Below are 57,671 nucleotides of genomic sequence, written 5' to 3' on the forward strand. Positions count from 1 at the left end.
CCGAAAAACAACCGCGGATGTTTTATAAAAAAGGACAAGAGTCACAAGAACTCGATGTTGCATTCCAACTGTTAGTTGACTGTTCTGGTTCTATGTATAACAAAATGGAAGAAACGAAGAAGAGTGTTGTACTATTCCATGAAGCTTTAAAATCTTTAAAAATCCCGCACGCTATTAGCGGATTTTGGGAAGATGCCTCTAGCGCTAAACCTGAAGATAAGCCGAACGTTATCCATGAAGTTGTAAATTATAAAAACTCAACGTTACCAAACGTTGGTCCAGAAATTATGCAACTTCGTGAAGAAGAAGATAACCGCGACGGATATATTATTCGTATCGTTTCTGAAAAGCTTGCCAAAAGACCTGAGAAACATAAATTCTTACTAGTCTTCACAGACGGTGAGCCTTCTGCGCTAGACTATCAACAAGACGGAATTTTAGATACGCATGAAGCTGTTAAACTCGCGCGTAAAAGTGGTATGGAAGTAATCGGTATCTTCATCGAAGAAGGCGAAGCGAAAGAAGCAACTTATCAATTGATGAAAAACATTTATAACCATCACTTCTTAGTTGCAAATCACGCTGAAGATTTACGTCTAAAGATTAAACCACTATTGAAAAAATTATTACTGAAGACGATTGAATAGAAAATAGGAGCCTTGTGGCTCCTGTTTTTTCGTTCAATTACTTTGTTTCTGGTTGAAACTTGTATGGAATGGCTACTTCTAACAAAGATTCAAATCCTCCGTCATAGTATGGGAAGCGCTCATTCGCAATTGTTCGATCCACCCACTCTATTGCAGAAATTTCACCTTCATCTTCCGCAATAAGTTCACCTTTTACTACATTCGCTCGGAATGTAAAAAATAGTGCATGATTCCCTGATTCTTCAAAGAATTTTTCATTGATCGCAACAAGTCCACCTAACGCAGCAGTTAAACCTGTCTCTTCTTTCACTTCCCTTATTAGTGCTTCCTCTAATATTTCACCTTTTTCCACAGCCCCGCCTGGCAATGACCAAACGTTTTGTTCTACATTATGTACCATTAATATTTTATCTGTTTCTTCGTCATGTATTAGTGCATATACGACATCAACTCTCTGCATAAGGCTTCTCTCCCTCCAAAAATGATGAAGAGCCGATTCCTAAGAATCGACCCTTCTTATTAATTCATCACTAACTCAGCTGCAAGCTTTTTTTTTAACTTAGCCAGCATGTCAGTTGTCATTTTATCTAAATCGTATTCTGCTTTGAAGCCCCACTCTTTCATTGCTGCTGTTGCATCAATAGAGTTTGGCCAGCTATCAGCGATTGTTTGACGAGCTGGATCTACTGCATAATCCATTGTAAACGTCGGAATGTGTTTACGAATTGACGCTGCAATTTGCTCTGGCTCGAAGCTCATTGCTGTAATGTTAAATGCATTTCTATGCACTAGCTTACTTGGATCAGCTTCCATTAATGAAATGATCGCTTGTAAAGCATCAGGCATATACATCATGTCCATGTACGTTCCTTCAGCAATGTATGAGGTGTATGCACCTTTTTTAATCGCCTCATAATAAATTTCAACTGCATAATCAGTTGTTCCGCCTCCTGGAGGAGCTACGTAAGAAATTAAACCTGGGAAACGGACACCGCGCGTATCTACACCAAACTTTTGATAATAATAATCACATAGTAATTCTCCTGCTACTTTGTTTACCCCATACATCGTAGTAGGACGCTGAATTGTATCTTGCGGTGTATTATCTTTTGGCGTCGATGGACCGAATGCACCGATAGAACTTGGTGTGAAGAACTTACAGTTTAATTCACGAGCTGCTTCTAGAGCATTTACAAGTCCACCCATATTTAAATTCCATGCAAATAACGGATTTTTTTCTGCTGTTGCTGAAAGTAAAGCTGCTAAATGAATAATTGTATCTACTTCATTACGCTTTGCGATATCATGTAGTTTTTGTCCATCTGTTACATCTAACGTTTCAAATGGACCAGACGTTACTACTTCACTGTCTGTTTCACGAATATCTGTTGCAATAACATTTGATGCGCCGTATACATCACGAAGTTTCATTACTAGTTCAGAACCAATTTGCCCTAAAGAACCGGTTACTAGAATTTTTTTCATTTTCCCCACTCCTCATTTGCAAGCTATTCAAAAGATGTCGTTACTTAAATGATGCCCATTTCTTTCCCTACTTTTTCATACTTACGAATTGCTTCATCTAACATTTCTTTCGTATGAGCTGCTGTAGGCATATTACGAACACGACCTGTTCCTTTTGCTACAGTTGGGAACACGATAGATTTTGCGTATACGCCTTCTTCATTTAGACGTTTACTAAATTCTTGTGTTAATACTTCGTCCCCAATAATACAAGGTGTAATTGGCGTTTCACTTTCCCCAATGTTAAAGCCAAGTTCTTTTAACCCTTGTTTTAAATAACGACCGTTTTCCCATAGACGATCATGTAACTCTGTGCTTTCCATTAAGATTTCAATTGATCTCATGCAAGCTGCCGCATCAGCTGGTGTTAATGCTGTAGAGAATAAGAATGGACGTGAACGAACTTTTAACCAGTCAATTAAGTTTTGTTTCCCTGCTACATATCCACCAATTACCCCAATTGCTTTTGATAATGTACCAATTTGGAAATCAACTTTATCAGAAAGACCGAAGTGCTTTACAGTTCCTGCACCTTTTCCAAGTACACCTGAACCGTGTGCATCATCTACGTATGTCATTAAATCTAACTCTTCTGCAATCTCAACAATTTCTGGTAGTTTTGCAACATCTCCATCCATTGAGAAAACACCGTCTGTAATTACCATTAATTTATTGTAAAGACCTGATTCTTTCGCCGCGATTGCTTTTTGGCGTAAATCTTCCATATCAGAATGTTTATAAACAATAATTTTTGCTTTTGATAGACGACTACCGTCAATAATAGATGCATGATTTAATTCGTCTGAAAGAATCGCATCATTTTTATCCATAACAGCTGAAATCGCTGCCATATTACAGTTAAATCCTGATTGATAAGCAATTGCTGCTTCTGTATGTTTAAACTTTGCAATTGTTTCTTCTAACTTAATATGCAAATCTAAAGTACCGTTAATTGTACGAACAGCCCCTGCTCCAACACCGTACTTATGAATAGCACCAATTGCTGCTTCTTGCAAACGGCTATCTGTTGCTAATCCAAGATAGTTGTTTGAAGATAAGTTAATATATTCTTTTCCGCCAATTGTAATGATTGGTCCATTCGAACTCTCAAGCGGATCAATTACGTTATAAAGCCCCTTTGATTTTAAATCCTCTAAATTTTCTTCTAAAAATTTCGCAAGTGTTTTACTAGACATTGTGAAGCCTCCCATCGTTCATGTAAGCGGATTATTGTCTTAATAGTTCTAATAATCCCTCTACTAGCTTAACACGTTTTCAGAATTTATTATAGAAAAATAGTTTAAAGTAACCGCTTACAATTCTAGATTATATATGATTCATTACAATAAATCTATCATTTACTTTTCATATTTGATAGAATTAAAAAAATATTTAGGGAGGCTTCAAACATGGCATTTACAGAATCTGATGTATACAATAACACAGCATTTTTCGAACAATATATGAAACGAAGATACCGAGAAAATAGCCCAAATGAATCCATTGAAAAACCAGTATTCTTTCAGCTCATTGGTCATGTGCAAGGAAAACAAATTCTCGATTTAGGCTGTGGTGATGCTAAGTTTGGTGCGGAATTATTAGAAAAGGGATGCTACTCTTACACCGGCATTGAAGGCTCCGAGCTTATGTATGGAAAAGCTAAAAAACAACTAGAAAATAAAAATGGATCTGTTCATTTTTTAAACCTCAAAGATTATACCTATCCCTCTTCCACTTTTGATTTAGTAACCTCTAGACTCGCCTTACATTATATTGAACATCTTGATATCATTTTTCAAAACGTGTTTCAAACTTTAAAAACAAATGGCACCTTTACCTTTAGCGTTCAACATCCCGTTATTACTTCTTCATTTGAAAGCTTACAAACAAGTGGTAAAAGAACGAGTTGGCTCGTCGATGATTATTTTAAACTAGGCAAACGGGTTGAACCATGGATTGACCAAGAAGTTATTAAATATCATCGTACAACGGAAGAGTATTTCACATTATTACAGCAAGCTGGATTTACCATTACATCATTAAAAGAAGCTACACCAAATCCAACCTATTTTCAAGATGAAGAAGAGTATAAACGTCGCTTACGTATTCCTCTCTTCCTCTTATTTTCTTGTACCAAATAAAAAAAACGATGACTCACTCATCGTTTTTTTATCTCATTGCCTGAGCAACTTCTTTAACTACACGTCTTCCTCTTCCGTGAGGGATACAAAGCGGTGTTCCAAACAACGGATCCGTACTAATTTGACACTCCATTCGGAATACATCACGTACTAGTTTCTCATCTACCACTTCTTCAGGTTTACCTTGTGCATATATTTGTTTATCTTGAATTGCTACAATGTTATCTGCATAGCGGCATGCTAAATTCAGATCATGTAATACCATAACAATTGTTCTTTGTTCTGTTTCATTTAATTCGAATAATAAATCTAGCACTTCAATTTGGTGAGTCATATCTAAGTATGTAGTTGGCTCATCCAGTAAAATGATGTCTGTATCTTGTGCAAGTGTCATTGCGATCCAAGCACGTTGACGCTGCCCACCTGAAAGAGCATGCACATCACGCTCAGCAAATTCTGTCATACCTGTTGCTGCAAGTGCCTTCTGTACCATTTCCTCGTCTTTTTCTGACCATTGCTTCAGCCATGTTTGATATGGATAGCGTCCTTGCTTTACAAGTTGTAATACTGTAAGTCCTTCTGGTGCTTGTGGTCCTTGCGGTAAAATCGCCATTTGACGAGCAATTTGCTTCGTTTGCATACTTTGAATTGCTTGATTATCTAACAAAATATCACCATTTGTTGGCTTTAATAATCTGGCTAGTGAACGTAATAAAGTTGATTTCCCGCAACCGTTAGAACCGATAAAAATTGTAATTTCTCCTTTTGGAATTTCTAAGTTCAGCTCATCAATAATAATTGTTTCACCATAAGACAACGTCAAGCGTTTCGTCTCCAATGCTTTTTGCATATTCATCTCCCTTTATGAATTCCGACTTTTATAAAGTAAATAAATGAAATAAGGTGCACCAATTGCTGATGTAAATACCCCTGCTGGAATTTCAAGTGGTGTGAAAATTGTACGCCCTATTAAATCTGCAGCAAGTACTAGAATTGCACCGACAATAGCTGCAACTGGGAGTAATGCACCGTATAAAGAACCAACTAATCTTCGTGAAATATGAGGTGCCATTAAACCGACAAATCCAATCCCTCCGGCAAAAGCTACCGCACCACCAATTAAAGCTGTACTAAGTAATAACATAAATACACGCGACTTCGTTAAAGGAACCCCAAGTCCTACCGCTATATCATCCCCTAGCTCTTGTGCATTTAAATGCCTAGCTGCGATAAATGATATTACTGTTAAAATGAGAACCCAAGGCGCAAGTACCATAACATTTTGCCAAGAAGAGCCGTAAACGGTACCCGTAATCCATACATTCGCTTGGCTCGCTTGATAAATTGGTGCTAGCAACATAAATAATGTTGTCGCCGCCTTCGTTAATGCCCAAAATCCAACACCAATTAAAACGAGACTAATTGGTGATAATCCATCATTTTGCCATGCAAATAAGTATACAAAAACCGCTACAATCGTTGCTCCTGCAAAAGCTGCGAGCGGCATATAATGAATACTTACCGTTAGTGCATTATTTTTATCACTAAATAACGCTAAAAATAATACAACTGCGACACTTGCCCCGCCCGTAATCCCGATGATATCAGGAGAAGCAAGTGGATTTCGAACGAGCCCTTGTAAAATACAGCCCGCTACCGCAAGCGCAATTCCTACGAGGATAGCAATTAAAATACGTGGCATACGAAACTTATTTACAACCATATTTGACATTGCATCGCCATTTCCGGTAATTGCTTGCCATACGTCATAAGGAGCAATTTTCATGTCTCCCATACCTGCGCTCGCAAAGAATAATCCTATTAAAACAACTAGTAAACTTAACAAGACGAGACAAGCTCGTTTATACATTAAAAACGAGAGCTCGCCTTTTCCTATACGAAACGGAATATATTTCTTCATTTGCTAAGCCCTCTCTTACGTGCAATATAAATAAAGAACGGTGCTCCAATAAATGCTGTCATAACTCCTACTGGTACTTCTTGTGGCATAATGACATATCTTGCTGCTATATCAGCCAATATTAGTAGTATTGCACCTAACAATCCGCTATAAGGCACTCTCCATCTGTGGTCAACTCCAACAAGAAATCTAGCAAAATGCGGAGTAATAATTCCAATAAATCCAATTGGGCCAGCAACCGCAACTGAACCACCAGACAATAGTACAATAATAAGTAACACGAATGATTTCATTAAAATTGTTCGTTGTCCAAGTCCTTTCGCGACGTCTTCTCCCATCATCAATGTATTTACTTTCCCTGCCATCATAAGAGATGCAATCCATCCTATTAATAAATATGGGAATACAGATTGTAAAATTTCTAACTTTCTCCCTTGCACAGATCCAGCAAGCCAAAATAATACCTCTTCAAGTGCTTTTTCATTTAACACAAGTAATCCTTGTGTTAATGATGAAAATAACGCACTAATTGCGACCCCTGCTAACGTTAACTTAAGAGGAGTAGTCCCTTCTTTTCCTAAAGAACTAGAAGCAAATACAAGTACAGCTGCAACCGCAGCTCCTAAAAAGGCAATCCATGTGAAAGCTGATAATGATGTTACTGAAAAGATTACAATTGCTACAACTATGAAGAACGCAGCACCTGAATTTAATCCAATAAAATCTGGAGAAGCAAGTGGATTCTTAGTTAAAGTTTGCATAAGACAACCCGCGATGGCTAAACTAGCACCAACACTTGCTGCTATAAGTGCCCTTGGAAGGCGCACATTTTGAATAATAATATGTTCATTAGAACCATTAAAATGGAAAAAAGCATCTAGCGCTAATTTCCAGCTCGTATTTGTATATCCGAAAATAATACTTCCCCAAATACAAATAACGACTGCAATGATTCCAACAAATAATCCAATCCATTTTGCTTGATTTGTTTTTAATAACATGCAGCGTTTCCCCTTCAATGTATAATGATACGTTGTAAGTGTATTTCAACTTAATTCTTATTGTCAACGGAAATGAGAATTATTTTCAACCATATGTATTGACAATCAAAAGATAAAGGCTTAATATCATGCTTGCTATTGAAAAATATTCTCAACATGTAGGGGGTACATAATGAATTTCATGCGAAAAAAATCGTTTACAGTATTTGTATTTTTACTAGCATTTTCAATGCTTTTAAGCGCTTGTGGAAAATCAAATAACAAAGAAGAATCTACAAAAGAAGATAATAAAAAAGAAGTGGTTACTGTAGAACATGCAATGGGTAAAACAGAAGTTCCTGCTAATCCAAAACGTGTAGTTATCTTAACAAATGAAGGAACTGAAGCTTTACTTGAATTAGGTGTGAAACCAGTTGGTGCTGTAAAGTCTTGGACGGGTGACCCATGGTATCCACATATTAAGGATAAAATGAAAGATGTAAAAGTTGTTGGTGATGAAGGACAAGTTAACGTTGAAACAATTGCTTCTTTAAAACCAGACTTAATTATCGGTAACAAAATGCGTCACGAAAAAGTGTACGAACAACTAAAAGCAATTGCACCTACTGTGTTCTCAGAAACATTACGTGGGGAATGGAAAGATAACTTCAAATTTTATGCAAAAGCATTAAATAAAGAAAAAGAAGGTCAAAAAGTTGTAGCTGATTACGAATCACGTATGAAAGATTTAAAAGGCAAACTTGGCGATAAAGTAAATCAAGAAATCTCTATGGTTCGTTTCATGCCTGGTGATGTTCGTATTTATCATGGCGATACATTCTCTGGTGTTATTTTAAAAGAACTTGGATTTAAACGTCCTGGAGATCAAAACAAAGATGATTTTGCAGAGCGTAACGTATCTAAAGAGCGTATTTCTGCTATGGATGGTGACGTATTATTCTACTTCACATTCGATAAAGGAAATGAGAAAAAAGGATCTGAACTAGAAAAAGAATATATAAACGATCCTCTATTTAAAAATTTAAATGCCGTAAAAAATGGTAAAGCATACAAAGTCGACGATGTTATTTGGAATACAGCTGGCGGTGTAATGGCTGCTAACCTACTATTAGATGATATCGAAAAACGCTTTGTTAAATAATTTTATTCTAACCAGCTCTCTCTTTGATGGAGCTGGTTTTTTCATTTCACTGAAGTGTCACATTATTTCATTTTGTATTTTTATTCCCAATATGTTATATTATAAAAGTAAATAGAATATATTTTCTTTATATCAGAATAGATTTTTTAATCTAAATTTTCTGATTAATCACTATTTTATTTTCTTTTAGAATTCAATTATTACATTTGAAAACGCTTATCATCTCGTTTTCAGGGCAAAATACAGTAACGGTTGAAGAAAAATAGAACTTTTTTAGAAATTTTCTTTCTATTTCCATATAATTCTATTGACTTCTAAATATTTTGTAAATTAAAATGATTACATAAATATCCGTTATACAGGATTAGGGGGAAACAAAAATGGATGCAGCTTTAAAATTAGACAAAGCTGGAGAGCAACAATCACCAAAAAAACATCCACCAGGGTTATACTTGTTGTTCTTTACAGAGGCATGGGAAAGATTTAGTTATTACGGAATGCGTGGCTTATTAGTTCTTTATTTAACAACGAGCTTAGTAAGTGGCGGTTTAGGATTTGATAAAGCAGTTGCAGTTCAAATTTACGGTATTTTCACAATGCTTGTATATTTCACACCTATCATTGGTGGTTGGTTAACTGACCATTTCATTACGAAACGACACGCCATTACTATTGGCGGTATCATCATGGCAATTGGTAACTTTGTACTATTTTCAATGAATACGAAAACTGGACTATTTTTAGGATTAGGATTATTAGTTATCGGTAACGGATTCTTCAAACCAAATATTTCGACTTTACTAGGTCAATTATATAGCGACAACGATTCTCGTCGTGATAGTGCTTTCACTATCTTCTACATGGGAATTAACTTAGGAGCTCTTATCGCTCCATTCATTTGCGGTTACTTCACAGATTACAAATATGGATTCTTAACAGCTTGTATCGGTATGATCATTGGACAGGTTGCTTTTAATTTCTTAGCACCTCGTTACTTAGGAACAATTGGTACAACTGTTGTAGGTAAGAAGTCTAAAGAAAAAACTGCAAAAGTAATTGAGAAAAAACCTTTAACAACACAAGAGAAAAAACGTACAGCTGCAATTTTAATTTTAACTTGTTTCGTTGTATTCTTCTGGGCAGGCTTTGAACAAGCTGGTAGTTCTTTAACACTTTACACAGATAAGTTCGTAGATCGTACAATTGGTGGATTTACAATTCCAACACCTTGGTTCCAATCTGTAAACCCACTATTCATTATCTTACTAGCATTACCTGTTTCAGCTTTATGGATTAAACTTTCAAAAACAAAAAATGGTGATTTAAAAATCCCAACAAAAATGGCCCTAGGTATGATTTTACTAGGGATTGGATATTTAGTTCTAACTTTAGCTGTTTTAAAAACTGGTAGTGATGAAGGTAACATTACAATGAAGGCAAACTTACTATTCATTGTATTCACTTACATGTTCCACACAATCGGTGAATTATTCTTATCACCAATCGGATTATCTATGGTTAGTGCAATCGCTCCTGTTAAATTAGCTTCTTTATTAATGGGTGTATGGTTAGCTGGTACTGGATGTGCAAACTTCTTAGCAGGACAATTAGCTGCTTTCACTCAATCTTTAGGATATTTAGAAGTATTCGCGAGCATCGGTGTTATCGTAATCGTACTAGGATTAGTACTTCTTATGTTCTCTAAGAAAATTGCACATATGATGGAATAACAAAAAGACGCTTCTAAAATTAGAAGCGTCTTTTTTATTATTTCTCCTCTAAAGCTGTCACGTCCACATGAACGCTCTCACCAGGATTAGATACATCATACACTTGAGCACTCCCCTTCTGCTCATCACAGCTCTCAATCCATACTGGTACGCCCTCATATGTAACGTCAATTCTACTTGAAGAAGATAAGATTTGTTTCACACGTTTCACATCCATACTAATATCCCTCCTTTTGCTTACTACACTCCTTTCTATTTTTTCTTTTCCTTTTAGAATATATTCCGTAAAGCAGCATGTTGATTGATAGTCATTTCTTCCTCACATGCTAATATTTACTCTCTCGCTACCTTTCTGACAAATAAAAAAAGACGTATATTCTACACGTCTTTTTCCATAATATTCAAATTTTAAGAAAATAATGTTTTTACTACCGCACTTACTTTATCATTATGGATTTGGTAATACACTTCTAATCCTCGTCTTTCAAAGCGCACTACTTTATTTTGCTTTAACTTCGTTAAATGTTGTGAAACCGTTGATTGCGGAATTTCTAATACTTCCTGTAGTTGTGTTACATTACATGTTCCTCTTTGCATAAGTTCCATTACTAGACGTAGACGAAGTGGGTGAGCTAACGCTCTTAACATTTGTACATCTTCTTCTGAAATACGACATTCGAATTGATTTTGGCTCATAAAGTTCCCCTCATTTTCGTTTTTATTTGCGTTTTTATGTTCTTTTTATTTATTTATATATCTGTTCTTATATTTCCTGTTACGACATAACTTTATCAACCTATAAAGCCGAAAAATTTTTCCATTTTCATCAACAAAAATTCAGGAAAAAATCCTTGTTGATTTTGAATATTATACTATATGATATAACGAAAAAGCAAAATAATGGCCTACGAATACTTTGCTTGCAAACGTTGTTTTATCAGGCTTTTTGTTATATTTTCACCTCATTGAAATGCACAGTAACGGTATTGTAAAATACCGTCTATAATTGATAACCTATCGTAATGTAGTTGAACTATAATTAACCTCTTTGTTACGCTAAAAGGAATTTTCAGTAAAAAGAGATGATGTGATATTAAAAATTTGTTTCTTATTTTTTATTCGTATTGCAAGCGGTTGGACTGTTGTGCAAAACTTCCTATTAAATCCACTCACCATTCCTCCCTCACTAGATCAAACAGGACAGATCAGTTCATATATCAAACTTTATACTCGATATAAAAGATGGCATCTAATATACGCCTATAAGGAACATGCCATCTAAATAAGCAAAATAATATGCAAATAACTTATACAGCACACTTAAATTCATTTGAGTGTGTTTTTTGTCTACTTTATGAACAAAGCTTTTCTTTTAACACTATTATGGAATAATTATACTTTTTTACGTTGACAATAGTGTTGAAGGAGAATATACTAAGCATGTAAGTTGATTGTGAATAGTTTCACAAATAATGTGAATTTCTTCACATATAATAGATAGGAGTTGTCATTATTATGAGTACTTGGACACAAATTTATGACCCATTAAACAATATTTGGTTATCTGCACTAATCGCAGCACTTCCAATCTTTTGTTTCATCATTTGTTTAATGGGATTCAAAATGAAAAGTTACATGGCTGGTCTTTATAGTGTGATTGTCGCTATTATCCTTGCAATATTTGTTTATAAAATGCCAGCAACAGTAGCTGTAGCATCTGCTGGATTCGGTGTTTTATCTGGATTTTATCCAATTTGTACTATCGTTATCGCCGCAATTTTCCTTTACAAATTAACTGTTAAAACAGAGCAATTCAATATTATTCGCGATAGTATTTCAAGCATTACAAATGATCAACGTTTACAAGTATTATTAATCGCTTATTCTTTCGGTGCTTTCTTAGAAGGCGCAGCTGGTCTAGGGGTTCCAGTTGCTATTACAGCTGCACTACTTGTAGGTATGGGATTTAACCCATTAAAAGCAGCAGGTATTTGTTTAGTAGCTAATATCGCTGGTGGTGCTATGGGTGCTATGGGTATTCCAGTTACAGTACCAGCACAATTAACTGAACTTGACGCATTAACTATCGGTCGTCAAACTGTTCTTATTTTACCTTTCATTAGTATCATCTTACCTTTCTTACTTGTTTCAATGGTCGATGGAATTAAAGGTATTAAAGAAACTTGGCAAGGTATTCTTGTAAGTGGTGTTTCTTTCGCAATTACTCAGTTCCTTGTAACTTACTTCTTAGGCGCAGAACTTACTAACATTTTCGCAGCCGTTGTAAGTATGATTGCTCTTGCATTATTCTTACGTGTTTGGCAACCAAAATCTTCTACTAAAGAAGAAAAACAAGAAACTAAAGTATCACATACATTCAATCAAATTTTATATGCTTGGTCTCCATTCGTATTCTTAACTGCATTTGTAACAATCTTTAACTTAAAACCGATTAAAGCTTTATTTGCTCCAGATGGTGCGTTAGCAAACTTAGTATTTAACATTCAGTTCCCTGGTCTTCATAATGCTGTTATGAAAACTACACCAATTACAAAAGCTGATACACCTTTCGCAGCTGTTTTCAAATTCGATGTATTCTCTTCTACAACTACTGCGATTGTACTAGCAATTATCGTTTCACTTATCGTTTACCGCGTAAAAGGTAAAATGGTTAAAGAATTAATGATTGAAACAATGAAAGAATTAAAAGCTCCAGTATATACAATTTGTAGCGTTATCGCTTTAGCTTACGTAGAGAACTACTCTGGTATGTCATCTACACTTGGACTTGCATTCTCTTCTACTGGTAATGTATTCCCAGTTCTTTCTCCAATCTTAGGATGGATTGGCGTATTCATTACAGGTTCAGTAGTTTCAAGTGGTTCTTTATTCGCACCACTTCAAGCAGTAACAGCAGACCAGTTAAACATCGTTCCTTCTACACTCGTTGCCTTAAACGTAGTAGGTGGTACAATGGCAAAAATGGTTTCACCACAATCTGTAGCAGTTGCTTGTGCCGCAGTTGGACTAGTTGGGAAAGAATCTGCTCTATTTAAAACAGCAATGAAATACAGTTTAATCTTCTTAGCTGTTATTAGCTTACTTCAATTAAACGCTGTATTTAATATCTTTTAAAAATAAAACACCGATCCAAATGGATCGGTGTTTTTCACATTACATTTTTTTATTTTTTAATAAAGAAGCTCCAGCAATTTCAGGGTGAGTCATTTCGAATGGATCTAAAATAATATCCAATTCCTCTTCTGTCAGTACACCATGTTCTAAACATAACTCCCTAACAGATTTTCCTGTTTCAATTGCTTCACGTGCAATACGAGATGCTGCTTCATAACCAATATGAGGATTAACTGCTGTAATAATTCCAACACTTTTCTCAACATATTGCTTCAGCAATTCTTCATTTGCTGTAATTCCTTCAATACAATATTCACGGAATACACGGAATCCATTATTCATAATACTTATAGATTGAATTAAATTAAATACAAGCACAGGCTCCATTACGTTTAACTCTAATTGTCCTGCTTCTGATGCTAAGCAAATTGTATGATCGTTTCCGATTACTTGGAATGCGACTTGATTAATTACTTCTGCCATAACTGGATTTACTTTACCTGGCATAATCGATGAACCCGGCTGACGTGCTGGCAATTGAATTTCAGCTAACCCAACACGTGGACCAGACGCCATAATACGAAGATCGTTTGCAATTTTAGACATGTTCATCATACATACTTTAAGTGCTGCAGATACTTCTGTGTATGCATCTGTATTTTGCGTTGCATCAACTAAATGCTCTGCACCAACAAGTGGGAATCCACTAAACGTTCTTAAATGTTTTACCACTTGTTCAATATACGTAGGATTTGCATTTAATCCTGTACCAACAGCTGTCGCCCCCATATTCACTTCATATAAATGTTGACGAGACTGTTTAATTCTTTTTATATCACGCTCAAGCACTCGGCTATACGCTTCAAATTCTTGTCCAAGGCGAATTGGAACTGCATCTTGTAAATGTGTGCGTCCCATTTTAATAACGTGATCAAACTCTTTTGCTTTTTTACGAAAAGCAGAATGAAGTGCTTCCATTGTAATAAGAAGCTCTTCTAACATCATAAGAGTTGCAATATGAATCCCTGTTGGAAACGCATCGTTCGTTGATTGGGCCATGTTCACATGAGTGTTTGGGCTAATTTTCGCATACACCCCTTTTTCATACCCCATACGTTCTAACGCTCTATTCGCAATTACTTCATTTGTATTCATATTAATAGAAGTTCCGGCTCCGCCTTGAATAGGATCCACGATAAATTGATCATGAAACTTTCCATCAACAATTTCTTGCGCTGCTTCTGCAATTTCATGTCCAATGTCTTTAGCTAAGTAACCAGTATCTATATTCGCAAGTGCCGCCGCTTTTTTCACAATTGCCATTGCTGTAATGAGTGATGGATGAATGCGATATCCTGTAATTGGGAAGTTTTCTACGGCACGTAATGTTTGTACACCATAATAAGCTGCATTTGGTACTTCTTTTTCACCTAAAAAATCTTTTTCTATACGTATATCCTTCGTTGCTATCATTTTTATCACCTATACTTTTTCATTCTAAATCCTTATCCAAAAAATCCGCCCTCTAAAAACACGAGTATCATTCAGAAGAATTTTTCAGTATCCACCTTCACTATATAGCACCTTTTTTGAAAGCGCAAACATTTATTTTTCTGTATATCCTTTTTATTAAAGTTTATAGAAAATCATTCTTCTACTTTCCTTATTTCCACTCGTTTAATTTGATGCATATCCTTTTCAAGGACTTTAAAATAAAAACCGTGTTTCTCAATAACATCTCCTTCAGCAACGATTTGTTTTTGTACCATAATCCAGCCACCAATTGTATCTACATCATCAGCAATTAAATGTATGCCAAGCAAATCATTTACTTCACTAATAAGCACTTTTCCCTCTACGATTTTATAACCTTCACTTACATGCTCTATAGGTGGATTCTCATCTTCATCGTATTCATCTCGAATTTCTCCAACAATTTCTTCTAAAATATCTTCTAGTGTAACAATCCCTGCTGTACCACCATATTCATCATACAATACAGCTAATGGAATGTGTTTTATTTGCATTTGTAATAGTAAATCATGAATTGGAATATTTTCTAGCACTTCAATAACTGGCCTTGTATATGGCATAATCGAGCACTCCTCGTCCCGATTCCCATCCATATAACGAATAAATAAATCTTTTACATTAACCATCCCAATAATTTCATCTTTATCTTCACCAAATACAGGATATCTCGTGTACTTTTCTTGTGCGATTACTTTAATATGTGTTTCAAATGGTTCGTCCTCATATAAGCCTACAACTTCCGTACGAGGTACCATAATTTCTTTTGCTACTCTATTATCAAATTCAAAAATATTATTTACATATTTAAATTCCCTTTGGTTAATCTCTCCGCTCTCATAGCTCTCAGATAAGATTAACCTTAATTCTTCTTCTGAATGAGCTACTTCATGTTCAGAAGCTGGATGTAATCCGAATAAACCAGTTACAACCCTCGCTGAACCATTCAAAGCCCAAATAAACGGATACATAACTCGGTAAAAATAAATAAGTGGTTTCGATAACAATAAGCTAACTTGTTCTGCTTTTTGTATAGCAAATGTCTTTGGAGCAAGTTCCCCAATGACAACATGTAAAAATGTAATTACTGCAAAGGCAATAATAAATGAAACTGTACTGGAAATTGCAGGTGAGAATTGTAATTTTAAAAACAACGGCTCGAGTAAATGTTTAATAGTTGGTTCCCCTAACCACCCGAGCCCTAAAGCAGTAATTGTAATACCTAGCTGACAGGCCGATAAATATTCATCTAAATTTGACGTTACCTTTTTAGCTGCCAGTGCACCTCGTCTTTTTTCGCTAACGAGTTGATCAATACGACTGCTACGTACCTTAATAATTGCAAATTCAACAGCCACAAAAAATGCTGTTAACCCAATAAGAATGACTACCATCAATAATTTTAAAATATCCACATATGTCCTTTAGCTTTCTTAGCTAAAGTTACACCTCCTTTTAAAAAGAAGTTTCACTTTAGTTTCTTCAATTATTGGAAAGCAACTCTATATAAAATCCACCAATTTTCAAACCTCATACAATTCTAAAGGTAAACCATCGGGATCTTGGAAAAAGACGAATTTCTTCTCCGTTATTTCATCAATACGGATCGATTCTGTCTCAACACCACATTGATTTAAATGCTTCACAGCTTCTTCTATATTTGTAACAGCAAATGCTAAATGTCTAAGACCTGCTGCTTCTGGAAAACTTTTGCGCTCAGGCGGATTTGGAAATGAAAATAATTCGATTTGATACTCTTCTCCTACACATAAATCTAATTTATAAGAATCTCGTTCCTTTCTATATACTTCATTAAGTTCTTTAAATCCTAATATTCTAGTATAAAAATCCTTTGACGTCTCATAATTCGAACAAATAATTGCAACGTGATGCACTCTACATATATTCATACTCTCTCTATTCCTTTCTTTACCAAAGATGCATATTCTCTCTTGAAATGAAAAACATATATAGCAGAATATCTCTTTTAGGGGGCTTATCATGAAATTCATTACTTTTTTCGTCGGACTAATTGTTGTTTTCTTGCTCGCTTATATTGCTAGCAATAATAAGAAGCATATTAAATTTAAACCAATTTTTATCATGCTTATTATACAGTTAATTTTAACCTATTTACTACTAAATACAGAAGTCGGCCTCATACTAATTAGAATCATTTCCAGTTTGTTTACCAAGCTACTCGAGTATGCTGCTGATGGAATAAATTTCGTATTTGGTGGTCTTGCAAATAAAGGTGAAATGCCATTTTTCCTTACTGTATTATTACCAATCGTCTTTATTTCTGTTTTAATTGGCATATTACAACATTTCAAAATACTACCATTTTTTATTCATTGGATCGGGTACTTTCTTAGTAAAATAAATGGTCTTGGGAAATTAGAATCTTACAACGCTATCGCCTCTGCCATTGTCGGCCAATCAGAAGTTTTTATTACAGTGAAAAAGCAATTAGCTCAAATTCCAAAACACCGTCTTTATACACTTTGTGCCTCTGCTATGTCAACCGTATCTATGTCTATCGTAGGTGCCTACATGACAATGATTGAACCTAAATATGTAGTAACTGCACTCGTTCTCAATTTATTTAGCGGTTTTATTATCGTACTCATCATTAACCCTTACGACGTTAAAGATGACGAAGATATTTTAGAAATCAAAGGTGAAAAACAGAGCTTTTTTGAAATGCTTGGAGAATACATTGTTGATGGTTTTCGTGTAGCCATTGTTGTCGGCGCTATGCTCATCGGATTCGTCGCATTAATTAGTTGTATTAATGACCTGTTCCTCATTATATTCGGTATTACGTTCCAACAATTAATCGGCTATGTATTTGCACCTATCGCATTCCTTATCGGTGTACCAAGTTCTGAAATTGTCGCAGCTGGCAGCATTATGGCAACGAAGCTTGTAACGAATGAATTTGTCGCAATGATGGACCTCAGTAAAATTTCTAATAGCCTTTCTCCCCGTACAGTTGGTATTATTTCTGTTTTCCTTGTGTCTTTTGCCAATTTCTCTTCCATTGGTATTATTTCAGGTGCGGTAAAAGGACTAAACGAGGAACAAGGAAACGTTGTTGCGAGGTTTGGCCTTAAATTACTATATGGAGCTACTCTCGTTAGTATTTTATCTGCAATTATCGTAAGCATTATGTTGTAATTAGGTAAAATTTTATCATTTTCTTATCCCTATCTTTTGTATACAATAACGAATAGGTGTCTTATAAATAATCAAGACATCTATTTTTTATACATGTACAATCGCTTTTATTTAGCGTAAAATATTTTTTATGTGTTTGAATACACTTCTAAATGTATACACTTTGATAGTTTTAAAGGAGAAAAAATGATGAAATCCGACACGAACAACAATACGCGAGCCAAAAAAGGACGCTCAAAGAAAAAACGCCTACTTTGGTTCCTTCTTATTCCATTACTAATTGTAGCACTTGGAGCAGGAGGCTACTCCTTCCATATATACAGTAAAGCAAAGTCCGTCTTAAATAATGCTTATGCTGAACTAGGTCGAGGAGATAAGTCCAGCAAACGTGAAAAAGCTGTTAAACCTATGACCGACAACATTTCCGTACTTATTATGGGTGTTGATGAAAGTGAAATTAGGGAAAAAGGTTATGGAAAAGCGACTCGAACAGATGCGTTATTACTTGCAACAATTAATAAAAACGATAAATCCGTTAAACTTGTAAGCATTCCACGTGACTCACGCGTCTACATTAAATCACGTGATAAATACGATAAAATTACACATGCGCACGTATTCGGTGGTGTAGACAGCACAATTGATACGGTAGAGAACTTTTTAGATGTTCCAGTTGATTACTATGTAAAATTCAACTTTAAATCCTTTATTAAAATTGTTGATTCTCTTGGTGGTATTACTGTAGACGTTCCAGTTGAGTTCACAGAGCAAAATAGTAAAGATGAAGCAGATGCAATTCATCTTAAAAAAGGACGTCAACATTTAAATGGAGAAGAAGCATTGGCGCTAGCTAGAACTCGTCATATCGATAGTGATTATATGCGTGGCCAACGACAACAGCTTGTATTAGAGGCCATTGCTGAAAAGGCACTATCTCTTAATTCCATTAATAAAATCGGTGGCCTACTAGACGCTGTCGATAAAGATTTAAAAACCAATTTAACGTTTGATGATATGATGACAATTACAAAAAATTCAATGGATTCAAATTTAAAGATGGAAAAAATGCAAGTAGAAGGTACAGATAAATATATAGGTGGTATTTATTATTACGTTCCAAATGAAAAAAGCGTCGACACTATTTCAACTACCCTTCAAAAACATCTCGGTGTTACGAATAAAAATGAACATAAAAAATTATAATAAAAAGGCTGCTAGATCTTTCTAGACAGCCTTTTTATTATATTTTTCAACATATTTTTCATACACATTGTGACAAGAAGTGACAATTATTACAGCGATGTAACATTTTTTATGAAAACATTACACACACAGTGAAAATAATAGTATACTAGTACGTACATAATGTTATTTTCATCATTTTTATACAAAAAATGTAATACATATATTTATACATAAATTTCTGGGGGGAAATAAATGAAGCTAAGTAAAATACTGATTGGTTCTGCAATTGCTGGGGGCATATTACTTTGTGTAGGCGGTGTTGGAGGATATCAATATGTATCCAAATTAAATAATCAATTAGATACTACTGCATTACCAAATACTACATTTGAAGGTATTTCTCTCGACGGAAAAAATAAGAAAGATATTCAAGCAATTATTAATCAAAAGGTAGCTGAATTAGATCAAAAATCCCTTACCTACATATTCCAAAACGATAAACAAACTTACATATGGAAAGATTTAGGGATAAATTATAAAGAGAAAGATATTATTAACAAAATCTTTAAAGAACAAGAAGGAAACGTAATGAATCGTTACAAAATGCGTAAGCAAGCTGAAAACGGTGAATTAAAACGTGACTATAAATTAACACCACAATTAAATGCAACAGCTTATGAAACCTTTATAAAAGATAAATATAATGAAACATTAAAAAATCCTGTTAACGCAGAATTAAGTATTGAAGGCTCAACAGTAAATGTTAGTCAAAGCCAAAACGGAGAAAAAATTGATAAAGGGAAACTAAGCGGTTTAACAAATGAAGCTATTACTACTGGTAAATCAGATGTTACATTACCAGTTACATTCATAAAACCAGAACGTTCTACAGAAGACATACAGAAAATGGGTATTAAAGAAGTCATTGCTGAATATTCTACTCCAATGGCTGGCCGTAACGGAAATCAATCATTTAACGTAAATAAGTCAGCTAATACTTTAAGTGGGGTTATTGTCGCACCTGATGAAACATTTAGTTTTAACGGTCGCGTTGGCGTAACTGATGCTGCACATGGTTATAAATCTGCAGCAGTATATTCACAAGGTAAAGTAATACAAAGTGCAGGCGGAGGAGTTTGCCAAGTCAGTAGTACATTATACAGTGCAGCTTTAAGGGCAGATTTAGGCATTGTTTCTCGAAGCAATCATTCTATGCCAGTAAATTATTTACCACTTGGGCAAGATGCAGCAGTAGCAGATTATGGTCCAGATTTAAAATTTAAAAATAATACGGGCAATCATATTTATATTCAAGCATTTTCAAATGGAGGTAGTATTACTACACGCATTTTCGGTACAAATACTGGTAAAAATGTTGAAGTTTCTTCTCAAGTAATTAGTAGGACTAGTGATAAAATCACAGCGGTTACGTATAAAAAAGTAACACAAAACGGGGAAGTAATATCAAATGGACAAATTTCAAAAAGCGTATATAAAAGCGCTCCAAAAGAATAGATAATATCCACCGAATAGCATAAAGAAAAAGGCGTGATTATATCACGCCTTTTTCTTTTGCAGTAATAGTAAAAAAGTTTCAAGATGGTCTTTCGTTTCTTCTAAAGACCACATACGATTGCCTTGCTTCGTAGCTAATACACACGCCTCTTCCCACGCGTTCTTTTTCTTCATATTTATTAATTCATCACGTAATTTCAAAACAATTTCTTCGTCTTCTTGTTCAATAAACTCTTCCATCACGCTTACTATTTCATCCTCATGAACACTTAACGTACAGTACGATTTAAGAAAGTATTGTAACGTCGTATACATAATGTACTCCCCCTTCTTATTTATCAGATGGATAAGAAGTAATAATCTTAAACCCTAATTCTCCTGACTTATCTCTTGCTAAAACAGTAACAGTTTTTACCAACTTGTCTTTTACACTCATATTTTTCTTTATTACCGTTTTTCCAACCGGGAATGAATGTGTTGTATTTAGTACGAGACGAGCCTCTTTAGAATTTTTTAACCAGTCTTGAATTTCCTTATCATGCTGCTTCAAACTATCTTTTACAGCTTTCGTTGCTGTTTCCTTGTCATAGTATGTACTTGCTGCTGATACTTTATCTGTCTTCAAGCGATTCTTCAAATCTTCTTCTGATTTGCCTACATGTCTTTCAATCGTATGACCATTTTTAGGTGGCCCTTCCATTTCATCTAAAATATTATCACTAATTTTTTCTACTGATGTCGATTGATTCCCTGTTTGTTTCTCTGTTTTTTGTTCTTTTCCTGCACATCCACTTAAGATCAGCATTAGTGCCAATAAACCACTCAAGAAAAGACTACTTATTCGTTTCATCATATCACCTCTTTCATGATTATTATCGCAACTTCACTAAAAGTCAATTTCACAACGAAAAAATCTATCAGTTTTCATTTTTTCCATCTATTTTTCCATATTTACCCGCGCAATTTCATCAACCCTCTATTTTTCTACTTTTATAATATATACCCCCTATATTTTATGATTATTTCCCAGATGAAAACACTGATAATATAACTATAGAACTCTTTTATATAAAGGTTTTTATAGTGTTTTTCAAAATAATTTAAAATACCCCTGTTTTTATATACCCAATACCTATATAAGGTATAAAGACCCCTTCTTATCAACGTTTTTCTACATTATGTAAATTTACCCTTGCCTATACAAACGAAATATGGTGTAATGCAAAAAAAGATAAAGGATTTTAAACAATGGCTGAAACGATTCAAAATTTCTTAACAGAATACTATTCAATCGCAATTCCACTTAGTATCTTAATTAACATCATCATTAGTCTTTTAGGTTTTATCCCTAGTATTTTTTTAACCGCCATTAATATACAGCTCTTCGGTGTAACAAATGGCACAATCATTTCGATCGCAGGTGAGGCCTTAGGGGCTATTATCTCGTTTTATATTTACCGCATGGGCCTTCAAAAGTTCACTCACGATAAAGTAAATAAGTACCCAAAGGTAGAGCGTCTTCTTTATGTACAAGGTAGAGAGGCCTTTCTACTCGTTCTATCGTTTCGATTGATACCTTTCATCCCATCAAGTATCGTGACTTTATTTGCAGCTCTAGGGAAAATGTCATTACTCTCCTTCAGTATTGCCAGTACAATAGGTAAAATACCGGCATTATTGATTGAAGTATATTCGGCATATCATGTTATGAACGGAACAAATGAAGCGAAGTGGATTGTAACAATCGCAGGTTGCATTGGATTGTTCTATTTGTGGAAAAAATGGAGAAAAAAATAAAGAAGGAGCCTATGCTCCTTCTTTATTTTTGAAGTATTTTATTAATAGCTGTCCCTTAAATCCTTAATTTACACCAACAGCACTAAATGATTGCTTCACTGCATTTACTTCTGCAGAGCTAGCACCATATAAATCCGCTGCAGCTTGTACTGCACCAGCACGAGCTTGGCTAAATGTAGTAGATTGCGTGAAATATTGTGTATTTGCACGGTAATAAATTGCACCTAACTTATCTTTACCAATGCCCGTTACAGTTACACCCGAATGCGTACCACCATTTGCTAATAAATAAGCTTGTTTGTTAATGATACCACTGTTTGTATGAACCCCACCGTTATCACTAGTACCAGTGTAACGCTTAGAATAATGGTCTGGGTCACCATATTTCGCTGGATCACTCATAGAGCGAAGCGCATCTCCTGCTTTACCAGGCGTGTAAATATCTTCACCAATCTCCCAATCTGGGTTACGGTTATCATAGAATTCTACTAAAGTACCAAAGATATCAGAAATCGCTTCATTTAACGCTCCTGATTCATTTTGATAAATTAAGTCCGAGCTATTTTCCGTAACAGCATGCGTTAATTCGTGACCAATTACGTCAATTCCACCAGATAATGAAGTGAATGTTACACCATCTCCATCTCCGTATACCATTTGTGAGCCGTTCCAGAATGCATTATTATACTTACTTCCGTAATGAACTGTTGATTTTAACGGTGCCCCTGCATCATTAATAGAGTTTCTATTAAATGTAGCTTTATAATAATCATATGTTTTACCTGCATAGTAATGAGCATCTACTGCCGCTGCATCATACGCTGCATTGAAAACATTATCTGCATCTAACCATAAAGTTCCTGGCAATGTAGTACGATTTTTCGCATCATATGTGAAAATCGTTGCTCCGCGCGTATTATCTTGTAAGTAGTAAGATGAGCCCGATAATGTTGTATTGAGTGATTTCGTATCTCCTAATACACCTTTACCAGTTCCTACTTTATTTGTTCCTGTTACAGGTTTTACTACTGCTTTCGCATCCTGTTTAGGAGCCTCTTGCTTAACTGGTGATTTATCTTCATTTGTTACATGATCCAATTTATTATATTTATTTAATACTTTACCGCTGTCTGCCTCAATGAAATAGTAGTAGTTTCCTGGACTTGGATCTAAGAAGTTTAGATTTACAACGTATGCATATGTTGTTTCTTCACCATTTTGATATACATATAAGTCCGCTTTTGGTTCTACCTCATATTTCGGTGTTCCCCCTAAATCTTGCTGCGCGATTTCAATCGCTTTTGCGCCTTCAATCTTATTTTTATTTTTCAACTTTTCCTTCTTGTCTAAATCAGGTGCAACTGTTCCAGACAATACTTTTAAAGAACCGTCTTTACTTACGTGAGCTACTTGAGTAGAACCCCATACAGGTACTCCTTCGTAAACTTGTTGCATACGTACTACTGTTGAATCAGTTACAGCATCTTTCTTCACTTGTTTCACTTTGAAAGAATCTTGCGCACTCTTTTCCCCTAGCTTGTAATCACCTTTTGCTGCGTTTAAGTAATCAAACACAACAGATTCTGCTTTCTTACCAGTCGCTCCAGTTAGATCACCAGAAATAAACTCAGGTGACTGTACTGTCTCATTGTACTTCTTCGTAGAGAGTACATTTTTAGAATCCGCAAATGCAGAGCCTGTCCCTCCAAACGTTGTAACTGCCATTCCTGTCGCTAACACTAACGCTAAACTTTTCTTTTTCATGAACCTTCCCCCTAATAAAAATTTTTTTGAAAAAGAGTAGTTTCATATTAGCATTATGTTTCCACTATTAATATACTAAAAATTCAAATAATTTTTTTCTCAAGTTTTGTAGAATTTTGAGGAACAAATATTGAAAAAACCCTTTCCGATTGGAAAGGGTGGAGATTATAAATTAACTTGTTCAACAGTTTTAGCTTGTTGACCAACAATATCAGGTTTACTGCTATATTGATGTATTCCTCCAGCAACTGTAAGAGTCAATATAAACGCCAATACTCCAAATACCATCTTTTTCATGTTTATTCCTCCTTATTATCATTCATTAAATCAATAACTAACCTATAATATCGATTACTTTCTTCAAATCTCGATAAACTGGAAAAATGTTCTGCTAGTTCAACGTATACTTTCTTTAATTCTATTTTATTTCCTGCAGATTTATACAACGGGATAGCCTCATTTTCCAAAAATGCTTTATAATCTTTTGCTTCTTCAAAATATTTATATCTAAGCATTAAAAGCAAATATAATTTTGCATTAAATCTCTCTTCCTGTTTTGCTGCATCAATTCCCTTATCAATTAATGTCCTTGCCTCTTCCAATTCTTCTAATTTAATGCATACTAATGCCATTTCGTATATTGTATCTAAATAGTTTAAATCTATTTGTTTTTGAAGTTGTAGACTATCTAAATAATATTTTTTCGCTTGCTGATATTTGCCTTTTTTATAATAGATACTTCCCATATTACTTAAAGTAATAGCTAATAGTACATCCTTATCAGCAAAAGATGTGGCCTCTCTCAATATACTCTCATACATTTTTAAAGCTTCTTCATACTGACCTTTTTCTGTATAACTTACCGCAATAAGGATTTGGCAATTAATTATGTTTCTAAACTTATATTCACTACGAAATCCTTCTAATGCCATATTTACAAAATGAATTGCAAGATGATGAATATCTAAATGAGTATATGCAAGCGCTATATTATAATACAAACCTGTTTCATGATACCCTTGTTCTTTGGCCATTACTTCTGTTTTTAATAAGTAATCTAGCCCATCCTTCCATCTATACTGTAAACAGCACAATAATCCTCTACTATACATATATAACAACTTCTGAAATGGAGAATATTTTTTATATACCTTCTTCAACTTATCTAATTCTTCTTCGAGTGCAGAAATATCCCTTTTCATAATTAAATAACGTGTATACAGCAGTTTATAATAATTTATAATTTCAAAATCCAACACATGCTTCATTTCACCTTGCAACTCTTCATATATACGTTCTACTTGTTGCTTGTCTAAATGAACTAGTGCATTTAACCATTCATCTAGCTTCCCCTTCACATCTTCTTCTACATCTCTCAAATCCGTCACGGCAATTTCTAGTCTTGTGCAGAGCAATTGTAGAATTTCTTCTGATGCTTCGATCTTTCCATTTTCAATCTTACTTAAGTATGAGACAGAACAAATGCCCTGACATAATTCTTCTTGTGTCATTTTTTGCTGAAGCCGTTTGTAAAAGACTTGTTTGCCTATTTTTTCTAATGTTTGTTGCATTGTCCTCCTCCATTCTCATTACCCCATTACTCTAATAATACATAAAATTCGGAGAAATATAAATTGATAAATATAAATTTTCTAAAAAATATGCATAATTTCATTTTTTTCTCTCTTGACTTCACTTCAATATCTCTTCTTTGCTACGAATGGTGAAAAATTGGTATACTATAACCAAATTATGGAGGTGTTCTCGCGATGACTCATTATAAAGACGATAGTTATGCCTTACATACAGACCTATATCAAATCAACATGGCTTATACATATTGGAAAGATGGTATTCATAATCGCCGTTCCGTGTTTGATTTATACTTTCGAAAGCTTCCATTCGAGAACGGTTATGCTGTTTTTGCTGGCCTTGAGAAAATTGTAGAGTACATAGAAAATTTCAGCTTTACTGAAAGCGATATCGCTTATTTAGCAGAATTACAATTTGAAGAAGAATTCCTTCATTATTTACAAAATATGAAATTCACTGGGACGATTCGTAGTATGCAAGAAGGTGAAGTTGTATTTAATAACGAGCCTTTATTACGCGTTGATGCACCACTCGGTGAAGCACAAATTATTGAAACCGCTCTCTTAAATATTGTGAATTACCAAACATTAATTGCAACAAAAGCTGCTCGTATGAAACATGCTGCAAATAATGATGAGCTTTTAGAGTTCGGCACAAGACGTGCCCACGAGTTCGACGCTGCCCTTTGGGGGACGCGTGCTGCCTTTATTGGTGGTTTCTCCTCTACAAGCAATGTTCGTGCTGGGAAACGCTTTGGGATCCCTGTAGCTGGCACACATGCGCACTCGTTCGTTCAAGCATATCGCGATGAATACGTCGCATTTAAGAAATACGCTGAAACTCATAAAAAGTGCGTCTTTCTCGTTGATACATATGACACATTGAAATCTGGTGTTCCAAATGCAATTCGTATTGCAAAAGAATTTGGGGATCGTATTGATTTCTATGGTATACGTCTTGATAGTGGTGATATGGCTTATTTATCGAAAAAGGCACGAAAACTACTAGATGAATCAGGGTTTACAAATACAAAAATTATCGCTTCTAGCGATTTAGATGAATACACAATTATGCACCTTAAATCTCAAGGAGCAAAAATTGACGTATGGGGCGTTGGGACGAAATTAATTACGTCCTTTGAGCAACCTGCATTAGGGGCTGTTTACAAACTTGTTGCGATTGAAGATACTGACGGAAAATTAAATGATACGATTAAAATTTCATCTAATCCTGAAAAAATTACCACTCCAGGACTGAAACGAATTTATCGTATTATCAATCGGGTTAACAATCATGCAGAAGGCGATTATATTGCGTTAGATTCTGAAGAACCTGAAAAAGAAGAGCGCTTAAAAATGTTCCATCCAGTTCACACATATATAAGTAAATTCGTAACAAACTTTGAAGCCCGTGAACTCCATAAAGACATTTTCGTTAACGGTGAAAGAACATATGAACTACCAAGTATATTAGATATTCAACAATATAATGAACAGAGTCTCGCTCTATTTTGGGAAGAATACATGCGAACTTTAAATCCCGAAGAGTATCCTGTCGATTTAAGCCAAGAATGTTGGGATCATAAAATGAATTACATTCAAACAGTTCGAGAACAAGTTGAAAAAAACATACAAAAGTAAACAGAGAAGTTTCTCCTTCTCTGTTTTTTTCAATACTATATGGATATTTGTAAAAAATATATTAAAATAATAAGACGAATGTTTTTTATTTGCAAATTTTAATATTATGCTATTTAAAAGTAAAATAATATTTGATATTATTTTATTGAATCAATTTCAACAAAATCACTAATAAAAAAGAGGACGCAGGTTGCGTCCTCTTTTTTATAAATCTTTCACTCGTAATACACGCATTGCATTTAACACTGCAAGTAGTGTCACACCAACATCTGAGAAAACAGCTTCCCACATTGTTGCAATACCAAAGGCACCAAGTAATAGAACGATCCCTTTTACACCTAAAGCAAAGATGATATTTTGCCACACTATACTTCTTGTGCGTTTTGCAATTTTTACAGCTGTCGCAATTTTTGAAGGCTCATCAGTCATAATAACGATGTCTGCCGCTTCAATTGCTGCATCTGATCCTAAACCACCCATCGCAATACCAACGTCTGCACGGGCTAATACTGGTGTATCGTTAATACCGTCACCAACGAAGGCAATTTTTTCTTTTCCATGCTTCGCTGCATCAATTTTTTCAATCTCTTCTACTTTTTGTTGCGGTAGTAATTCCGCATGAACTTCATCTAAGCCTAATTCTTTACCGACAGCTTCACCAACTGTTTTTGCATCACCAGTTAACATTACTGTCTTTTTAATACCTAGTTCTTTTAACTTTTGAATCGCTTGTTTCGAATCCTCTTTCACCTCATCAGAAATAACAATATAACCTGCATATTTTCCATCTACAGCAACGTGAACTAATGTACCTACTGTTTCTGGTTGTTTAAATTCAATATTTTCTTTTCTCATTAATTTTGCATTACCTGCAAAAATTTCTTTTCCTTGTACTTTTACGACTGTACCGTGACCAGAAATTTCGTTATAATCATCGATTATTTTTTCATCAATTGATTTTCCATATGCCTTTCGAATAGATTGGGCAATTGGATGGTTAGAATACACTTCAGCAAATGCCGCATACTCTAATAACTCTTCGCTTGTAGTACCTTCGCTCGGTTCCATTTTTGTAACTTTGAAAACACCTTTTGTTAATGTTCCTGTTTTGTCAAAAACAATATATTTTACATCATTTAAAGCTTCTAAATAGTTACTACCTTTTACTAACACACCACTTTTAGATGCACCACCGATACCTCCAAAGAATCCAAGAGGAATGGATACAACTAACGCACATGGACAAGAGATTACTAAGAACACTAAAGCTCTATAAATCCACTCAAAGAATGTAGCCCCTTCTAAAATAAGCGGTGGAATAAACGCCATGATCGCCGCTGTAATAACTACAACTGGAGTGTAGTAACGCGCAAACTTCGTAATAAAGTTTTCTGTCGGTGCTTTTTTACTACTTGCATTTTGAACTAAATCTAAAATTTTTGATACAGTAGATTCACCAAATTCTTTTGTAACTTCAATTGTTAATACACCATTTTGGTTTACAAAACCACTTAATACGTCATTACCAACTTCTACTTCACGCGGTACAGATTCACCTGTAAGTGCTGAAGTATCCATCATTGATGTTCCCTCGACTACTTTTCCGTCTAATGGTACTTTCTCACCCGGTTTTACGATAATATAATCGCCGATTTGTACATCTTCCGGTGATACTTGTTTCGTTTCATTTCCAACCTTTACATTCGCATAATCAGGACGAATATCCATTAATGAAGTAATTGATTTTCGAGAGCGGTTTACCGCAATGCTTTGGAATAGTTCTCCTACTTGATAAAATAGCATTACTGCTACGGCTTCTGAATATTGCTGAATTGCAAAGGCTCCTACAGTTGCAATTGCCATTAAGAAGTTTTCATCAAATACTTGGCCGCGAGTTATGTTTCTTACCGCTCTCCAAACGATATCTCCACCTATTAATAAATAAGCAAGGACGAATAACGGAATTGTTACCATTTGTGGTAAGCTCGCTAATGCAGCAATTGCTGTCAAAATTCCGCCGACCACTAATCTCCCTACCATCTTTTTCACGTTTGCTTCACCATGATCGTGACTATGTCCGTGGTCATGACCGTTCTTCTCTTCACGAACAACTTTCACATCTGGCTCTAACTTTTGAACGACATTTGTTATATTTGCTACAGTTGCTTCTAGTTCTCTTTTATTCGCAACTTCTACTCGTAGTTTCTTCGATACGAAATCAACAGTTGCTTCTGAGACAGCTGGCATTTCCTTCACTTTATTTTCAATTTTCATTGCACAGTTCGCGCAATCTAAACCTTCTAATATAAATACTTCTTTAGCAATTTTATTTTTTTGTTCTTCTTGCACTTTAATATGCGGTTCTAATTTTGTAACGAGTTGTTTTGCTTCCGTAACAACTTCGTTTTCTTTATTTTGTGCTGTTTCTAAGATCATTGTCTTTGTTGCGAAGTTTACAGAGCAAGAATTTACTCCTTCTATATTCCCAACACCTTTTTCAATTTTCATTGCACAATTCGCACAATCTAAACCTTCTAACATCAGTTTCTTTTTCACTAACGCTTCAGCCATCGTTCTCCCTCCTCGCGTTCTTTTTATTCTTCTTCGTTTACGTGTTCAAACGCTTGCTCGAAGATATGAATTACGTGCTGGTCAGCTAACGAATAATAAACAACCTTTCCTTCTTTACGATTCTTCACAAGTTTCGCTTGCTTTAACACACGAAGCTGATGCGAAATAGATGATTGTGTCATTCCTAATAAATAAGCTAAATCACAAACGCACATTTCAGCTTCAAATAGCGCATGTAATATTCTCGTACGTGTACGGTCACCTAATACTTTAAATAGTTCTGCTACTTTACTTAAACTTTCATCAGTTGGAATTGTTTGTTTTACTTGCTCAACAACTTCTTCATGAATTATCGTTTGAGAACATGTCTCTTGTGGTGTTTCTACTTTATTTCCAGCCATTATAGCTCACCTCTTTAATTGAACATATGAACAATCATTCATATATCTTATACTCTTATTATATGAGCGCCTACTCATATGTGTCAATGAAATCTGAATTTTTTTTATGAACATTTCGTTCACATTTTAGTAAGGCATATACATATTTTCCGCATCCTCTATATTCTCATACAAAAAAGGATGTACAATTCGCACACCCTTTTTTACTTACTTTTCATTTTTCACCGCATCCACAATTAAAGAAACAAATCCTAACTGATTATCCCGATTTCTATGGTCAAAACGTTTCGAACGATAAATAAATCCATCTTTCTCATTCCAATCATTATAGTGAAACTTACCATTCTCATCACAGTATTCTAAGAGCCTCACTTGAAAACCTGCTGATTCAAACATGGACGTGATTGTTTTATAGTTATGAACAATTTTATGGCTTGCTGCAGGATGATCTAATGGACCAGGTCCCCCCACTTGTACCCCTTGCTGATATTCTTCATCTGGAAAAAATGCATCTGGTACTGCACAACGAATATATCCATTCTCCATTAAAAACTCATAACAAATTTTTGCAGCTTCAATTCCTTCTTCATATGATAAATGCTCCCATACATGCTCTGCCAAAATGACTGATAAAGAATTAGATTGAAACTTATCAAGCCAAGTTTCTCTCCGTAATAAATTTAATTCTTCTTCATTCGTATGTAACCAACCAGGGTTATTATTATAATCCTCTGCTCCAACAACAACTTTTATTTCTTCCATTTTTCTCACACCCTTTTTTCATATTCCGACATAAAAATTCAACAAAGTAATATATGTTCCCTTTATTTCAAAAAAAGAAAAAGCCTTGCGCGCTCCCTAGACGCACAAGGCTTACTGTGTTTATATCCCTTTAATTAGCTTGTTCTAAATTATCCTGCGAACTTCCATCGTCTTTTAAATGACTATGTTTTTTCGAATAAACAAAGTATACAACTACTCCAATCGCTAACCAAATACCAAAGTATATCCATGTTGTTAACGGTAAATTTACCATTAAGAATAGACAACATGCAATTGAAATAATCGGTAAGATCGGTACAAGTGGTACCATAAATCCACGTTGTAATTTCGGATGCGTTTTACGAAGAATGATAACAGTTACACCAACCATGGCGAATGTTAATAACGCTCCAATATTCGCTAAATTCGACAATTCTTTTAAATCGATAAATCCAGCAATTAAAGCACTACCAATTCCTGTTAACCAAACTGAAAATGTTGGCGCTTCAGTCTTCTTGTTAATTTTCGCAAAAGATTTTGGTAATAAACCGTCACGACTCATTGCGAAGAATACACGTGTTGTCGCATAAATGTAAGCGAAAATTACAGCCATAATACCGATTACAGCTCCAATAGCAATTACACCAGCCACTTTATCTTGTCCTACAACCTCTAACACATATGCCATCGCTTCCGGTACATCTAGCTCTTTATAAGAAACCATACCCGTCATAACGAGACAAACTACAACATAAATGATTGTACAAATAACTAACGAAGCAATAATACCAATTGGTAGATCACGTTGCGGATTTTTTACTTCTTCAGCAGAAGTTGCTAATGCATCAAATCCTAAGAAAGCAAAGAATACTGCTGCTCCCCCTGCGAACACTCCACTTAAACCGTAAGGTGCAAATGGTATCCAGTTTTCTGGTTTCACGTAGAATACACCAACTGCAATGAATAAAACAACAATACCAATTTTAATTAATACCATTATGTTATTCACACGCTTACTTTCTTTCGTACCTCGTGATAATAACCAAGTTATCACTAACGTAACGATAACTGCTGGTAAGTTTACCATACCACCTTGCGCTGGAATTGTTAGCAACGCTTTCGGAATTTCAAGTCCCAGTCCACTCACTAAATTATTGAAATAACCAGTCCATCCGCCAGCTACTGCGGCAGTCGTTACGACATATACGGATAGTAATGTCCATCCCATTAAATGAGCAACAAACTCACCAATTGTTGCATACGAATATGTGTACACACTACCTGAAACAGGAAGTGTAGATGCAACTTCTGCATAACATAATGCTGCAAATCCACAAACAATTGCTGCAATCATAAATGAAAAAATAACTGCTGGACCAGCATCTCTTGCTGCTACTAATCCAGTTAATACTAGAACTCCTGTACCAATTATCGCACCAATCCCTAGCATTGTTAGGTCAAATGCCCCTAGCGTTTTCGTCAAAGTTTTACTTTTACTTTCCCCTAACAATTGCGTAACGGATTTCTTTTTAAATAGGTTGGCCACGATGTATGCCCCCTTTTACTAAGAAGAGCTAAGAGGTATTATCTCTTAGCTCTTATCATGTTGTATTATATATTGTTCGATTTTGTTTTGTATAATGCTTCTATTAGCAAGATACTGTTTCTGCTTCTAATAATTCTTTAGCACCTTTGTACTCTACACCGTGAGCTTCTGCAACTGCTTCAAATGTTACATAGCCATCTAATGTGTTAATACCTTTTAGTAATGCAGAGTTGCCTAGGCAAGCTTCTTTGTAGCCTTTGTTAGCAATTTGTACTGCATATGGTACTGTTACGTTTGTTAATGCAAGAGTTGATGTACGTGGAACCGCACCTGGCATGTTTGCAACTGCATAATGAACAACGCCGTGTTTTTCGTAAGTTGGGTTATCATGAGTTGTAATACGGTCAGTTGTTTCGAAAATACCACCTTGGTCAATCGCGATATCTACAACAACAGAACCTGGTTCCATTGATTTAATCATTTCTTCTGTTACAAGTTTTGGAGCTTTTGCACCTGGGATTAATACTGCACCGATTACAAGATCAGACTCTTTTACAGCTTCTGCAATATTGTAAGGATTAGACATTAAAGTTTTTACTTGGTTTCCGAAAATGTCATCTAATTGACGAAGACGTTCTGCGCTTAAGTCGATGATTGTTACATCCGCACCTAGTCCAACTGCAATTTTAGCAGCATTTGTACCAGCTTGTCCACCACCGATGATTGTTACTTTACCACGTTTAACTCCTGGAACACCTGCAAGTAAGATACCTTTACCGCCTTTGTTTTTCTCAAGGAATTGCGCACCAATTTGTGCAGCCATACGACCAGCTACTTCACTCATAGGTGCAAGTAATGGTAGAGAACGGTTTTCTAATTGTACTGTTTCATATGCAATCGCAACAACTTTCTTCTCAATTAACGCTTTTGTTAATTCTGGCTCTGGAGCTAAGTGTAAGTATGTGAATAAGATTAAGCCTTCACTGAAGTGTTTGTATTCGCTTTCAATTGGTTCTTTAACTTTCATAACCATTTCCATGTTCCAAGCTTCTTCAGCTGTATCAACAATTTTTGCTCCCGCTTCAACATATTGAGCGTCTGTGAAACCAGATCCTAAACCTGCACCCTTTTGAATGAATACTTCGTGATTGTTACGAATTAAATGTACAACACCTGCTGGTGTCATTGCCACACGGTTTTCGTTGTTTTTAATTTCTGCTGGTACCCCAATACGCATAATGAAATGCCCCCTTATAATTAACAGAAAAAAGAGATTCTTTTTTCTTTTTGTAATAATTAATAACTTATGTCCTTATTCTAGCATAACTTAAAAGTTATGAAAACGCTAACATATCATTTTTCTAAAGTTTATATATTTAGAATAGTGTAAATATATAAAACATTGATTCTATTAGGGGTTTCGTGACATTCCATTATCTTTCACTCAATTTTTATTATACTTCTTCAAAATAAACAGTAATCATTTATTATTTGACAATAATGTAACAATGTAAAAAACTAAGCGATAACGTATACATATACAGTTATTACTTTACTTAATACTTTAGAGATATATTCTTTTCACAAAAAAACAGCTGCTAGCATTTAGCTAGCAGCTGGGTAACTTATAAATAATTTTAAAAACAAATCATCTGTCGTTTCAGTAATTTTATCAAACAGATCACTTTCTTCCGCTTCTTGCTCTTTTAACATCTTAATTGTTTCACGTGCATCTTCAGGGTAATCAGTTATGATACCATCTACGTTTAACTTATAATATGCCTTTAAATTTTCCATATCATTTACTGTCCATACGTAAATTGGTTTGTTTAACTTCCTTGCTTCTTTTACTAATTTCTTATTTAACATATATTCTTCTGCTACGTAAAAGTCAGCCTTCACATTCTTTAAGTTAGCTCTACTTGCATACAATATATACCCTACTTTTATATCTGGATTTGCACGCTTAAACTCTTTAATAAGCGGATAGTGTAACGTTTGAATTACACATTGCTTCTCAAATTCATTATCTTTAATCGTTTTTAAGACTTTGTTTACAAAGTCTTTTTCGCCCCCATGAAGCTTCACTTCTATATTAAGTTTGATTTTGCCATTTGCTAGCTTAATGATTTCATCAAGTGTACTTATTTGTCCTGAAAGTCCATCTTGACTAAGGGTAAGCTGCCTTAACTCAGCCATCGTTAAATCTGACACATGCACATTTGCATTTGCGAGACGTTTCAGCTTCAAATCATGTATAACCGCTAGTTCACCGTCTTTCGTTTGTAATACATCTATTTCAGCGTAGTCTGCTTTTGCATCAATAGCACCTTGCACAGCTTCTTTCGTATTTTCTACACCTTTTGATATATACCCGCGGTGCGCCATAATAATCGGTTCTTTATACGAATTTGAAATAAACGTTACAATGAAGGCAACGACCATTCCCGCAGTAATAATCCCTACAATGTATACGCCAATGAATTTCCAACGATGTTTTTGGAAGAAACATTTATCTGCTTTCGTTTTCGAATAATCTAATCCTTCTTCTAATAAAACATCTTCAACCGGTACCTTTTGTAAGTATAATCGCGTAATCGCCATAATATAAAATGGCGTCACGATAAAGCTGAATAAATACAATGTGCTCGTTAAAAATACAGAAATCGTTGATTCAGCTAATAATGCAAATGTTCCTTTCGGGTTTGTAAATTCATAAACACCCCATAGGCACAATAAATATATTCCCAAAAATACGACATATACAATTCCAATTGAAATAAAAAATCCTACTAAAAAGAGTAGTACTTTAAAAAAGCTTTCCTTTACTAAATTTGCACTTTTACGTGCTGCCACGCGAAATGATTTTTGCTCTAAAACAACAATAGGTAGAACGAAAATCCATCGAAGATTCAAATACGCGACTACAGCAAAGAACGTGTAATAACCAACTTGCCCCATCGTTGTCTTAAACAGTTCTCCTGTAATAAAGTTAGGAATTTGAATTTGCGGGATTAATGCCGTTTCATATCCCATATTTAAAAGAGGCAACAATACGACAGCATATAAAATAAATCCTGGTAAGCAATATGTGAAAAGAGTAGGTAAATACGTTACCGTTTTATATAAAATCGGACGTAATTTCACCTTCTGTCTTTTATGAGCGAAATACGAAATAATAATAAGCACCGCAAATTCCGTAAAGATAAGAAACAGTGCTAACAATGATAAAATTACGATTGCTAAGATGCCATAAGGCGTCTTTAAAAACGCTAATAATTCATCATTTGTCGCATTTGCATAACCACCAAAATACAATAACTTATTAAAAATAATTCCAAATAGCGGAACAAACACAATCGCTGCTAATAATTTATAAGCAAGTTGAAAAGTTAATACATTCCAAAAAGCAAATTTAACTGTTTGAAAGGAATGTCTCATTACTCCTGGTATAGATAGTTTTTTACGGTGTTGCATATATTCCTCCAAATTCTAAAACGGTATTTGAGATGGATTCCATATTTCCAGTTCTAATCCATCTTTTTAATAATAATATATTCCGCTTAACATGAACACTCTTATACATATAATGAAAAAAGTGATGGCTACTTCCCATCACTTTTTCATTTATTCTATTTTTTCTCTAGCCCTTGTCCAAATGCTTTCAAGAAGCTAAAACCGAATGTAATAGCTCTATTGATATCTGGATCTTTTAATACTTTAAAGAAATCCATCACTTTTGTTTTTTTGCCACTATTTAATTCATCTGTTGCAAATTGCAATCCTGTAACTAAACTTGACGTAATTTGCTTCGTTATTTCTGGGTCAACTGAAGATAACGCTTCTCCTGCCCCCATCATATTATTTAACGCATTTTTAACGGGTTCACGATTTAATTGCTCCACAGCGATTTTTGAAACATCTTCCTTCGCAGCAAGTAAACTAATTGCCGCATCTAATATACCAGCCTTCTGCAACTGTGCTAAAAGCTGCATCGTTTCTTCTACTGCTTCACGATTATTAGATAGCTCATTTAGAAGTTCATCTGCTACTTGCTGTTTCTGTTCTTCCTCTGTTACAACTTTCTTTTTAATTACAGTAATTTCTTTCGCCACTCTCTCCGCCCCCTAGTCCACAAGTGATACGTATTGTTTTCTTTGCCATTTTTGCTGGATTTCAACACCGTTTTGCGGATTACGCTTTTTATCTCTCGGGTTTGAAGATGGTAACGGACGATTCCCTTTTTCACGTAGTACACGCATCTTTACCATCGTTTGTTTGTACGCTGGTGTACACGTATAAAGATCTGTCGCCGTTCCAGTTAAAATATTGATTGCCTCTTCATTTACCGTTGCATGCATCGGTAAATATAGCTCTTTCCCCGTTACACGATCTGTAACAAGTGCCTGTACTTTAATTTTCCCAAATGGTGATGCTAATTCTACAAGACCACCATCTTTCACATTGCGCTCTAGGGCAAGTTCAGGCGAGATTTCAACGAACACTTCAGATACTTTAGATAAAATACCAGCCGATTTATTCGTCATATTCCCTTCATGGAAATGTTCTAACATACGACCATTATTTAAAAGTAAATCATACTCATCTGGCGCTACAACTGGTGGTACCCATTCATCTAATGATAGACGAGCTAGTTTATCTGGGAAGTTAAATCCGTCCACATATAATAGTGGTGTATCGCTGCCATCATGGCTACCCCAACATAAACTATTCCATCCTTCTAAACGATCGTATGTTGCCTGAGAATATAAAGGTGCAAGCGATGCAATTTCATCCATGATTTCACTTGGATTTTCATAATTCCAGTCCCCGCCAAGTGCACGAGCTACTTTTTGTAAAATCCACCAGTCTGGCTTTGAATCACCAAGCGGCTTCAATACTTCATATAATCTTTGAATACGGCGCTCTGTATTCGTAAATGTTCCCTCTTTTTCTAAGCTTGGTGCTGCCGGTAAAATAACATCAGCAAAACGAGCTGTTTTCGATAAGAACATATCTTGAACAACAAGGAAATCTAAATTCGCTAAAATATGTTGTACATGGTTGGCATTCGAATCTACTAAAGCCATTTCTTCACCCATAACATACATACCACGCAGTTTTCCTTCATCTGCCGCAAGTAACATTGCAATATTATTTAAGCCTGGTGCTTTCGGAATTGTAGTACCGTATGCTTTTTCAAATTTCGCACGGAGCGCATCATCTGAAACTGCTTGGTAACCTGGAAGCCAGTTTGGTAATGTTGCCATATCACAAGCGCCTTGTACGTTATTATGTCCGCGTAATGGATATGCTCCTGCACCAGGACGACGATAATTACCCGTAACAAGCAATAGATTTGAAATTGCTGCTGAAGTTGTACTTCCTCCAGTATTTTGAGTTACACCCATTCCCCAAAGTACACAAGTACCATCTGCTTCATATACCATACGAGCCATTTCTTTCAGATTTTCTTTCGAAATCCCCGTAATTTCTTCTGTATAATCAAGCGTATACTTTTCTACCATTTTGCTATATTCATCAAAATTCTTCACATTTTCAGCTATGAACTTTTTATCGTGCCAATCTTGATCAATAATATATTTCGTAATACCAGCGAGCCATACATAATCAGTTCCTTGGCGCGGATGAATGAATAAATCCGCACGCTCTGCCATTTCATGTTTACGAAGGTCCGCCACAATTAATTTTTGGTCATGTAATTTATGAGCACGTTTTACACGCGTTGCAAGTACAGGATGTCCTTCTGTTGGATTTGCTCCAACGATAATGACAAGGCCTGCTTCCGCAATATCCTTCACTGTTCCAGCGTCCCCTCCCATACCGACAGTTTTAAATAAACCATCTGTTGCTGGAGATTGACAATAACGGGAACAGTTGTCTACATTATTCGTTCCATATATTTGACGGGCTAGTTTTTGCATAAGATAATTTTCTTCATTCGTTACTTTCGAAGAAGAAATAAATCCAAATGCATCACTTCCATATTCTGATTTAATATGCTGCATATTGGATGCAACAACTTCAAGAGCCTCTTCCCATGAAGCTTCAACAAACATATCTCCTTGGCGAATTAATGGCTTTGTAATACGATCTTCACTGTTTACAAAATCCCATCCAAATTTTCCTTTTACACATGTGGAAATACCGTTAACCGGCGCATCTGAAACAGGCTGTACTTTCAAAATTTGGCGGTCTTTCGTCCATACTTCAAATGAACAACCTACACCACAAAATGTACAAACTGTTTTTGTTTTATTCACTTTCGTCTTACGCATCGCAGCCTCTACTTCTGAAACTGCTAAAATACTACTATATCCAGGCTCTACATCCTTTACAAAATCAATCATTGGATCTAACACATCCGGTTTCAATCCAGTCATGAATCCGGCTTCACCCAGCATTGTTTTTTCCATTAACGCATTACATGGACATACTGTTACACACTGTCCACAACTTACACAAGATGAGTCATTTATACTTACACCATTGTCCCATATAACACGTGGACGGTCTAAGCTCCAATCAATCGATATAGTTTCATTCACTTGTAAGTTTTGACATACTTCTACACACTGCCCACAAGCAATACATTGATTTGGATCATATCGATAAAATGGATGTGACATATCCACTTCACACGCACTTACTTTTGGCTCATACGGATATTTCTGTTCCTCAATTCCCATCATATGTACTGTATTATGGACTTTACAGTTACCATTATTGTTATCACAAACGGTACAATACAGTAGGTGATTCTCTAATATTCGATCCATTGCCTCAGTCTGTGCCTCTTTTGCACGCTGGGACTGTCTTTCGATATGCATACCGTTCTCTAATTTCGTTGAACAAGCACGCAATAACTTTCCATTTACTTCTACAATACACGTATCACAAGTTTGAATTGGATCTACTTCTGGTACATGACAAATTTGAGGATGTTCCAAATTACTCTCGTTAAATAATTGTAGTATCGTCTTTTCACCTGATGCAGAAAATTCTTTACCATCGACGGTTACACGGACTGTCTGTTCTGCCATAGTTTCCCCTCTCCTTACAACCAACTGTACAACACAATTATGAATCCGTTTTCAAAACCGCATTACTGTACATATTTTTGAAACGCTCTACCCAAATACTTTCCTATGAAGTCGATTCTAGATGTTATAAGGTATAACTACGAAAGCTTGAAAATATCACTATTCTACAGTTCTATTATATCGTACATATACAATAATAACCAAAATAATCTGTGATCTTCTTGTTAATAGGTGTTTTTATTTTTCCCATTGTTTTATGATAAATGTGGGAGAGAAATACATATAAAAGGGGAATTAAATATGGGGCCTACGCAAGAGACTTATACAATTGTACGTTATCAATCTGGTACATTTTCAAAACAACTTGACGAGATTGTTACAGAATCTCCTATTACTATTAAATTGAATGGTGAAGAATATGTAACAGTCGTATGCACACCAAATTATATTGAAGATATGGTAATTGGTTTTTTAATTTCTGAGGGGATTATTTCTTCCTATAACGATGTTGAAGAACTATGGGTTCAAAAAGATAACGGAATTGTCCATGTAAAATCATCAAAAGTGAATCCGCTCTATCAAACTTTATATAATAAACGATACATCACTTCTTGCTGCGGAAAAGGTAGACAAGGTTTTATTTTCGTAAACGATGCGGCAAAAGCAAAAGACTTACATGATATACATGTAAAAATTACTCCTGAAGAATGTTTTTACTTAATGAATACTTTACAACAATCTTCCACTACCTTTCGCCAAACTGGTGGTGTTCACAATACCGCGCTATGTGATCGAAATAATATCCTTCTATCAAGAATGGATATCGGAAGACATAATGCAGTAGACAAAATATACGGTCATTGTTTACGCAATGATATATCTGTTAAAGGAAAAATTATCGCATTTAGCGGACGTATTTCATCCGAAATTTTACTCAAAGTTTCAAAAATCGGATGTGAAATTGTTCTATCTAAATCTGCCCCAACAAAACTAGCATTGCAACTTGCTCACGATTTAGGCATTACAGTCGTAGGATTTATTAGAAATGAATCTTGTAATATTTACACACATCCACATCGAATTGATGGTTATCAATCGAATAACTAAAATAACTCCTCAATCGAGGAGTTATTTTAGTTATAAAAATGTAACATATTAAACACTTGAATAGTTAATAAAGTTAATATATAATTTCATTACATAATTAAAACAAAACATTGTAGCATATATCTTTTCATTCTTTTACAAATTAAAAGAGACTTCTAACAAAACGCATACACATTCTTATAAAAGTAATGGATTTATTTTATTTAAAATCGACCAAGGAGGTTACAACGATGGAAATTCGCTTATTAACGACAGAGGACGCAGAAATATATTTAAAAGTTTGTATGGAAGGTTTAACGAAGAACCCGGAAGCTTTTAGCTCTTCTTATGAAGATGTTCTTAAACATGAGGATCCTGTAGCTGCTATGGCAAAACGATTAAGCAATCCGGATAAGTATACTCTAGGGGTCTTCAAAGATAACGATTTAATTGGTATCGCTACTTTAGAAACAAAGCCTTTCATTAAACAAGAACATAAAGCAAAAATTGGCTCCGTTTTTGTTTCCCCAAAAGCGCGTGGCCTTGGAGCAGGACGAGCTCTAATTAAAGCAATTATTGAAAATGCCGATAAATTACATGTAGAACAACTTATGCTCGATGTTGTAGTTGGTAACGATGCAGCAAAAAAATTATATGAGTCATTAGGTTTCCAAACTTACGGCGTACAAGAGCGTTCATTAAAACATAACGGTCAATATTGGGACGAGGAACATATGGTTCTGTTCTTAAATGATTAATACTTCAATATAAGGTGAAACTTTACTCAGTGGGGGAGTTTTCCAAAAACATCTTTCTTAATAAGAAAGATGTTTTTTTCATTACAACAATGTAATCTTCATGTCACCTTTATCGATCGTACCAAACCTTTCCATTCATTATACTAAAAATATAAAGTGAAACTTTACTCAGTGGGGAACTACATCCCACGCTGATCGCATGTACTTGATATGTAGAGGAGAATGTGACATGAAACAAAACAAACGAGCTATGCTTTTAATATTTACTACAGCAATTGTAACTTCTGGATTAGCAATTTTACCTTGGTTTATTATATGAACACTCCCCCTAACAATGAAAAAAGCTGATTGCTTCTTAAGAAGCAATCAGCTTTTTTTATATTATAAAATCCCCAAAATTTTATTTACGCAACTTATAATAATAACCATAGATACGGCAACGCACATGACAACCGTATTACGATCTTGCTTTTCTTTTTTTGAAATTTCTTCTTTTGAATTCATGTGTATGATCTCCTTTTAAAAAAAGTGTGAGATAGGAAATTTTTCTTATCCGATGCGAGGTGAATACGAAAACCCTCTCTATCTCACATACACAATAGAATGGAATTGTCATTTTATAAATAAAATGACATGACGTTATGTCGCAACATAGGGTATTTTGTGTCGCTACGTTTTCTATTATAAAAAATAGTTGTGCAAAACTAGTGCATTTTTTATGTCAATTACTCTGAGCGAAAAAATCAGCCCTCCATTCAATCACATAAAAAGAGTTTTTTATTATTTTCATGTAAACTATACAAGTAGAATGAACAGTTTGGGGTGCACAAGATTATGGTAAAAATTTTATTAGTAGACGATGAAGAACGTATGTTGCGATTATTAGATCTGTTCTTAAGCCCTCGCGGCTATTTTTGTATGAAAGCTACCTCTGGCCTTGAAGCACTAAAATTAATCGAACAAAAAGAATTCGATATTATTTTATTAGATGTTATGATGCCAAATATGGATGGATGGGATACTTGCTATCAAATTCGTCAAATTTCCAACGTTCCTATCATTATGTTAACAGCTCGCAACCAAAACTACGATATGGTGAAAGGCCTCACGATGGGCGCAGATGATTATATTACAAAACCGTTTGATGAGCATGTATTAGTCGCACGAATCGAGGCTATATTACGCCGTACAAAAAAAGATGGCTTTGTTAGTTTCAATGGTATTGAGTGGGATAAAACGAAACATACTGTCACAGTGTACGATGAAAAAATCTCGCTAACTCCTATCGAATTTTCGTTACTCGGACTATTTTTGCAAAATACAAACCGTGCTTATAGCCGAGATGATTTAATCGAAAAAATTTGGGGCTATGAAACAGATATCGAATATAGAACAATTGACTCACACATTCGTAATATCCGTGATAAACTACGCAAAAAAGGATTTCCGATTGAAGATTACCTAGAAACGGTCTATAAAGTCGGATATAAATGGAAAAGTGAATAATTACTTCGGTCAGTGGGAAATCGTATACCACTGACTCTTTATTATGAATAAGGTATGGTGAAAAAATGAGTAAACTTTCCCTTAAAATTGGGACATACTTTTTAATATTAGCTTTATGTATTGAAACAATTGCTTTCGTATCTTTTTATAAAAGCCTTTCAAAAATGCGTATTGTAGAGGAAACAGATGCTCTTTTAGAGAAAGGTAATCGCTATAGTAAAAAAATTAAAAGCCGCGAGAGACGGGATGAATATTATAAAGAAATGAAACACGCTGAACATAATAAAAATCCTAAACGTCCTGTGTACCCTGAGTTCGATATTACGAATGAGGCTGCACACTTAGTTGAATCGGAATCAATTTCTAACTCCGATATAGCTATCATTATTACTGACCATAACGGCAAAATTATTTCCACCTCAGAACCCGTAACAAAAGATATGCAAAAACAACTTACTTGTAAAACAGAAACTGTCCCAGACGGCGGGTTGGTCGTTGAAAGGAACTGGAAAAAATCAAAGTTCATCACAACAGTAAGTCCACTTAACACAACAAAGTTTCAAGGAAAGCTATATATGTTATTAAAAACATCTTTCCTAGAAAATATGTTACTTAAACTCATGAACCAATTTCTTATCATTAGCGTTTTAACAATTATTTTAACAACAATTTCTGTCTTTGTTTTTTCACGCGTTATTACAGAACCACTTGTAAAAATGAAAAGAGCGACAGAAAAAATGTCAAAATTAAACAAGCCAATTCAATTAGGTATTAAACGAAATGATGAACTCGGTAGTTTAGCAAAAACAATTGAAGATTTATCGAGTGAACTTACGTATATGAAAAAAGAGCGCAATGAATTTCTCGCTAGTGTCGCTCATGAACTATTAACTCCATTGACCTATATGAAAGGTTATGCAAAGGTAGCAAAGAGAGACTCTTTAACAAAAGAGGAGCGAGAAGAATACTTACAAATCATTGAGGATGAAACGGATAGTGTAACCAATCTCGTCCAAGATTTATTTATGCTTGTACAATTAGAACAACACCAATTTGTTATAAAAAAACAAAAAGTACTTCTTCAGCCATTTTTAGAACGAATGGTAGAAAAAACAAAAACAACATTAACAAATAAGCAAATGCAGCTTCATGTATATTGCAAAGATGATTTAGAAGTTTGCATAGACGAAAGACGTATGGAACAAGTTATGTTAAATTTATTACACAACGCTTATCAACATTCGCCAGAAAACACATCTATTACGATACGTGTACTCATGAAAACAGATTCTTTTACAATAAGTGTACAAGATGAAGGTGAAGGTATTCCTGAAGAAGATATCCCGCATATTTTTGACCGCTTTTATCGTGTCGATAAATCTAGAACACGAGCTACAGGCGGAAAAGGTATCGGGCTAGCTGTTGCAAAGGAAATTGTAGAATTGCATAACGGTTCTATTCTAGTAACAAGCCAATTAGGAGCAGGAACAAACTTTATAATTGAACTACCTTTTGAGTAATATGCGTGTGAAAACACCAGTAGTAGTAAACACTACTGGTGTTATTTTGTTCATAAAAACAGCTGATATAAGCTAAGCTTTTGAAATTATTCTTATTTCAATATAAAATAAAGGTACATTTGCAAAGATTTGGAGGGTGATATAATTGGATATCCATGTATTAACAAAAGACGAAGCAGAAATTTACTTAGAACTTCGCGTAGAAGGATTAAAGCAAAACCCTGAAGCATTCAGCTCTTCTTATGAAGATATTATTAATAAAGAGTGTGCGATTGAATATAAAGCACAAAAATTAGCACAAGATGAAAACTATACGCTAGGTGCATTTAAAGATGGAAAATTAATCGGGGTTGCAACACTGGAAACGAAACCATATGTAAAACAAGAACATAAAGCTAAAATCGGTTCTGTATATGTATCTCCCAAAGCGCGCGGACTTGGAGCAGGAAAAGCACTTATTAAAGAATGTCTTGAGCTTGCTAAATCTTTAGAAGTAGAACAAGTTATGCTTGATGTTGTTGTTGGCAACGATGGAGCGAAAAAACTTTATGAATCATTAGGTTTTAAAACATTCGGTGTACAAGAACGTTCATTAAAATATAACGGACAATATTGGGACGAAGAGCATATGGTCTTATTCTTAGATGAAAATAAATAATAAAAAACATCCTCATGTTTGGAGGATGTTTTTTACTTTCTTGTAAACCATGCCGTGTGTAATAATTGAATCGCTTTCGCAATTTCTTCCTCTGATAATATCGCAAACCCAAGTAAAACTACATTTTCAGGTGCAGTATCGTCTTTATAGTACGTAGACACAGGATATATTTTGATACTATGTTTCGCAGCTTCTTGAATTAATTCTTCTTCCCGCATTCCATTATGCACTTTTAATAAAATGTGTAATCCCGAATCTTCTCCTATCACTTCAACACGATTAGAGAAATACTTCTCTATTTCAAAAACAAGTCGATCTCTCTTCTTTCGGTAGACGACACGCATTTTATGAATATGTTTTTCCCAATAGCCTTCATTTAAAAATCTTCTAATCACTTCTTGGTCCATTCTTGAAACACTTTGTGTATAAAATAAATATTGCTGTTGATACTTTTTAATTAATTTCTTCGGCAACACCATATAGCTCATCCGTAGCGATGGTAATAATGCTTTAGATAGCGTCCCCATATAAATAACTTTCCCCTCTGTATCTAACCCTTGCAGCGCCGGTATAGGCTTTCCAGAATAGCGAAATTCACTATCATAATCATCTTCAATAATATACCTGCTCTCTTCTTTCTTCGCCCATTGTAAAAGCTGCACCCTTCTCGTAATAGGCATAATCATTCCATATGGAAACTGATGGGAAGGTGTAACAAATACAACATTCGCATTGCTATTTTCTAAATCTGCAATACAAATTCCATCTCTATCTAAAGATAACATTTGGACTCTTGCTTCTCCCTGTTCAAAAACAACCATCTTCCTATGATACCCTGGGTTTTCAACTGCATAATTGCTTCCCTTTAACAATTGAAACAATAGTTTCACTAATATTTGTGTTCCCGCTCCTAATACAATTTGACTAGCTGAACAACGCACACCTCTAGATTCATACAAATAATTCGCAATCTCTTCTCTTAAGCTTGCTTCTCCTTGAGGGTGTCCTAGAAAGAGAAGTTCGTTATTATGCGGCTGCCATACTTCATTTACAATTTTCCGATACATATTGAATGGAAAAGCATTTGTATCAATTCCTGTTTGTGTAAAATCAAATTTATAACTCTTCTCCTGAAACGGTACTTCTTCTATTCTATCTCCGCTATCCTCTACATGAACCATTTGCTCAATCTTGCATACAAAATAACCTTTTCTCGATATCGACTCAATATAACCTTCTGCAAGTAATTGTTCGTACGCTGCCTCTACTGTATTTTTACTTACTTGTAAATGTATCGCTAACTTTCGCTTAGCCGGTAATTTCGTAAAAGGGACAATCGATCCATCTTTAATCTCTTTTTTTACATACTCATACAATTGCACATACAATGCCTTTTTACTATTCATATTTAAATTAGGCGTTAATTCTAACATAATATCTGACCCCTTAATAAAACTAAAATCTGATACTTTTTATAGTACCAGAAGTTATATATAATTCCTTTTATCATGTCACACATAAAAAATCAAATACTGGAGAGGAGAAACATGATAATGAACAATGGTAGACGTATCGGACTCATTATGATTATTACAGGGGCTACATTATGGGGATTATCTGGTCCAATGATTCAGTGGCTATTTCAACATACTAATGTATCCTCAATTGATTTTTTAACAATTCGATTGTTGCTTGCAGGAATATTTATTTTGTCTTTCTTACTTATAAAGAAACAAAACATATTTCAAATTTGGAAACACCCTAGATATTCTATACAACTTATTATTTTTTCTATTCTCGGCATGCTTGGTGCGCAATACGCCTTTATCGAAACAGTTCATATTAGTAACGCGGTCACAGCAACACTATTTCAATTTCTAGGTCCTGTTCTTATAACCATGTATGTTGCATTTGAACAAAGAAAATTCCCTGCTTCCATGCAACTATTCGCAATTATAGCCGCGCTAATAGGAACATACTTTATTATTACAAATGGCTCAATTGAAAATGTTGTTTTATCTAAAGAAGCTATTATTTTTGGACTATTAACAGCAATTGGATTTGCATTTTATACCCTTCATCCGGCTTCTCTCATTAAAGAATGCGGGACAACTGTAGTAATTGGTTGGGGGATGTTAATCGGAGGAATTGCACTACTTATTTATAATCGTTCATTCGGGTGGAGTCACTTTTCACAAACCCTTACACTAAAAACTTTTTCTATGCTTATTCTTATCATTATTAGTGGTACCCTTTCTTTCCTTCTATATATCGGTAGTCTTAAATATTTAGCAGCAACAGAAACAAGCATTTTATCTAGCATTGAACCCCTTGTAGCTGCCATCGTTTCAATCACTTGGCTAAATGAATCTTTTGGAACATATCAATTATTAGGCGGCGTATGTATCGTTCTGTCCGTTATTTTTTTGACGATGCCTCAAAAAGAAACCGAACCAACCTATACAACGGAACAAATATAAAATGAAACTTTAATTAGTGGGGACTATCTCCCACTAATTATTAACCTACACCAATCGGGCTTTTACGGGATAAAAAATGTCAAAAGAGGTCGTACAAAACTTACGACCTCTTTTTATACTTTAAAGGAATTGTCCCGCCTTCTAGCAAATACAATTACACTAACAATAAAAACTAGGAGTGTGGCACCATGAAAAAAATCGGAACTATGCTACTTCTCTCCTTCCTCATCACTGGATGCACACCAGCACAACCTGATTCAAAAGCATCTAAAACTGAAGCTGTCGCAACGTCATCCAATCAAGTGAACGCACCTTCCTTCTTTCATCTTAGTGTTTTAAAAGATGTAAATTGGGAAGAAGCCCCCTCATTCATAGACGGAAAAATACCTTTAAAAGGCATCGAAGGAAAAATCGCAATGGCTGATAGTCCTATTATCGCGAATGAACAAAATGAAATAATGTGGTACTTTCTAGATTCTGAAATACCAACTGGAAAATTGTCTATTATTGCGCTAAAACAAGGATCTGTAACTCCGACACCAGTACTCTTTCAAAAAGAAACTTCCAAACAAACTTGGACCACTTCAAATACAATCGATTCTACTGCAAACGAACTCCCTCTCACTATGTCACTACCTTCATCTGGATTATGGTTATTAAATATATATGTGAATGAAAAATATTATGATCAGTTTGTAATCACTGCTGAGTAAAGTGACAAAAATAAACCACTTTCTTACAATAATGTAATTTCTACGTCATGTACTTCGATAGTTGAATTATCTCTCTTCTCTTATACTTAAAGTAAGAAATGAAACGAGGAGAGATGAAAAAAATGATAGAAGTAATCGTAGCAGTAACTGAGGTTTTAGTGAATGGTAAACAAGTTGCAATGGAATTAAATAAATAGTGAAGAAACATAAATAATTCTACACTTCTTCATTATTTTGATTTCTTATCTCAAAAAAGCAGTGCCTTTTAGGCACTGCTTTTCGCTATTAATAACGTGGTATTTTCGTAATTTGTGCCACGCCTGAATCAATAGCTGCTTTCGCTACTGCTTCTGCAACACTTGGAACAACTCTTTTATCTAATGGATTCGGGATTACATAATTCGCATTACGTTCTTCATCAGTAATGATGTTAGCGATCCCATATGCTGCCGCTAATTTCATCTCTTCTGTAATATCAGTTGCGCGCACATCTAACGCACCGCGGAATATTCCGGGAAACGCCAATACATTATTTACTTGATTCGCATAATCCGAGCGCCCAGTTCCTACTACAGCTGCACCAGCCTCTAATGCATCCTCAGGGAAGATTTCTGGAATTGGATTCGCCATTGCAAACACAATTGCTTTCTCATTCATCGTCTGTACAAGTTCTTTCGTTAATACGTTAGGAGCAGATACGCCAATAAAAATATCAGCTTGTTGAATCGCTTCTTTTAACGTTCCACGCACATGTTCACGATTTGTCTTTTTTGAAACTTCAATTTGTGCTTCGTTCATCCATGTTTCACCTTCACAAACAATACCTTCTAGGCTAACTAACGTAATGTGCTTTGCACCAGCCTTTAATAATAATTTTCCAATTGCAATTCCTGCCGAACCCGCACCGTTAATAACGATTTTCACATTATCCATTTGTTTGCTAACAACTTTTAATGCATTAATAACAGCTGCTAAAACGACAATAGCTGTTCCATGTTGATCATCATGGAATACAGGAATATTCGTTTCTTCTTTTAATCGTTTTTCAATTTCAAAACAACGCGGTGCTGCAATATCTTCTAAATTAATCCCTGCAAATGTAGGCTCTAAATTTTTTACAAGGGTAACGATTTCATCTACATCCGTTGTGCCTAAACATAATGGGAAAGCATCTACATTCGCAAACTTCTTAAACAAAATACTTTTTCCTTCCATAACAGGCATAGCCGCTTTCGGTCCAATGTTTCCTAAACCGAGTACCGCTGTTCCATCTGAAACAACTGCCACCATATTGCCACGTGCTGTATAGTCATACACTGTTTCTTCATCTGCCGCAATTGCTTTACACGACTCCGCTACACCTGGTGTATACGTCAGGCTTAAATCATCCGCTGAATTTACCTCCACTTTACTTGTAATTTCAATTTTCCCTACTAATTCTTTATGCAATAACAATGATCTTTCATTAATTTGATTTTCTAACATACTTATAATCTCCCCTTAATTTGACAAGCTAGCTATATGAATATAGCTAGCTTGTTTGATCATGAAAACATTTTTAATAATATTGTCGCCGTTACAACCATTGCCGCCCCGCCTAAACGAGTTGAAATTTGCGCGAACGGCATTAATTCCATACGATTTGAAGCCGATAAAATAGCAACATCTCCAGTTCCGCCTAAACCGCTATGACATCCAGTTACAATCGCCGATTCAACTGGATACATTTTCATCACTTTCCCTACAAGAAAACCTGATGCTACCATTGTAAGAACAACCGATGCGCACACAACAACATATCCTACTGAAAGAACTGCTGCTACGTCTTTTAACGGAATATATAGCAATCCTAATCCAACCATTAAAGGCCAAGTTAAATTCTTCGAAATAAATTTATATAAATGGAATGCTCCTTGCTCCATTTTTGCTGGCATTAATTTAAAGTATTTCACAAGTGCTGCTGAGAAAATCATAATGATTGCCCCAGGAATACCGATGAACTTAGAAGCAAATCCTCCGAAGATGAAGAACGTACACGCAATTAATAAACCTGCTCCCATTAATGAGAAGTCAATTGGCTTCTCTGTATTTTGTTCTTTTAATAATTCTGCTTGATTGTCTGTTTTCACTAATACACCGTTACCACTAAGCTCCGGTTTCTTCTCACCTAAACGCTTCATATACCCTGCACTTACAATTGCGAACATATTTCCAATAATAGCTGCTGGAATAAGCTGTGATACAAACGTTGCTGACGATTCATTTAAAATATCACTATAAGCTAGCGACAATGGTAAAATCCCTTCCCCGATACCACCACTCACAATTGGTACGATGATAAAGAAGAATGTGTGCTTCATTTCAAATCCAAATAATGAACCGACCAATAACCCTACTGCTACAGAAGCTAACGTCCCTACTACTAAAGGAATAAACATGCGAACGAAACCTTGTACTAACACTTTACGGTTCATTCCTAAAATACTTCCGACTACTAAACAAGAAATATATAAATATAAAAAGTTCGATTTTTTCATTAACATAGTCGCAGCTTCCATTGAAGCTGGATTCATCCAGTTAAAAAATACAAGTAATGATGGAATAAATAACGAAAGTATTGCTGGACCGCCGATATTTTTTAAAATTGGAATTCTCATCCCAATATCGCCTAAGAAAATCCCCATGATCATAATAACTGCAAATCCACCAATCATATCTGCTGGCAATTTATTATATACAGATGCCCCATAAATAATAGCAGCCAATACTACATATAACGGTAAAGGTATAACACCGATTTTTACATTCATAATTTTAGAAGCGAAAGATTCTCTTTGTACTTCATTTCCTTCAGAAAATGATACCGCTTCCACATTCTTTTGAATTCCCATATGGCACCCCCTCGTTTTCTTAATAACAATATTAAAACGCTTTCAATAGTAAAAATAGTTTTTGTAAGTTTTGTAATTGATTTTGTAATTAAAAAAAGTATAAGCGACTTATACTAAGTCGCTTATACGTAAAACTCTATTTTCTTTTGATCAACACATCTTAATTTACTTACAGGTCTTCCCACATGTTGGTACATCATTTCGTTTTCTAACACCCCAATGTCAGTCAAAAACATTACATATTTTCGAATAGAAACTCTTGAAATTCCAACTAATTGTGCCATTTCATCTGTTGTAAACACCCTTCCATTCAACGACTCGATCTTCTGCCAAATTAATTGCAATGTTTGCTTCGTTAACCCTTTCGGAAGCTCTTTCGTGACAGTAGGCGCCCTTTTTTCTTTTTGTAAAATTAACGAATCTAATTCCGATTGACTAATTTTTTGTTGTTCTTTCATAAAAGTAAGTTTTTCTCGATATATAGTTAATGCCTCTTTAAATCGTTCAAATGTAAATGGTTTAATTAAATAATCTACTACGCCATATTGTAATGCTTTTTTAATACTTCCCATATCATGTACAGCTGAAATCATTATAATATCGATTTCTTTTTCTTGGTTCCGGATATACATTAAAAGCTCAAAACCAGTCTCTTCAGGCATAAAAATATCAAGTAATACTAAATCTACTCGTGATTTCTCTAATATTTCTATCGCCGACTTTACTGAGTTAACTGCTTGAACAAGCTCAAACCCTCCTACTTGCTCTAAATAATGCGTATTTAACATTGCTACCATCGGGTCATCTTCTACAATTAAAACTTTAATCATATTTGCCTCTCATCCCTACCTTTAGGTATTTCAATTGTTATCGTTGTTCCCTTTCCTACTAATGAATGCATATGAATTTCCCCATTTATTCGCTGTATACTTTCTTTTACAAGATACAAACCATAACCGCGGTTATCTCCCTTTGTGGAATAACCTTTCGTAAATAATTCCTCTATTTCTTTTTCTTGTATACCTTTTCCCGTATCTTGCACTGTAATAGTTAATATATCCCCTTGTTGTATCTTAACTTCAACTTGTTTCTGTTCACAATTCGTAACTGCCTCTAATGCATTATCAATTAAATTTCCAACAATCGTAATAAGTTCATGGATAATACTTTCATCATCTATTTCCGGCATATAAGAATCTTCACTTATAATTAATTTTATATTTTTCTCTCTAGCATAGCTGAGCTTCCCGAGTAAAAAACCAGCAAATACTGGACTTTTTATTCTTTTCATAACTCCACCAATTTCATATTGATGCTCTGATACCATGCCGCTTATATACTTCTGTAATTCTTCATACTGTTTCATATGTGTAAGCCCTAATACGACATGCATCTTATTCATAAACTCATGAGATTGTGCCCGTAATGCTTCTGCATATAGTCTAATACCAGTTAGTTCCTCTGCTAGTTTTCTAATCTCTGTTTTATCACGAAATGTTGCAATTGCACCAACTATTTCTCCTTTTACATATAAAGGAACTCGATTCGTCACAATCGTAATTCCGTAAATATTTTGTTCTTCGTTTAATTGTACTTCTCCCGTTTGCAATACTTCTTTTATACGTGAATTTGGCATATACAACTCAACATCTTTACCGATAAAATCTTCTTCAAGTCCGCTTTTTTTAAATAGACGTTTCGCTTCATTATTAATTAACGTTACTCTAGCCTCTTTATCTACAGCAATAATACCTTCCTTTACAGATTGTAGCATCGTATTTCTTTCTTCAAGAATTTTTGCTATCCTGTGCGGCTCAAGACCGAATAAACTTTTCTTTATATGTCTAGCTAGCAATATTGCTCCTATAATTCCGACTAATACACCAACTCCGACACCAATATAAATGATATGTCTACTTTCCTTAACTCTCTCTTTTACATTATCTGCTGAAATACCAACAGCCACTGCTCCAAGTTGTTCACCTGTTTCAGAAAATATTGGTACAAACACTCGCATGGAAATACCTAAAGTTCCTTCTGCTAACGATACATGTTCTTTTCCTTTCAATACAGGCCCTTCATCCCCGCCAATAAAATGATGACCTATTTTTTGAGGATCTGGATGAGATTTTCTTATTCCATCCATGTCCATAACTACAATAAATTGAACACCTGTGTTTTTTAATATCCTATTTGTATACGTTTGGATTGCAGAGGTATCTGCTTTCCCAACCAAACCATCGATTACAATCGAATCATTCGCCACAATGTGTGCAATTGTTTTTGCCTTCTCTGATTGGCTATCCTCCGTCGTCCGTTCCACATTATGACTAATTAATACATCTGTCACAAGTAAAGAAAAAATTACAACTGTACAAACTAACAATGTAATCGTTTTCCACAAATTCCATAGTCTTTTTCTTTTTTTCATCCCGTTAATGACTCCCCTAATTGCTGAATAGAAAAATAAGTAAGGTGATATTATTTTCACCTTACTTATCTGCTATTATTATACTTTAAATTTACTAGTCATCGCTTGTAGTTCTTCGGCCATCTCAGCTAAGTTTTGCGAAGCTGAACTAATTTCTTCCATGGAATTAACCTGTTCTTCTGTTGAAGCTGCAACACTTTGCATACTAGCTGTATTTTCTTCTGCAGCAGCTGCAATTTCATCAATAGCATTTGTCACTTCATTTGCATCTCCAGCAATTCTCTTCGTTGTTTCTACCATTTGATTAACTTGAGAAACAATATGTGTAGTAGAACTTAAAATTTCCGTAAAACTTACTTTCGTTTTTGTTACAACATCAAGGCCTTGTTGAACTTCTCCATTCACATTATCCATTGCCTTAACAGTATGTTCAATATCCGCCTTAATTTCTGCGATTAAATTTGCAATCTCTCCAGATGACTCTCCTGATTGCTCTGCTAATTTTCTAACCTCATCTGCTACAATAGCAAATCCTCGTCCCTGTTCACCTGCTCTTGCTGCTTCAATAGCCGCATTCAAAGCTAATAAGTTCGTTTGAGTAGCGATGTTTTGAATTGCTTCAGAAATAGCCCCTACCTGCTTTGATTTCTCATCAAGAAGTTTAATAATAGCATCTGACTCGGATACTGATTTAGAAATAGACTGCATTTGTTTTGCGGTTTGTTCAACTAAATCTTCTCCCTCTTCAGCTCTTTCTCGCGCATGTAATGAGGAAATAGAAATTGACTCTGCGCTTCCAGTTACATCTTGAATTGCTGTATTTACTTGTTGCAATGTAGCCGCACCTTCTTCAACACCTTGACTTTGTGATTCGGCCCCACCTGATACTTGTTCCATTGCAATTGTAATTTGGTCTGTCGCATCATTTGCTTGCTGTACGCTCGCTGTTAACTCTTCTGCCGATGCTGCAACATGTTCTGCTGAAAAGCTTATTTGGGTAATAACATCTTGTAAAGACGTAGACATTTCATTAAATGAATTCCCTAATTTTCCTATGTCATCCTTGGAATGGATTGTAATTTTCTCTGTTAAATCTCCCTTACTAATTTTATATGCCGATTCAGCTATTTTTCGTAATGGCCTTGTAATAGACTTTGTAATGAAATAAATTAATACACTACCAAATGCAATAGCGATAGCAATGACAATCAAAGTCTTATAAAACACTGGACTGGCAGCTTGAGTAATTTCTTCATCGAACATAACGCCAACTACTTTCCAGCCTGTTTTCTCATTTGTTGCAAAGATTAAATTCTTTTTATCATCTTGTTCTGTATAAGACACATTTCCTTGTTTATCTTCATAAATTGGTTTAATCCAAGGATCAGTAACTTTTGCACCTGGTTTTCTAGATGGATGACTAACAATTTGCTTATTTTGATCTAAAATAACTGCATAACCTTTTTCACCAATGTTAATCATTTTGGAAATTTTTAAGATGTTATCTAAGTTTAAATTAATTCCTATAACACCTTTACCATCTTTTACTTCTTTCGCAATTGTCACTACCATATTTTTTGTAGATGCTGATTGATATGGTGCAGTAACAATTACTTTCCCTTTATTTTCATGTGCTTCTTTATACCAAGATCTATCTGTTGGATTATACCCATCAGCCATTTGGATAAATGGTTCTCTTATAAACTTTCCCGTCTCTGTTCCAATATAAATACCTTCTACTTCTGGATGAAGCTTTATATATTGTGCTAACTTCGTTCTTACTATTTCTTCTTGTCCGTTTGGATATGTATCCTCTGTTAAGATGTCTGCAAAGTACGTCGCATCAACAAATTTCTCTTCTATATTTTGAGAAATAACAGTATTTAAAACTGAAATATTCTCCTTTGCTTTATCTGTCATTTGATGTTCAAAATTTGTTTTGGCAGTTTGATATGAAACACCACCGATAATAATTCCTGGTATAGTTAAAATAATAAAAAATGAAATGATTAATTTTTTATTGATACTCATACATTTAACCCAGTTAAATATTTTTTGCATAATAAGCCTCCTTTATGTAATGTGGATACTTGTGTCATTTTATACAATTAACATATATAAAACAATATATAATGATAACATGTAATTTTTTCGTCAATTATGCATTTTTGCATATTCAATCCTTATACGTATTTTAATCATAAAAATAAGAGAACTTTAGCATTATATATGCTAAAGTTCTCTTATTTCTTAACAGCTTCTACTCTATAAAACTTTTCTTATAATCCTCAAATGTTTTATCCTTCCCCTTATAGTCATATTACTAAAAATCTTCGTCCTAATTTATTTAGCGCTCTTTACATAACTAATTGCCTGACTTCCCATTTGTACCCATGCCTGTTCAAAGGCTTCTCTCGGTACTTTTACATCTAAGCTATCCTCAAGTGGATCTCGAATATATACAGATTCCTGATCATACCCAATAAGTACAACACAATGTTCATTATACGTAATAGAAACATCTCCACTATTTGTTTCCCATGTAGTAAATTCATCTTCATCTAATGGTGCAAATGTTGCATTCGTGATCATGACTACAGGTTTCCCTGCTTTTACACTCTTATAAATTTCTTCTATATTCTTCCCTGTTAAGTCTACAGCTTTATTAGGTAAATATTTTTCCGCTAACTGAAAAAGTGGCCCATGATATACACCGTATCCTGATTCAGAGAATGTATAAATATTACCTACAAATCCTTCATTTGGATTCCCGCGCACACCATTGTCTATAAAATCAACTTTTTTTATTTCATTTGCTAATGTCATCTTATCCACTGAAACACCAGCGTATTGTAACATCATCGCTAAGCTTGTCACTTCACAGCCTCTATCCAATTCTGGTAACTGCTGAATTAATGGAACATTTGATAAGATGACTTTTTCATCGTTATTACTAAACTCCGTTTCTTTTCCTCTTTGTATATTTGAGAATGTTAACTTCTCTACATACTTTGGAATTCCATTTGTATATACACTCCATATTGCTGTACCTAGTAAAGCTGTACATATATACCACTTCAATTTTCTTATCGCTTTCACGCCCTTATTAATTCGTTAAATAAGAATAAAATGCGTCAGCATCCGTTCGTATCATCGGTACAAAATTTAGTTCTTTTCCTTTTTCAGGCTGATCTTTTTTTATCTTTTCCGCTAACTCTTGAATATTCATATTCATTTTATCCATATTAAGCTCATCTGCCATTTGTAGCACCATTTGTTCATTAATTTCTCTTAATATTTGATATATATCTTTACCATACAAATCAATATGATATTTTTTTGCTTCTTCCTGTACTTTTTGTTCGTACACTTCTTGTGCTAACTCTTCAATTTCTTTTCCTTTTTGAGAAATGTCTAACTTTCCTGCTTCTTCTCTTACTTTCTTTCCGTAGATTTCTTCCGCGATGTCTTCGATTTCTTTTCCATCTGTCGAAATACCTAATTTATCTGCTTCATCTTTAATTTTAATCGCATTAATTTGAGTAATTAAATCTACAATTGATGTATTCTCTATAGATATACCTAGCTTTAATGCTTCTTGCTTTACTTTTGTTTCATAGATTTCTTCTGACAGCGTCCCAACATCTTTTCCTTCAATCGATATGCCTAACTGCTCTGCTTCCCTTCCTACTTCTGTTTCATGAATTTCTTTTTCTAGTGTAATTTGTTCTTTTCCTTCCGTTTCAATACCTAGTTTCTCTGCTTTTTCTTCTGTATGCACTGCATGTATCTTACCATTGTTCAATTGTTCTTTACTGCGCTGCGTGTAATCAGTCTTTC

General features: G+C 34.9%; 50 protein-coding genes (2 of these 50 cut by a window edge). 17 read left to right on the forward strand and 33 right to left on the reverse strand.

The annotated features are described in order from the left end of the window. On the forward strand, positions 1-647 hold the 3' portion of the coding sequence (locus H6481_RS11075) for a VWA domain-containing protein (RefSeq protein WP_071732236.1). It extends 1,237 nt beyond the left edge of the window; only the last 647 of its 1,884 coding nucleotides appear in the window; its start codon lies off the left edge, out of view; the stop codon is at positions 645-647. Between the two features lie 37 nt (positions 648-684). Here H6481_RS11075 and H6481_RS11080 read toward each other — a convergent pair whose 3' ends face one another. Genes H6481_RS11080 through H6481_RS11090 form a run of 3 tightly spaced genes read right to left on the reverse strand, consistent with a single transcriptional unit; the run spans position 685 to position 3,367 of the window. Next, a complete protein-coding gene (locus H6481_RS11080; RefSeq protein ID WP_001189938.1) occupies positions 685-1,107 on the reverse strand; it encodes an NUDIX hydrolase in 423 nt (140 codons plus the stop codon). A gap of 59 nt (positions 1,108-1,166) precedes the next feature. Then, a complete protein-coding gene (locus tag H6481_RS11085) occupies positions 1,167-2,132 on the reverse strand; it encodes an L-threonine 3-dehydrogenase (RefSeq protein ID WP_016083557.1) in 966 nt (321 codons plus the stop codon). Between the two features lie 44 nt (positions 2,133-2,176). Continuing rightward, complete coding sequence (locus tag H6481_RS11090) at positions 2,177-3,367, reverse strand: glycine C-acetyltransferase (protein WP_000095906.1); 1,191 nt, start codon at positions 3,365-3,367, stop codon at positions 2,177-2,179. Positions 3,368-3,580: 213 nt separating this feature from the next. Between H6481_RS11090 and H6481_RS11095 the strand changes: the two genes are divergently transcribed. Further along, positions 3,581-4,312: a class I SAM-dependent methyltransferase gene (locus H6481_RS11095; RefSeq protein ID WP_000885974.1), complete on the forward strand. Its 732-nt coding sequence runs from the start codon at positions 3,581-3,583 to the stop codon at positions 4,310-4,312. Between the two features lie 28 nt (positions 4,313-4,340). Here H6481_RS11095 and H6481_RS11100 read toward each other — a convergent pair whose 3' ends face one another. From H6481_RS11100 to H6481_RS11110, 3 genes are read right to left on the reverse strand one after another with little or no spacing between them, the layout of a single operon-like run. Then, a complete protein-coding gene (locus tag H6481_RS11100; protein ID WP_001167953.1) occupies positions 4,341-5,162 on the reverse strand; it encodes an ABC transporter ATP-binding protein in 822 nt (273 codons plus the stop codon). Positions 5,163-5,174: 12 nt separating this feature from the next. After that, a complete protein-coding gene (locus H6481_RS11105; protein ID WP_000760059.1) occupies positions 5,175-6,233 on the reverse strand; it encodes an iron ABC transporter permease in 1,059 nt (352 codons plus the stop codon). Further along, positions 6,230-7,234 carry an iron ABC transporter permease gene (locus H6481_RS11110; RefSeq protein ID WP_000925211.1) on the reverse strand — a complete coding sequence of 335 codons (1,005 nt, stop codon included), beginning with the start codon at positions 7,232-7,234 and terminating at the stop codon, positions 6,230-6,232. Before H6481_RS11110 ends, H6481_RS11105 begins: the two co-directional genes overlap by 4 nt. A 172-nt stretch (positions 7,235-7,406) precedes the next feature. On the opposite strand from H6481_RS11110, the gene H6481_RS11115 reads away from it, so the two are divergent. Both H6481_RS11115 and H6481_RS11120 read left to right on the forward strand, forming a co-directional pair. Further along, the gene (locus H6481_RS11115; protein ID WP_001010277.1) at positions 7,407-8,375 is read left to right on the forward strand and encodes an iron-siderophore ABC transporter substrate-binding protein; all 969 of its coding nucleotides are present in this window, start codon (positions 7,407-7,409) and stop codon (positions 8,373-8,375) included. Positions 8,376-8,755: 380 nt separating this feature from the next. Continuing rightward, positions 8,756-10,105 (forward strand): peptide MFS transporter, encoded by a 1,350-nt coding sequence (locus H6481_RS11120; RefSeq protein ID WP_000338305.1) that lies wholly within the window; start codon positions 8,756-8,758, stop codon positions 10,103-10,105. Positions 10,106-10,142: 37 nt separating this feature from the next. On the opposite strand, the gene H6481_RS11125 is transcribed toward H6481_RS11120, so the two are convergent. Further along, positions 10,143-10,322 carry an acid-soluble spore protein H gene (locus tag H6481_RS11125; RefSeq protein WP_000382679.1) on the reverse strand — a complete coding sequence of 60 codons (180 nt, stop codon included), beginning with the start codon at positions 10,320-10,322 and terminating at the stop codon, positions 10,143-10,145. A 191-nt stretch (positions 10,323-10,513) separates the two neighbouring features. Further along, positions 10,514-10,801 carry a metalloregulator ArsR/SmtB family transcription factor gene (locus H6481_RS11130; protein ID WP_000081428.1) on the reverse strand — a complete coding sequence of 96 codons (288 nt, stop codon included), beginning with the start codon at positions 10,799-10,801 and terminating at the stop codon, positions 10,514-10,516. An 819-nt stretch (positions 10,802-11,620) separates the two neighbouring features. On the opposite strand from H6481_RS11130, the gene H6481_RS11135 reads away from it, so the two are divergent. Continuing rightward, positions 11,621-13,240, forward strand: a complete 1,620-nt coding sequence (locus H6481_RS11135) for a lactate permease LctP family transporter (protein ID WP_071732238.1) — start codon at positions 11,621-11,623, stop codon at positions 13,238-13,240. A gap of 39 nt (positions 13,241-13,279) precedes the next feature. On the opposite strand, the gene aspA is transcribed toward H6481_RS11135, so the two are convergent. The 3 genes from aspA to H6481_RS11150 form a co-directional block, all read right to left on the reverse strand. Then, positions 13,280-14,713: an aspartate ammonia-lyase gene (gene aspA / locus H6481_RS11140; RefSeq protein WP_071732239.1), complete on the reverse strand. Its 1,434-nt coding sequence runs from the start codon at positions 14,711-14,713 to the stop codon at positions 13,280-13,282. A 173-nt stretch (positions 14,714-14,886) separates the two neighbouring features. After that, entirely contained in the window at positions 14,887-16,185 is a 1,299-nt protein-coding gene (locus tag H6481_RS11145) for a hemolysin family protein (protein ID WP_071732240.1), read from the reverse strand. A 108-nt stretch (positions 16,186-16,293) separates the two neighbouring features. Further along, a complete protein-coding gene (locus tag H6481_RS11150) occupies positions 16,294-16,680 on the reverse strand; it encodes a VOC family protein (protein ID WP_001017676.1) in 387 nt (128 codons plus the stop codon). A 91-nt stretch (positions 16,681-16,771) separates the two neighbouring features. Between H6481_RS11150 and H6481_RS11155 the strand changes: the two genes are divergently transcribed. The 3 genes from H6481_RS11155 (at position 16,772) to H6481_RS11165 (ending at position 20,650) form a co-directional block, all read left to right on the forward strand. Next, the gene (locus H6481_RS11155; protein WP_182811662.1) at positions 16,772-17,950 is read left to right on the forward strand and encodes a nucleoside transporter C-terminal domain-containing protein; all 1,179 of its coding nucleotides are present in this window, start codon (positions 16,772-16,774) and stop codon (positions 17,948-17,950) included. Positions 17,951-18,136: 186 nt separating this feature from the next. Further along, positions 18,137-19,153: an LCP family protein gene (locus tag H6481_RS11160; protein ID WP_002153524.1), complete on the forward strand. Its 1,017-nt coding sequence runs from the start codon at positions 18,137-18,139 to the stop codon at positions 19,151-19,153. Between the two features lie 234 nt (positions 19,154-19,387). Beyond that, on the forward strand, positions 19,388-20,650 hold the full coding sequence (locus tag H6481_RS11165; protein WP_071732243.1) for a VanW family protein: 1,263 nt from the start codon (positions 19,388-19,390) through the stop codon (positions 20,648-20,650). Between the two features lie 42 nt (positions 20,651-20,692). Here the strand turns inward: H6481_RS11165 and H6481_RS11170 are convergent, their stop codons facing one another. After that, positions 20,693-20,965 carry a hypothetical protein gene (locus tag H6481_RS11170; RefSeq protein ID WP_065482127.1) on the reverse strand — a complete coding sequence of 91 codons (273 nt, stop codon included), beginning with the start codon at positions 20,963-20,965 and terminating at the stop codon, positions 20,693-20,695. A gap of 16 nt (positions 20,966-20,981) precedes the next feature. After that, a complete protein-coding gene (locus H6481_RS11175; RefSeq protein WP_000822706.1) occupies positions 20,982-21,500 on the reverse strand; it encodes an RNase A-like domain-containing lipoprotein in 519 nt (172 codons plus the stop codon). A 398-nt stretch (positions 21,501-21,898) separates the two neighbouring features. On the opposite strand from H6481_RS11175, the gene H6481_RS11180 reads away from it, so the two are divergent. Further along, positions 21,899-22,447: a VTT domain-containing protein gene (locus tag H6481_RS11180; protein ID WP_000852216.1), complete on the forward strand. Its 549-nt coding sequence runs from the start codon at positions 21,899-21,901 to the stop codon at positions 22,445-22,447. 63 nt (positions 22,448-22,510) lie between these two features. Here H6481_RS11180 and H6481_RS11185 read toward each other — a convergent pair whose 3' ends face one another. The 3 genes from H6481_RS11185 to H6481_RS11195 all read right to left on the reverse strand — a co-directional run bounded on the left by H6481_RS11185 (position 22,511) and on the right by H6481_RS11195 (position 25,782). Beyond that, a complete protein-coding gene (locus H6481_RS11185; protein WP_071732244.1) occupies positions 22,511-24,211 on the reverse strand; it encodes a M4 family metallopeptidase in 1,701 nt (566 codons plus the stop codon). A gap of 165 nt (positions 24,212-24,376) precedes the next feature. Further along, complete coding sequence (gene nprX / locus H6481_RS11190; RefSeq protein WP_000738910.1) at positions 24,377-24,508, reverse strand: quorum-signaling peptide NprX; 132 nt, start codon at positions 24,506-24,508, stop codon at positions 24,377-24,379. 2 nt (positions 24,509-24,510) lie between these two features. Then, the gene (locus H6481_RS11195) at positions 24,511-25,782 is read right to left on the reverse strand and encodes a tetratricopeptide repeat protein (RefSeq protein ID WP_001187961.1); all 1,272 of its coding nucleotides are present in this window, start codon (positions 25,780-25,782) and stop codon (positions 24,511-24,513) included. 198 nt (positions 25,783-25,980) lie between these two features. Between H6481_RS11195 and H6481_RS11200 the strand changes: the two genes are divergently transcribed. After that, on the forward strand, positions 25,981-27,444 hold the full coding sequence (locus H6481_RS11200; protein ID WP_071732245.1) for a nicotinate phosphoribosyltransferase: 1,464 nt from the start codon (positions 25,981-25,983) through the stop codon (positions 27,442-27,444). A gap of 204 nt (positions 27,445-27,648) precedes the next feature. Here the strand turns inward: H6481_RS11200 and H6481_RS11205 are convergent, their stop codons facing one another. From H6481_RS11205 to fdhF, 8 genes are all read right to left on the reverse strand, one after another. After that, complete coding sequence (locus H6481_RS11205) at positions 27,649-30,015, reverse strand: heavy metal translocating P-type ATPase (RefSeq protein WP_182811665.1); 2,367 nt, start codon at positions 30,013-30,015, stop codon at positions 27,649-27,651. Positions 30,016-30,038: 23 nt separating this feature from the next. Next, complete coding sequence (locus H6481_RS11210) at positions 30,039-30,416, reverse strand: metalloregulator ArsR/SmtB family transcription factor (RefSeq protein ID WP_000918378.1); 378 nt, start codon at positions 30,414-30,416, stop codon at positions 30,039-30,041. Between the two features lie 207 nt (positions 30,417-30,623). Then, entirely contained in the window at positions 30,624-31,178 is a 555-nt protein-coding gene (locus H6481_RS11215) for a hypothetical protein (RefSeq protein WP_061661010.1), read from the reverse strand. Positions 31,179-31,308: 130 nt separating this feature from the next. Continuing rightward, positions 31,309-32,724 carry an amino acid permease gene (locus tag H6481_RS11220; RefSeq protein ID WP_001284897.1) on the reverse strand — a complete coding sequence of 472 codons (1,416 nt, stop codon included), beginning with the start codon at positions 32,722-32,724 and terminating at the stop codon, positions 31,309-31,311. A 103-nt stretch (positions 32,725-32,827) separates the two neighbouring features. After that, positions 32,828-33,961: an alanine dehydrogenase gene (gene ald / locus H6481_RS11225; RefSeq protein WP_001219741.1), complete on the reverse strand. Its 1,134-nt coding sequence runs from the start codon at positions 33,959-33,961 to the stop codon at positions 32,828-32,830. A 368-nt stretch (positions 33,962-34,329) separates the two neighbouring features. Next, positions 34,330-36,201 carry a glycerophosphodiester phosphodiesterase gene (locus H6481_RS11230; RefSeq protein WP_001164720.1) on the reverse strand — a complete coding sequence of 624 codons (1,872 nt, stop codon included), beginning with the start codon at positions 36,199-36,201 and terminating at the stop codon, positions 34,330-34,332. A 155-nt stretch (positions 36,202-36,356) separates the two neighbouring features. Next, positions 36,357-36,839, reverse strand: a complete 483-nt coding sequence (locus tag H6481_RS11235; protein ID WP_001040540.1) for a DUF1641 domain-containing protein — start codon at positions 36,837-36,839, stop codon at positions 36,357-36,359. 12 nt (positions 36,840-36,851) lie between these two features. Next, positions 36,852-39,788, reverse strand: coding sequence for a formate dehydrogenase subunit alpha (gene fdhF, locus H6481_RS11240; protein WP_182811668.1), 2,937 nt, complete (start codon positions 39,786-39,788; stop codon positions 36,852-36,854). 300 nt (positions 39,789-40,088) lie between these two features. On the opposite strand from fdhF, the gene fdhD reads away from it, so the two are divergent. Both fdhD and H6481_RS11250 read left to right on the forward strand, forming a co-directional pair. After that, positions 40,089-40,895, forward strand: coding sequence for a formate dehydrogenase accessory sulfurtransferase FdhD (gene fdhD / locus H6481_RS11245; protein WP_182811671.1), 807 nt, complete (start codon positions 40,089-40,091; stop codon positions 40,893-40,895). 230 nt (positions 40,896-41,125) lie between these two features. Continuing rightward, positions 41,126-41,632: a GNAT family N-acetyltransferase gene (locus H6481_RS11250; protein ID WP_000405875.1), complete on the forward strand. Its 507-nt coding sequence runs from the start codon at positions 41,126-41,128 to the stop codon at positions 41,630-41,632. Positions 41,633-42,013: 381 nt separating this feature from the next. On the opposite strand, the gene H6481_RS28790 is transcribed toward H6481_RS11250, so the two are convergent. Beyond that, positions 42,014-42,136, reverse strand: a complete 123-nt coding sequence (locus H6481_RS28790; protein ID WP_001085006.1) for a hypothetical protein — start codon at positions 42,134-42,136, stop codon at positions 42,014-42,016. 330 nt (positions 42,137-42,466) lie between these two features. On the opposite strand from H6481_RS28790, the gene H6481_RS11255 reads away from it, so the two are divergent. From H6481_RS11255 to H6481_RS11265, 3 genes are all read left to right on the forward strand, one after another. Then, positions 42,467-43,138: a response regulator transcription factor gene (locus H6481_RS11255; protein WP_000238956.1), complete on the forward strand. Its 672-nt coding sequence runs from the start codon at positions 42,467-42,469 to the stop codon at positions 43,136-43,138. Positions 43,139-43,203: 65 nt separating this feature from the next. After that, the gene (locus H6481_RS11260; protein ID WP_161520017.1) at positions 43,204-44,658 is read left to right on the forward strand and encodes a HAMP domain-containing sensor histidine kinase; all 1,455 of its coding nucleotides are present in this window, start codon (positions 43,204-43,206) and stop codon (positions 44,656-44,658) included. Positions 44,659-44,803: 145 nt separating this feature from the next. Then, positions 44,804-45,316, forward strand: a complete 513-nt coding sequence (locus H6481_RS11265) for a GNAT family N-acetyltransferase (protein WP_000351212.1) — start codon at positions 44,804-44,806, stop codon at positions 45,314-45,316. Positions 45,317-45,348: 32 nt separating this feature from the next. Here H6481_RS11265 and H6481_RS11270 read toward each other — a convergent pair whose 3' ends face one another. Beyond that, positions 45,349-46,749 carry a PLP-dependent aminotransferase family protein gene (locus H6481_RS11270; protein WP_182811674.1) on the reverse strand — a complete coding sequence of 467 codons (1,401 nt, stop codon included), beginning with the start codon at positions 46,747-46,749 and terminating at the stop codon, positions 45,349-45,351. A 120-nt stretch (positions 46,750-46,869) separates the two neighbouring features. Here H6481_RS11270 and H6481_RS11275 point away from each other — a divergent pair, with 120 nt between their 5' ends. Together H6481_RS11275 and H6481_RS11280 are read left to right on the forward strand one after the other, a co-directional pair. Then, a complete protein-coding gene (locus H6481_RS11275) occupies positions 46,870-47,796 on the forward strand; it encodes a DMT family transporter (RefSeq protein ID WP_182811677.1) in 927 nt (308 codons plus the stop codon). A 188-nt stretch (positions 47,797-47,984) separates the two neighbouring features. Beyond that, on the forward strand, positions 47,985-48,509 hold the full coding sequence (locus H6481_RS11280; RefSeq protein WP_000719680.1) for a DUF4871 domain-containing protein: 525 nt from the start codon (positions 47,985-47,987) through the stop codon (positions 48,507-48,509). 285 nt (positions 48,510-48,794) lie between these two features. Here H6481_RS11280 and H6481_RS11285 read toward each other — a convergent pair whose 3' ends face one another. From H6481_RS11285 to H6481_RS11315, 7 genes are all read right to left on the reverse strand, one after another. Next, complete coding sequence (locus tag H6481_RS11285) at positions 48,795-49,994, reverse strand: malic enzyme-like NAD(P)-binding protein (protein WP_016121819.1); 1,200 nt, start codon at positions 49,992-49,994, stop codon at positions 48,795-48,797. 59 nt (positions 49,995-50,053) lie between these two features. After that, positions 50,054-51,400, reverse strand: a complete 1,347-nt coding sequence (locus H6481_RS11290) for a 2-hydroxycarboxylate transporter family protein (protein WP_000512722.1) — start codon at positions 51,398-51,400, stop codon at positions 50,054-50,056. 122 nt (positions 51,401-51,522) lie between these two features. Then, complete coding sequence (locus H6481_RS11295; RefSeq protein WP_000598664.1) at positions 51,523-52,230, reverse strand: response regulator; 708 nt, start codon at positions 52,228-52,230, stop codon at positions 51,523-51,525. Then, complete coding sequence (locus H6481_RS11300; RefSeq protein WP_000746429.1) at positions 52,227-53,831, reverse strand: sensor histidine kinase; 1,605 nt, start codon at positions 53,829-53,831, stop codon at positions 52,227-52,229. Before H6481_RS11300 ends, H6481_RS11295 begins: the two co-directional genes overlap by 4 nt. 78 nt (positions 53,832-53,909) lie before the next feature. Then, the gene (locus H6481_RS11305; protein WP_001169215.1) at positions 53,910-55,892 is read right to left on the reverse strand and encodes a methyl-accepting chemotaxis protein; all 1,983 of its coding nucleotides are present in this window, start codon (positions 55,890-55,892) and stop codon (positions 53,910-53,912) included. 282 nt (positions 55,893-56,174) lie between these two features. Next, the gene (locus H6481_RS11310; RefSeq protein ID WP_000644447.1) at positions 56,175-56,930 is read right to left on the reverse strand and encodes a C39 family peptidase; all 756 of its coding nucleotides are present in this window, start codon (positions 56,928-56,930) and stop codon (positions 56,175-56,177) included. A 7-nt stretch (positions 56,931-56,937) separates the two neighbouring features. Continuing rightward, a protein-coding gene (locus H6481_RS11315; RefSeq protein WP_182811680.1) for a transporter crosses the window boundary here: on the reverse strand, positions 56,938-57,671 show its 3' portion. It continues 88 nt past the right edge of the window; 734 of the gene's 822 nt are visible here — the last part of the coding sequence; the start codon falls outside the window, past its right edge; it ends in the stop codon at positions 56,938-56,940.

Origin of the sequence: Bacillus sp. ME78 (assembly GCF_903970865.1) — a bacterium.
Taxonomy (GTDB): Bacteria; Bacillota; Bacilli; order Bacillales; family Bacillaceae_G; genus Bacillus_A; species Bacillus_A cereus.

What these genes read in the sequence shown, in the direction of transcription:
- H6481_RS11080 (WP_001189938.1), bottom strand. Translation starts at nt 1,107, where the DNA reads ATGCAGAGAGTTGATGTCGTATATGCACTAATACATGACGAAGAAACA.
- H6481_RS11085 (WP_016083557.1), bottom strand. Translation starts at nt 2,132, where the DNA reads ATGAAAAAAATTCTAGTAACCGGTTCTTTAGGGCAAATTGGTTCTGAA.
- H6481_RS11090 (WP_000095906.1), bottom strand. Translation starts at nt 3,367, where the DNA reads ATGTCTAGTAAAACACTTGCGAAATTTTTAGAAGAAAATTTAGAGGAT.
- H6481_RS11095 (WP_000885974.1), top strand. Translation starts at nt 3,581, where the DNA reads ATGGCATTTACAGAATCTGATGTATACAATAACACAGCATTTTTCGAA.
- H6481_RS11100 (WP_001167953.1), bottom strand. Translation starts at nt 5,162, where the DNA reads ATGCAAAAAGCATTGGAGACGAAACGCTTGACGTTGTCTTATGGTGAA.
- H6481_RS11105 (WP_000760059.1), bottom strand. Translation starts at nt 6,233, where the DNA reads ATGAAGAAATATATTCCGTTTCGTATAGGAAAAGGCGAGCTCTCGTTT.
- H6481_RS11110 (WP_000925211.1), bottom strand. Translation starts at nt 7,234, where the DNA reads ATGTTATTAAAAACAAATCAAGCAAAATGGATTGGATTATTTGTTGGA.
- H6481_RS11115 (WP_001010277.1), top strand. Translation starts at nt 7,407, where the DNA reads ATGAATTTCATGCGAAAAAAATCGTTTACAGTATTTGTATTTTTACTA.
- H6481_RS11120 (WP_000338305.1), top strand. Translation starts at nt 8,756, where the DNA reads ATGGATGCAGCTTTAAAATTAGACAAAGCTGGAGAGCAACAATCACCA.
- H6481_RS11125 (WP_000382679.1), bottom strand. Translation starts at nt 10,322, where the DNA reads ATGGATGTGAAACGTGTGAAACAAATCTTATCTTCTTCAAGTAGAATT.
- H6481_RS11130 (WP_000081428.1), bottom strand. Translation starts at nt 10,801, where the DNA reads ATGAGCCAAAATCAATTCGAATGTCGTATTTCAGAAGAAGATGTACAA.
- H6481_RS11135 (WP_071732238.1), top strand. Translation starts at nt 11,621, where the DNA reads ATGAGTACTTGGACACAAATTTATGACCCATTAAACAATATTTGGTTA.
- aspA (WP_071732239.1), bottom strand. Translation starts at nt 14,713, where the DNA reads ATGATAGCAACGAAGGATATACGTATAGAAAAAGATTTTTTAGGTGAA.
- H6481_RS11150 (WP_001017676.1), bottom strand. Translation starts at nt 16,680, where the DNA reads ATGAATATATGTAGAGTGCATCACGTTGCAATTATTTGTTCGAATTAT.
- H6481_RS11155 (WP_182811662.1), top strand. Translation starts at nt 16,772, where the DNA reads ATGAAATTCATTACTTTTTTCGTCGGACTAATTGTTGTTTTCTTGCTC.
- H6481_RS11160 (WP_002153524.1), top strand. Translation starts at nt 18,137, where the DNA reads ATGATGAAATCCGACACGAACAACAATACGCGAGCCAAAAAAGGACGC.
- H6481_RS11165 (WP_071732243.1), top strand. Translation starts at nt 19,388, where the DNA reads ATGAAGCTAAGTAAAATACTGATTGGTTCTGCAATTGCTGGGGGCATA.
- H6481_RS11170 (WP_065482127.1), bottom strand. Translation starts at nt 20,965, where the DNA reads ATGTATACGACGTTACAATACTTTCTTAAATCGTACTGTACGTTAAGT.
- H6481_RS11175 (WP_000822706.1), bottom strand. Translation starts at nt 21,500, where the DNA reads ATGAAACGAATAAGTAGTCTTTTCTTGAGTGGTTTATTGGCACTAATG.
- H6481_RS11180 (WP_000852216.1), top strand. Translation starts at nt 21,899, where the DNA reads ATGGCTGAAACGATTCAAAATTTCTTAACAGAATACTATTCAATCGCA.
- H6481_RS11185 (WP_071732244.1), bottom strand. Translation starts at nt 24,211, where the DNA reads ATGAAAAAGAAAAGTTTAGCGTTAGTGTTAGCGACAGGAATGGCAGTT.
- nprX (WP_000738910.1), bottom strand. Translation starts at nt 24,508, where the DNA reads ATGAAAAAGATGGTATTTGGAGTATTGGCGTTTATATTGACTCTTACA.
- H6481_RS11195 (WP_001187961.1), bottom strand. Translation starts at nt 25,782, where the DNA reads ATGCAACAAACATTAGAAAAAATAGGCAAACAAGTCTTTTACAAACGG.
- H6481_RS11200 (WP_071732245.1), top strand. Translation starts at nt 25,981, where the DNA reads ATGACTCATTATAAAGACGATAGTTATGCCTTACATACAGACCTATAT.
- H6481_RS11205 (WP_182811665.1), bottom strand. Translation starts at nt 30,015, where the DNA reads ATGGCTGAAGCGTTAGTGAAAAAGAAACTGATGTTAGAAGGTTTAGAT.
- H6481_RS11210 (WP_000918378.1), bottom strand. Translation starts at nt 30,416, where the DNA reads ATGGCTGGAAATAAAGTAGAAACACCACAAGAGACATGTTCTCAAACG.
- H6481_RS11215 (WP_061661010.1), bottom strand. Translation starts at nt 31,178, where the DNA reads ATGGAAGAAATAAAAGTTGTTGTTGGAGCAGAGGATTATAATAATAAC.
- ald (WP_001219741.1), bottom strand. Translation starts at nt 33,961, where the DNA reads ATGCGTATTGGGGTACCAGCAGAAATTAAAAACAACGAAAACCGTGTG.
- H6481_RS11230 (WP_001164720.1), bottom strand. Translation starts at nt 36,201, where the DNA reads ATGCAACACCGTAAAAAACTATCTATACCAGGAGTAATGAGACATTCC.
- fdhF (WP_182811668.1), bottom strand. Translation starts at nt 39,788, where the DNA reads ATGGCAGAACAGACAGTCCGTGTAACCGTCGATGGTAAAGAATTTTCT.
- fdhD (WP_182811671.1), top strand. Translation starts at nt 40,089, where the DNA reads ATGGGGCCTACGCAAGAGACTTATACAATTGTACGTTATCAATCTGGT.
- H6481_RS11250 (WP_000405875.1), top strand. Translation starts at nt 41,126, where the DNA reads ATGGAAATTCGCTTATTAACGACAGAGGACGCAGAAATATATTTAAAA.
- H6481_RS28790 (WP_001085006.1), bottom strand. Translation starts at nt 42,136, where the DNA reads ATGAATTCAAAAGAAGAAATTTCAAAAAAAGAAAAGCAAGATCGTAAT.
- H6481_RS11255 (WP_000238956.1), top strand. Translation starts at nt 42,467, where the DNA reads ATGGTAAAAATTTTATTAGTAGACGATGAAGAACGTATGTTGCGATTA.
- H6481_RS11260 (WP_161520017.1), top strand. Translation starts at nt 43,204, where the DNA reads ATGAGTAAACTTTCCCTTAAAATTGGGACATACTTTTTAATATTAGCT.
- H6481_RS11270 (WP_182811674.1), bottom strand. Translation starts at nt 46,749, where the DNA reads ATGTTAGAATTAACGCCTAATTTAAATATGAATAGTAAAAAGGCATTG.
- H6481_RS11275 (WP_182811677.1), top strand. Translation starts at nt 46,870, where the DNA reads ATGAACAATGGTAGACGTATCGGACTCATTATGATTATTACAGGGGCT.
- H6481_RS11280 (WP_000719680.1), top strand. Translation starts at nt 47,985, where the DNA reads ATGAAAAAAATCGGAACTATGCTACTTCTCTCCTTCCTCATCACTGGA.
- H6481_RS11285 (WP_016121819.1), bottom strand. Translation starts at nt 49,994, where the DNA reads ATGTTAGAAAATCAAATTAATGAAAGATCATTGTTATTGCATAAAGAA.
- H6481_RS11290 (WP_000512722.1), bottom strand. Translation starts at nt 51,400, where the DNA reads ATGGGAATTCAAAAGAATGTGGAAGCGGTATCATTTTCTGAAGGAAAT.
- H6481_RS11295 (WP_000598664.1), bottom strand. Translation starts at nt 52,230, where the DNA reads ATGATTAAAGTTTTAATTGTAGAAGATGACCCGATGGTAGCAATGTTA.
- H6481_RS11300 (WP_000746429.1), bottom strand. Translation starts at nt 53,831, where the DNA reads ATGAAAAAAAGAAAAAGACTATGGAATTTGTGGAAAACGATTACATTG.
- H6481_RS11305 (WP_001169215.1), bottom strand. Translation starts at nt 55,892, where the DNA reads ATGCAAAAAATATTTAACTGGGTTAAATGTATGAGTATCAATAAAAAA.